This is a genomic window from Ornithinibacillus halophilus, assembly GCF_900129485.1.
GTDB classification, from domain to species: domain Bacteria; phylum Bacillota; class Bacilli; order Bacillales; family Amphibacillaceae; genus Ornithinibacillus; species Ornithinibacillus halophilus.
Window position 1 is genome coordinate 1 of record NZ_FQVW01000003.1, and the last position, 57,671, is coordinate 57,671.

62 protein-coding genes, 1 pseudogene and 1 riboswitch (1 of these 64 running past the window's edge) are annotated in these 57,671 nt (G+C 35.5%); of the genes and pseudogenes, 25 read left to right on the top strand and 38 right to left on the bottom strand.

The annotated features are described in order from the left end of the window. Positions 1 to 154 precede the first annotated feature (154 nt). The 5 genes from BUB12_RS03240 to BUB12_RS03260 all read right to left on the bottom strand — a co-directional run bounded on the left by BUB12_RS03240 (position 155) and on the right by BUB12_RS03260 (position 4,191). Positions 155 to 1,351: a class I SAM-dependent rRNA methyltransferase gene (locus BUB12_RS03240; protein WP_072887974.1), complete on the bottom strand. Its 1,197-nt coding sequence runs from the start codon at positions 1,349 to 1,351 to the stop codon at positions 155 to 157. A gap of 30 nt (positions 1,352 to 1,381) precedes the next feature. After that, positions 1,382 to 2,185: a GNAT family protein gene (locus BUB12_RS03245; protein ID WP_072887976.1), complete on the bottom strand. Its 804-nt coding sequence runs from the start codon at positions 2,183 to 2,185 to the stop codon at positions 1,382 to 1,384. Between the two features lie 17 nt (positions 2,186 to 2,202). After that, entirely contained in the window at positions 2,203 to 2,706 is a 504-nt protein-coding gene (locus BUB12_RS03250; protein ID WP_268801930.1) for a GNAT family N-acetyltransferase, read from the bottom strand. Positions 2,707 to 2,840: 134 nt separating this feature from the next. Beyond that, a complete protein-coding gene (locus BUB12_RS03255) occupies positions 2,841 to 3,842 on the bottom strand; it encodes an HAAS signaling domain-containing protein (RefSeq protein WP_072887978.1) in 1,002 nt (333 codons plus the stop codon). Then, positions 3,829 to 4,191 carry a PadR family transcriptional regulator gene (locus tag BUB12_RS03260; protein WP_072887979.1) on the bottom strand — a complete coding sequence of 121 codons (363 nt, stop codon included), beginning with the start codon at positions 4,189 to 4,191 and terminating at the stop codon, positions 3,829 to 3,831. The genes BUB12_RS03255 and BUB12_RS03260 overlap by 14 nt, the downstream gene beginning before the upstream one ends. A gap of 206 nt (positions 4,192 to 4,397) precedes the next feature. On the opposite strand from BUB12_RS03260, the gene BUB12_RS03265 reads away from it, so the two are divergent. From BUB12_RS03265 to BUB12_RS03275, 3 genes are all read left to right on the top strand, one after another. After that, entirely contained in the window at positions 4,398 to 4,871 is a 474-nt protein-coding gene (locus tag BUB12_RS03265; protein ID WP_072887981.1) for a YaiI/YqxD family protein, read from the top strand. Then, positions 4,858 to 5,724 carry a MurR/RpiR family transcriptional regulator gene (locus BUB12_RS03270; RefSeq protein WP_072887983.1) on the top strand — a complete coding sequence of 289 codons (867 nt, stop codon included), beginning with the start codon at positions 4,858 to 4,860 and terminating at the stop codon, positions 5,722 to 5,724. Before BUB12_RS03265 ends, BUB12_RS03270 begins: the two co-directional genes overlap by 14 nt. A gap of 105 nt (positions 5,725 to 5,829) precedes the next feature. Continuing rightward, positions 5,830 to 7,200: an aspartate aminotransferase family protein gene (locus BUB12_RS03275; RefSeq protein WP_072887985.1), complete on the top strand. Its 1,371-nt coding sequence runs from the start codon at positions 5,830 to 5,832 to the stop codon at positions 7,198 to 7,200. A 56-nt stretch (positions 7,201 to 7,256) separates the two neighbouring features. On the opposite strand, the gene BUB12_RS03280 is transcribed toward BUB12_RS03275, so the two are convergent. The 3 genes from BUB12_RS03280 to BUB12_RS03290 all read right to left on the bottom strand — a co-directional run bounded on the left by BUB12_RS03280 (position 7,257) and on the right by BUB12_RS03290 (position 10,515). Continuing rightward, positions 7,257 to 7,838, bottom strand: a complete 582-nt coding sequence (locus BUB12_RS03280) for a hypothetical protein (protein ID WP_072887987.1) — start codon at positions 7,836 to 7,838, stop codon at positions 7,257 to 7,259. Further along, on the bottom strand, positions 7,835 to 8,788 hold the full coding sequence (locus tag BUB12_RS03285) for a hypothetical protein (RefSeq protein WP_072887989.1): 954 nt from the start codon (positions 8,786 to 8,788) through the stop codon (positions 7,835 to 7,837). Before BUB12_RS03285 ends, BUB12_RS03280 begins: the two co-directional genes overlap by 4 nt. A 308-nt stretch (positions 8,789 to 9,096) precedes the next feature. Then, positions 9,097 to 10,515 (bottom strand): glycoside hydrolase family 18 protein, encoded by a 1,419-nt coding sequence (locus tag BUB12_RS03290; RefSeq protein WP_072887991.1) that lies wholly within the window; start codon positions 10,513 to 10,515, stop codon positions 9,097 to 9,099. Between the two features lie 225 nt (positions 10,516 to 10,740). Between BUB12_RS03290 and BUB12_RS03295 the strand changes: the two genes are divergently transcribed. The 4 genes from BUB12_RS03295 to BUB12_RS03310 all read left to right on the top strand — a co-directional run bounded on the left by BUB12_RS03295 (position 10,741) and on the right by BUB12_RS03310 (position 15,534). Next, on the top strand, positions 10,741 to 11,313 hold the full coding sequence (locus BUB12_RS03295; protein WP_072887993.1) for a TetR/AcrR family transcriptional regulator: 573 nt from the start codon (positions 10,741 to 10,743) through the stop codon (positions 11,311 to 11,313). Between the two features lie 98 nt (positions 11,314 to 11,411). Next, entirely contained in the window at positions 11,412 to 13,529 is a 2,118-nt protein-coding gene (locus BUB12_RS03300) for an MMPL family transporter (protein ID WP_072887995.1), read from the top strand. A gap of 121 nt (positions 13,530 to 13,650) precedes the next feature. Beyond that, positions 13,651 to 14,784: a conserved virulence factor C family protein gene (locus BUB12_RS03305; protein ID WP_072887996.1), complete on the top strand. Its 1,134-nt coding sequence runs from the start codon at positions 13,651 to 13,653 to the stop codon at positions 14,782 to 14,784. A 183-nt stretch (positions 14,785 to 14,967) separates the two neighbouring features. Next, positions 14,968 to 15,534, top strand: coding sequence for a hypothetical protein (locus BUB12_RS03310; RefSeq protein WP_072887998.1), 567 nt, complete (start codon positions 14,968 to 14,970; stop codon positions 15,532 to 15,534). Positions 15,535 to 15,907: 373 nt separating this feature from the next. On the opposite strand, the gene BUB12_RS03315 is transcribed toward BUB12_RS03310, so the two are convergent. From BUB12_RS03315 to BUB12_RS03330, 4 genes are all read right to left on the bottom strand, one after another. Beyond that, complete coding sequence (locus BUB12_RS03315; RefSeq protein ID WP_072888000.1) at positions 15,908 to 16,621, bottom strand: isoprenyl transferase; 714 nt, start codon at positions 16,619 to 16,621, stop codon at positions 15,908 to 15,910. A 66-nt stretch (positions 16,622 to 16,687) separates the two neighbouring features. Then, positions 16,688 to 18,151, bottom strand: coding sequence for a DUF4153 domain-containing protein (locus BUB12_RS03320; RefSeq protein WP_234982552.1), 1,464 nt, complete (start codon positions 18,149 to 18,151; stop codon positions 16,688 to 16,690). A gap of 100 nt (positions 18,152 to 18,251) precedes the next feature. Continuing rightward, complete coding sequence (locus BUB12_RS03325) at positions 18,252 to 18,884, bottom strand: HAAS signaling domain-containing protein (protein WP_072888001.1); 633 nt, start codon at positions 18,882 to 18,884, stop codon at positions 18,252 to 18,254. After that, entirely contained in the window at positions 18,881 to 19,213 is a 333-nt protein-coding gene (locus tag BUB12_RS03330; protein WP_072888003.1) for a PadR family transcriptional regulator, read from the bottom strand. Before BUB12_RS03330 ends, BUB12_RS03325 begins: the two co-directional genes overlap by 4 nt. 191 nt (positions 19,214 to 19,404) lie before the next feature. Here BUB12_RS03330 and BUB12_RS03335 point away from each other — a divergent pair, with 191 nt between their 5' ends. Both BUB12_RS03335 and BUB12_RS03340 read left to right on the top strand, forming a co-directional pair. Next, positions 19,405 to 19,821, top strand: a complete 417-nt coding sequence (locus tag BUB12_RS03335) for a universal stress protein (RefSeq protein WP_072888005.1) — start codon at positions 19,405 to 19,407, stop codon at positions 19,819 to 19,821. 104 nt (positions 19,822 to 19,925) lie between these two features. Further along, on the top strand, positions 19,926 to 20,858 hold the full coding sequence (locus BUB12_RS03340; protein ID WP_072888006.1) for an ATP-grasp domain-containing protein: 933 nt from the start codon (positions 19,926 to 19,928) through the stop codon (positions 20,856 to 20,858). A gap of 239 nt (positions 20,859 to 21,097) precedes the next feature. On the opposite strand, the gene BUB12_RS03345 is transcribed toward BUB12_RS03340, so the two are convergent. The 7 genes from BUB12_RS03345 to BUB12_RS03375 all read right to left on the bottom strand — a co-directional run bounded on the left by BUB12_RS03345 (position 21,098) and on the right by BUB12_RS03375 (position 26,838). Next, positions 21,098 to 22,375 (bottom strand): S41 family peptidase, encoded by a 1,278-nt coding sequence (locus BUB12_RS03345; RefSeq protein WP_072888008.1) that lies wholly within the window; start codon positions 22,373 to 22,375, stop codon positions 21,098 to 21,100. Positions 22,376 to 22,401: 26 nt separating this feature from the next. Continuing rightward, a complete protein-coding gene (locus BUB12_RS03350; RefSeq protein WP_072888010.1) occupies positions 22,402 to 22,944 on the bottom strand; it encodes a hypothetical protein in 543 nt (180 codons plus the stop codon). A gap of 28 nt (positions 22,945 to 22,972) precedes the next feature. Then, positions 22,973 to 24,091 (bottom strand): ABC transporter permease, encoded by a 1,119-nt coding sequence (locus BUB12_RS03355; protein WP_072888012.1) that lies wholly within the window; start codon positions 24,089 to 24,091, stop codon positions 22,973 to 22,975. Beyond that, complete coding sequence (locus tag BUB12_RS03360; protein WP_072888013.1) at positions 24,088 to 24,972, bottom strand: ABC transporter ATP-binding protein; 885 nt, start codon at positions 24,970 to 24,972, stop codon at positions 24,088 to 24,090. Before BUB12_RS03360 ends, BUB12_RS03355 begins: the two co-directional genes overlap by 4 nt. Before the next feature lie 15 nt (positions 24,973 to 24,987). Further along, positions 24,988 to 26,262, bottom strand: a complete 1,275-nt coding sequence (locus BUB12_RS03365; protein WP_072888023.1) for an ABC transporter permease — start codon at positions 26,260 to 26,262, stop codon at positions 24,988 to 24,990. Between the two features lie 42 nt (positions 26,263 to 26,304). Continuing rightward, the gene (locus BUB12_RS03370) at positions 26,305 to 26,517 is read right to left on the bottom strand and encodes a hypothetical protein (protein ID WP_072888025.1); all 213 of its coding nucleotides are present in this window, start codon (positions 26,515 to 26,517) and stop codon (positions 26,305 to 26,307) included. Between the two features lie 120 nt (positions 26,518 to 26,637). Continuing rightward, positions 26,638 to 26,838 (bottom strand): hypothetical protein, encoded by a 201-nt coding sequence (locus BUB12_RS03375; RefSeq protein WP_072888026.1) that lies wholly within the window; start codon positions 26,836 to 26,838, stop codon positions 26,638 to 26,640. 181 nt (positions 26,839 to 27,019) lie between these two features. Between BUB12_RS03375 and BUB12_RS03380 the strand changes: the two genes are divergently transcribed. Further along, positions 27,020 to 27,739, top strand: coding sequence for an ABC transporter ATP-binding protein (locus BUB12_RS03380; RefSeq protein WP_072888028.1), 720 nt, complete (start codon positions 27,020 to 27,022; stop codon positions 27,737 to 27,739). After that, complete coding sequence (locus BUB12_RS03385) at positions 27,736 to 28,494, top strand: ABC transporter permease (protein WP_072888041.1); 759 nt, start codon at positions 27,736 to 27,738, stop codon at positions 28,492 to 28,494. Before BUB12_RS03380 ends, BUB12_RS03385 begins: the two co-directional genes overlap by 4 nt. A 346-nt stretch (positions 28,495 to 28,840) precedes the next feature. Here the strand turns inward: BUB12_RS03385 and BUB12_RS03395 are convergent, their stop codons facing one another. Beyond that, a complete protein-coding gene (locus BUB12_RS03395) occupies positions 28,841 to 29,371 on the bottom strand; it encodes a CueP family metal-binding protein (protein WP_072888045.1) in 531 nt (176 codons plus the stop codon). Between the two features lie 24 nt (positions 29,372 to 29,395). Between BUB12_RS03395 and BUB12_RS17965 the strand changes: the two genes are divergently transcribed. Next, positions 29,396 to 29,536 (top strand): hypothetical protein, encoded by a 141-nt coding sequence (locus BUB12_RS17965; RefSeq protein WP_234982553.1) that lies wholly within the window; start codon positions 29,396 to 29,398, stop codon positions 29,534 to 29,536. A 62-nt stretch (positions 29,537 to 29,598) separates the two neighbouring features. Further along, on the top strand, positions 29,599 to 30,528 hold the full coding sequence (locus BUB12_RS03400; RefSeq protein WP_072888047.1) for an aldo/keto reductase: 930 nt from the start codon (positions 29,599 to 29,601) through the stop codon (positions 30,526 to 30,528). Positions 30,529 to 30,933: 405 nt separating this feature from the next. On the opposite strand, the pseudogene BUB12_RS03405 reads toward BUB12_RS03400, so the two are convergent. Further along, a pseudogene (locus BUB12_RS03405) lies at positions 30,934 to 31,470 on the bottom strand (GNAT family N-acetyltransferase). 308 nt (positions 31,471 to 31,778) lie between these two features. On the opposite strand from BUB12_RS03405, the gene BUB12_RS03410 reads away from it, so the two are divergent. Genes BUB12_RS03410 through BUB12_RS03420 form a run of 3 tightly spaced genes read left to right on the top strand, consistent with a single transcriptional unit; the run spans position 31,779 to position 33,785 of the window. Beyond that, entirely contained in the window at positions 31,779 to 32,210 is a 432-nt protein-coding gene (locus tag BUB12_RS03410; RefSeq protein ID WP_072888049.1) for a MarR family winged helix-turn-helix transcriptional regulator, read from the top strand. 12 nt (positions 32,211 to 32,222) lie between these two features. Then, complete coding sequence (locus BUB12_RS03415; protein ID WP_072888051.1) at positions 32,223 to 33,176, top strand: ring-cleaving dioxygenase; 954 nt, start codon at positions 32,223 to 32,225, stop codon at positions 33,174 to 33,176. Positions 33,177 to 33,179: 3 nt separating this feature from the next. Further along, positions 33,180 to 33,785, top strand: coding sequence for an alpha/beta hydrolase (locus tag BUB12_RS03420; RefSeq protein ID WP_072888053.1), 606 nt, complete (start codon positions 33,180 to 33,182; stop codon positions 33,783 to 33,785). Positions 33,786 to 33,844: 59 nt separating this feature from the next. On the opposite strand, the gene BUB12_RS03425 is transcribed toward BUB12_RS03420, so the two are convergent. After that, the gene (locus BUB12_RS03425; RefSeq protein WP_072888055.1) at positions 33,845 to 34,798 is read right to left on the bottom strand and encodes a calcium/sodium antiporter; all 954 of its coding nucleotides are present in this window, start codon (positions 34,796 to 34,798) and stop codon (positions 33,845 to 33,847) included. 160 nt (positions 34,799 to 34,958) lie between these two features. Further along, the gene (locus tag BUB12_RS03430) at positions 34,959 to 35,810 is read right to left on the bottom strand and encodes a VOC family protein (protein WP_072888057.1); all 852 of its coding nucleotides are present in this window, start codon (positions 35,808 to 35,810) and stop codon (positions 34,959 to 34,961) included. Positions 35,811 to 36,058: 248 nt separating this feature from the next. After that, positions 36,059 to 36,103, top strand: a riboswitch (PreQ1 riboswitch). An 8-nt stretch (positions 36,104 to 36,111) separates the two neighbouring features. Between BUB12_RS03430 and BUB12_RS03435 the strand changes: the two genes are divergently transcribed. Continuing rightward, entirely contained in the window at positions 36,112 to 36,597 is a 486-nt protein-coding gene (locus BUB12_RS03435) for a QueT transporter family protein (RefSeq protein ID WP_072888059.1), read from the top strand. Between the two features lie 102 nt (positions 36,598 to 36,699). Further along, the gene (locus tag BUB12_RS03440) at positions 36,700 to 37,467 is read left to right on the top strand and encodes a DUF3891 family protein (protein WP_072888061.1); all 768 of its coding nucleotides are present in this window, start codon (positions 36,700 to 36,702) and stop codon (positions 37,465 to 37,467) included. Positions 37,468 to 37,492: 25 nt separating this feature from the next. Here BUB12_RS03440 and BUB12_RS03445 read toward each other — a convergent pair whose 3' ends face one another. The 3 genes from BUB12_RS03445 to BUB12_RS03455 form a co-directional block, all read right to left on the bottom strand. After that, complete coding sequence (locus BUB12_RS03445) at positions 37,493 to 38,086, bottom strand: lysophospholipid acyltransferase family protein (RefSeq protein WP_072888062.1); 594 nt, start codon at positions 38,084 to 38,086, stop codon at positions 37,493 to 37,495. A gap of 121 nt (positions 38,087 to 38,207) precedes the next feature. Further along, entirely contained in the window at positions 38,208 to 39,296 is a 1,089-nt protein-coding gene (locus tag BUB12_RS03450) for a mechanosensitive ion channel family protein (protein WP_072888064.1), read from the bottom strand. A gap of 129 nt (positions 39,297 to 39,425) precedes the next feature. Continuing rightward, positions 39,426 to 39,914: an NUDIX hydrolase gene (locus BUB12_RS03455; RefSeq protein WP_072888066.1), complete on the bottom strand. Its 489-nt coding sequence runs from the start codon at positions 39,912 to 39,914 to the stop codon at positions 39,426 to 39,428. Positions 39,915 to 40,046: 132 nt separating this feature from the next. Between BUB12_RS03455 and BUB12_RS03460 the strand changes: the two genes are divergently transcribed. Both BUB12_RS03460 and BUB12_RS03465 read left to right on the top strand, forming a co-directional pair. Beyond that, positions 40,047 to 41,672, top strand: coding sequence for a catalase (locus BUB12_RS03460; protein WP_327196127.1), 1,626 nt, complete (start codon positions 40,047 to 40,049; stop codon positions 41,670 to 41,672). A gap of 160 nt (positions 41,673 to 41,832) precedes the next feature. Next, positions 41,833 to 42,483 (top strand): GntR family transcriptional regulator, encoded by a 651-nt coding sequence (locus BUB12_RS03465; RefSeq protein ID WP_072888070.1) that lies wholly within the window; start codon positions 41,833 to 41,835, stop codon positions 42,481 to 42,483. Between the two features lie 106 nt (positions 42,484 to 42,589). Here BUB12_RS03465 and brnQ read toward each other — a convergent pair whose 3' ends face one another. The 7 genes from brnQ to BUB12_RS03500 form a co-directional block, all read right to left on the bottom strand. Continuing rightward, on the bottom strand, positions 42,590 to 43,951 hold the full coding sequence (brnQ, locus tag BUB12_RS03470; protein ID WP_072888072.1) for a branched-chain amino acid transport system II carrier protein: 1,362 nt from the start codon (positions 43,949 to 43,951) through the stop codon (positions 42,590 to 42,592). 273 nt (positions 43,952 to 44,224) lie between these two features. Further along, positions 44,225 to 45,124 carry a metal ABC transporter permease gene (locus BUB12_RS03475; protein WP_072888074.1) on the bottom strand — a complete coding sequence of 300 codons (900 nt, stop codon included), beginning with the start codon at positions 45,122 to 45,124 and terminating at the stop codon, positions 44,225 to 44,227. Positions 45,125 to 45,129: 5 nt separating this feature from the next. Then, positions 45,130 to 46,041 carry a metal ABC transporter permease gene (locus tag BUB12_RS03480; RefSeq protein ID WP_072888076.1) on the bottom strand — a complete coding sequence of 304 codons (912 nt, stop codon included), beginning with the start codon at positions 46,039 to 46,041 and terminating at the stop codon, positions 45,130 to 45,132. After that, the gene (locus BUB12_RS03485) at positions 46,019 to 46,780 is read right to left on the bottom strand and encodes a metal ABC transporter ATP-binding protein (protein WP_072888078.1); all 762 of its coding nucleotides are present in this window, start codon (positions 46,778 to 46,780) and stop codon (positions 46,019 to 46,021) included. The genes BUB12_RS03480 and BUB12_RS03485 overlap by 23 nt, the downstream gene beginning before the upstream one ends. A gap of 1 nt (position 46,781) precedes the next feature. Further along, complete coding sequence (locus BUB12_RS03490) at positions 46,782 to 47,723, bottom strand: metal ABC transporter solute-binding protein, Zn/Mn family (RefSeq protein ID WP_072888080.1); 942 nt, start codon at positions 47,721 to 47,723, stop codon at positions 46,782 to 46,784. A gap of 356 nt (positions 47,724 to 48,079) precedes the next feature. After that, a complete protein-coding gene (locus BUB12_RS03495; protein ID WP_072888082.1) occupies positions 48,080 to 48,376 on the bottom strand; it encodes a heme biosynthesis protein HemY in 297 nt (98 codons plus the stop codon). Between the two features lie 62 nt (positions 48,377 to 48,438). Beyond that, positions 48,439 to 49,161 (bottom strand): EcsC family protein, encoded by a 723-nt coding sequence (locus tag BUB12_RS03500; protein WP_072888084.1) that lies wholly within the window; start codon positions 49,159 to 49,161, stop codon positions 48,439 to 48,441. Between the two features lie 376 nt (positions 49,162 to 49,537). Here BUB12_RS03500 and BUB12_RS03505 point away from each other — a divergent pair, with 376 nt between their 5' ends. Further along, positions 49,538 to 49,840 (top strand): PadR family transcriptional regulator, encoded by a 303-nt coding sequence (locus BUB12_RS03505; protein WP_234982555.1) that lies wholly within the window; start codon positions 49,538 to 49,540, stop codon positions 49,838 to 49,840. Beyond that, entirely contained in the window at positions 49,833 to 50,981 is a 1,149-nt protein-coding gene (locus BUB12_RS03510) for a DUF2812 domain-containing protein (RefSeq protein ID WP_234982557.1), read from the top strand. The genes BUB12_RS03505 and BUB12_RS03510 overlap by 8 nt, the downstream gene beginning before the upstream one ends. A 401-nt stretch (positions 50,982 to 51,382) precedes the next feature. Here the strand turns inward: BUB12_RS03510 and BUB12_RS17600 are convergent, their stop codons facing one another. The 5 genes from BUB12_RS17600 to BUB12_RS03530 form a co-directional block, all read right to left on the bottom strand. Continuing rightward, entirely contained in the window at positions 51,383 to 51,553 is a 171-nt protein-coding gene (locus BUB12_RS17600; RefSeq protein ID WP_234982559.1) for a hypothetical protein, read from the bottom strand. An 84-nt stretch (positions 51,554 to 51,637) separates the two neighbouring features. Then, positions 51,638 to 53,365 (bottom strand): ABC transporter ATP-binding protein, encoded by a 1,728-nt coding sequence (locus BUB12_RS03515; protein ID WP_072888090.1) that lies wholly within the window; start codon positions 53,363 to 53,365, stop codon positions 51,638 to 51,640. A 209-nt stretch (positions 53,366 to 53,574) separates the two neighbouring features. After that, entirely contained in the window at positions 53,575 to 54,315 is a 741-nt protein-coding gene (locus tag BUB12_RS03520; protein WP_072888092.1) for a DUF4097 family beta strand repeat-containing protein, read from the bottom strand. A gap of 145 nt (positions 54,316 to 54,460) precedes the next feature. Beyond that, positions 54,461 to 54,976, bottom strand: coding sequence for a DUF2812 domain-containing protein (locus BUB12_RS03525; RefSeq protein ID WP_072888094.1), 516 nt, complete (start codon positions 54,974 to 54,976; stop codon positions 54,461 to 54,463). Continuing rightward, positions 54,957 to 55,310 (bottom strand): PadR family transcriptional regulator, encoded by a 354-nt coding sequence (locus BUB12_RS03530; RefSeq protein ID WP_072888096.1) that lies wholly within the window; start codon positions 55,308 to 55,310, stop codon positions 54,957 to 54,959. Before BUB12_RS03530 ends, BUB12_RS03525 begins: the two co-directional genes overlap by 20 nt. 330 nt (positions 55,311 to 55,640) lie before the next feature. Here BUB12_RS03530 and BUB12_RS03535 point away from each other — a divergent pair, with 330 nt between their 5' ends. The 3 genes in view from BUB12_RS03535 to BUB12_RS03545 are tightly spaced (at most 19 nt apart) and all read left to right on the top strand, a layout consistent with a single transcriptional unit that may run on beyond the window. After that, on the top strand, positions 55,641 to 56,396 hold the full coding sequence (locus BUB12_RS03535) for a GTP cyclohydrolase II (RefSeq protein ID WP_072888098.1): 756 nt from the start codon (positions 55,641 to 55,643) through the stop codon (positions 56,394 to 56,396). After that, positions 56,389 to 57,477 (top strand): bifunctional diaminohydroxyphosphoribosylaminopyrimidine deaminase/5-amino-6-(5-phosphoribosylamino)uracil reductase RibD, encoded by a 1,089-nt coding sequence (gene ribD / locus BUB12_RS03540; RefSeq protein WP_072888100.1) that lies wholly within the window; start codon positions 56,389 to 56,391, stop codon positions 57,475 to 57,477. The genes BUB12_RS03535 and ribD overlap by 8 nt, the downstream gene beginning before the upstream one ends. Before the next feature lie 19 nt (positions 57,478 to 57,496). Continuing rightward, on the top strand, positions 57,497 to 57,671 hold the start of the coding sequence (locus BUB12_RS03545; protein ID WP_072888102.1) for a 5' nucleotidase, NT5C type. 392 nt of this gene lie beyond the right edge of the window; only the first 175 of its 567 coding nucleotides appear in the window; its start codon is at positions 57,497 to 57,499; its stop codon lies off the right edge, out of view.

The following is a 57,671-nucleotide window of genomic DNA, read 5'->3' on the forward strand; positions in this document are numbered from 1 at the left end:
TTTATCGTACGGAGGCGAAGGAAGTCTTGTGCCTGTGGTTACTCGGCACAAAGGGCATAGAAGTATCTCTTTGTAGTTCCTTCGCTAGTCGCAGGCGCTCGGAGCTAGACATCTCTGAAATTTTATACATTCTTATCTTTTAAAGAAAATGTCTTTACCCTCGTTTTTCTATAAATAATACCTTTAGATAATTCCCCTCTGGAAAATCCTTCGTTGTGTGGAAATCCTCAGGAAGTCCAAAAGATTCTTTAATCTGATATTTTACATTCATTTCTTTAAATGCTTGGTCGACAAAGTTCTTAAATTTTTTCATGCCAAAAGTGGCATTATTAGTAGATGCAACAATAATTCCATTCTTCTCTGTAATGGATATGGCATCTTTCAATAACCCTGTATAATCTTTCGCCGAACTAAACGTACGTTTTTTGGAACGAGCAAAACTTGGTGGATCTAAAATCACCAAATCAAATTTCATTTCCTTACGATTGGCATACTTAAAATAATCAAAAACATCCATTACGACAATATCTTGTTGTTCAAAATCAATCCCATTAACACTAAACTGCTCAATAGTTTTACTTTTACTTCGCTTAGCCAAATCAACACTTGTCGTTTTAGCTGCTCCACCTAGTGCAGCAGCAATTGAAAATGCGCCAGTATAGGAGAATGTATTTAAGACATTTTTCTGGTTTGCATACTTATCCCTTATTACTTTTCGAACATCACGCTGATCGAGGAATATACCAACCATCGCTCCATCATTTAAATAAACTGCATAATTCATCCCATTTTCTTTCACAATGATTGGAAATTCGCCGCGTTCCCCTTTAACAAAATCATCATCGTCAATGTATTTTCCCTTTGTATCAAATCGCTTCTTTTCATAGATTGCTTTATAATCCATAATCTCATCTAACACACGAATCACTTGTTCTTTATAGGAATAAATCCCTTCACTATACCAGTTTAATAAATAGTAACCATCAAAGAAATCGATAGTCATCCCACCGATTCCATCTCCTTCGCCATTAAATACACGAAAAGCATTAGTATCGGGAGCATTGAAAAAAGACTGGCGTTTATCTATTGCCTCTTGAATCTTATTCTTGAAAAAAAGATAATCAATCTTTTCCCCTTTATTCCGTGTTAAAACCCAACCGATTCCTTTGTTTTGAATTCCATAATATCCCTTCGCAATAAACTTGCGATTACGGTCAATTAGATTAATTATTGAACCTTCACGTTTCAGTACTGCCACATTATGAACCATGTCTTTATTAATTAGTGGATATCCTTTTAGGAACTTTGACTCAAACTTAGAATTTACTTGTATTTCTATTTCTTTACTCATACTATTCATCCAATCTTTTATGTATTAATTCTAGTATTTCTCCCAAGTTGCTTTTGTATAAGCAATTTTAAGACCAGCTCTTTCCATGTTCTTTTGACTTGAACTACCAAACGCTGCCTGCCCAATAACAAGCTTCACGTCATTTTCCTTCGCATCACTTATTCTCCGTTGAATAAGCGCTTGATGAATCCCCTTATTTCTGTACTGTGTTAATGTTGCAGACGCTGCTAATACAAAAGCAGACTCATGTTTATACAAAACAGCTAATCCAGCTGGAGTATCATTAATACTAGCCAGATAGAATTTCCAAGAGTCGTTGCCATGCAATACTCGGTTATTATTGGCCACAGCTTCTTTAAGAAAATCCGGCATCTGAAATCCTTTTACATAAATATCTGCAAAAGTGTCAAAGTCATCCAAATCCATTTCTCTTATTGTAATCTCATTACTCAGTCGTTGTAATCCACCTACTGCCCCATATAACGAAGCGTGAAATCCATTCTGATAATACCCATTCTCATGTAACCTTGGAAATAGTTCTTCCGTTGCTATTCCTGGAACAAGATCGAATCTAGGAGTGATTCCTTTATCATCATAGAATTCGAGGATTGAATCTAAATAATGAATGTCCCCTCCAGTTAAGCCTTTAACCGTATTAAATGAAGGCCCTGGAATTCCTGTAGCTGAAAAAGCAGTTGCTTCTCCAAAATGCTGAACTTCCACTCCCATTGGATTTTCTTTTTGTTCACGTATTGCTCTTAATCTAGATTCCAACATGGCAATTTCCATTCGTTCAATCTCCTTGGCAAACTCTAATGATAATACACAGTCCATTTCATCACCCCTTACCACTAATCTAATCCAACAACTTTGCTTCTTCTCTCCAGAAGTACAACATCTCGCCATTCTCCGTTTAGTTTCCCTATTTGTTTACGTATTCCGACAATCTCAAACCCAAGTTTTTGATGAAGCTTAATACTTGTCTCATTTTCAGGAAAAATACCAGCTTGTAAGGTCCAAAACTCTTCCATTTCACTTAATTCAATGATTCTACTTAACAACTTCGTCCCTACACCTTTACCGGCACTACCTAAACTGAGGTAGATGCTAACCTCTGCTACACCACGGTATGCTTCTCTTTTTGAAACAGGTGATAGTGCTGCCCATCCAATTACATTATTTCCTTCCCTCACAACTAGACGACATTCCTGATGGTGACCAGTATCCCATTCTTCCCAGCTTGGAGCTTTTGTTTCAAAGGTTGCATTTCCTGTATTAATTCCTTCTATATATATATCACGTACCTGTTGCCAATCAGATTCCAACATATTATCAATAACAATGAAATTATTCAATTCATTTTCCCCCTGATTTAAATTCCAAAATTCTTTGGAATCGATAAATTCTCTTCATACAAAAGACGTAGTTGGTTAGATTAATCATAGCCAACTACGCCTCAAAATTAAAGATATTTTAATATTTATTAATTTTATTTCTTCCTTGCTTTAAAGAATCCGACTCCAACATCCCATAATAAACTCAACATGAAGATGATAATCGTCCATTGTGTTCCAATTTCCCAAATGAGTTTAATTGCTTGATACCCTTCACTCCCTGATTCAACGATACCTGCTTGAACCATTTCATCCATGAAATTTGGGTTCCAAACCGAAGAATTCACCATAATCCAACCCACAAATGCAAAGGTGATGACATTTGTTATTAAATTGTAAAATGCTAATTTAATGGTCCATCTTCCTAATACTAGCTTAAAAATCTCTTTCATTATCAATAATCCTAGAACAATTACTATGATTGGAAGGTATGCTGATAAACTTCCTTTATGAAAGAAAGGAATGGTTGAGAATTCATTATCATTAACTAAATAAACTCCAATATATTGGTTTGAAACAGTAAATGCCACGATCAAGAATATGAGAAAAATGATCCCAAAGATTGGTTCACTTTGTTTAATCTGTTTTTTCTCATTTGGAACGGGCGGAAGGTTACTAGGGTGCCAATCTTTCTCTAGATTCACATCTTCTCCCTTTATAACACCTAAATGTTCAATGAGTACAAAAACAATTGTAATCCATCCTATAGAAGAAGGGACTATTGTAAAAATAGAAACAATTAAACCTATAAAGTGGTCTAGAATCTCTAGGGGATTAATGATTGTTTCAATCGCAAAAACAACCCCCAAAGCAATTGATACAGCTAATAACACAATTTTATTAATTGAAAAATACGATTCAAAATAATCTGGTCCAATAAGGTATCGTTTACTACCACGGTACTTATCAGCTAGTTGCTTTGGCGATCCTAATTCCATCAATACTTCTTCAACAATCTCATCCGTTGACACACCCTCTTGAGTGCGCTCTTCCACCATATCTTCAACAAGCACCCTTAATTCATTAGCAATATCATCTCTTTGTTTTTGTGGCAGCCTACGGACAACTGCATATACATAGCGATTAATTATTTCCACTTTGTCTACCTCCTTCCAAATTTAATAAATCATTTAAGTTAGTCACAATTTGACTCCACTCTTTACTTACTTGTTCAATAACTTCTTTACCTAAAGAGCTTAATACGTAATATTTTCTCGGGCGTGATTCATTCGTATCCCAAATACTTTCTAATAAGCCTTGCTTTTCTAATCTTCTTAATAGAGGATATAGTGTTCCAGGTTCAACTTGGATTCCTTTTGCTTTTAACTCCGTCACTAAGGAATACCCATACTGCGGATCATTTAATTGGCTTAATACCCCAATCGTAATCGTTCCTCGTCGTAACTCATGCATTATTTTATCTATATGTTCATTAATATCACTCATGGATTTAACCTCCTATTCACATTATAGTGTATGACGCACACTATTGTAAATAGTATAATAGTGTATTTTAAAATTCATTGTATTAATTTTTAACCCTTGTCTAACAAATTTAAGTACCACTTTACTTACTGGAAAAAACTTAGTTGACAAAAACTCTCCCTTTCGATTAGATGGAAGAAAGATGTACGTGTGAGGAGAAAAGAGAAATGAAAATATATGTAGATGCAGATGCAAGTCCTGTAAAAGATGTCGTCGTTTCTATAGCTGAAAACGAAGACCTTTCAGTTGTATTAGTAAAGAGTTTTAATCACTTTTCCCATGATGAAGAAAAAGGACATGTAGAAACTATTTATGTTGATACAGGTGCCGATTCAGCAGATTATCGAATTATGAAAATGGCACGTAAAGACGATATTATTATTACTCAAGATTATGGACTCGCCTCACTAGGTCTTGGAAAAGGTTGCATCGTCTTACACCACAAAGGATTTAGGTACACTAATGACAACATTGACCGACTCCTTCAGACAAGACATGTTAGTGCTAAAGCGAGACGAAGTGGGTATAAAACAAAAGGACCTAAGCCTTTTACAGGGGAGGACCAAAGGAAGTTTGAGTATCTTTTAAAGAAAACGATCTCCGAAATGAAGAAAGAAGGTGTAAGCGATGACCAAAGCTAATGTCATCAACACCATTACCGATAAGCTACCTAATATGAGTAAATCACAGAAAAAAATAGCTACCTATATATTAGAAAACCCACACTCTGCTCCTTTCCTCACAGTTGGAAAGTTAGCGAAATTAGCACAGGTCAGTGAAGCAACAGTGGTACGTTTTGCTACTTTTCTGGGCTACTCAGGCTATAACGAATTACAACAACATATGTATGATGCAGTAGAAAAGCAATTAAATACGGTCGAGCGATTACAGATGTCACGTTCTGTCTATAGTGAAACAGAAAAAGGGATTTATGAGATTTTTGAAGATGACATAGCCAACATACAAACAACTATGGAAAATCTGACTCTTGAAGACTTTCAAATGGCCGCTAATTATATATTGGGTGCAAAAAAGATCTATATAGTTGCTAATCGTAGTGCAGTCTCTTTAGGAACTTTTCTCCAATATTACTTAAATATCATTTTAGGAAATAGCCAGCTGATTACTTCTAGTGAATCTGCCTTTGAGCAAATCTATGAGATCAATAAAGATGATGTAGTTATCGGTGTGAGCTTTGCTCGTTACACAGTAAGTACAATTGATGTTGTATCACACGCGCATAAAAAGGGATCTAAAATCATAGCCATTACAGACAGTCTCATGTCACCGATTAACCAATATGCAACTGTTTCACTACATGCTTCCAGTAAAATGCCATCATTTCTTGATTCATTTGTTGCTCCACTCAGTATAATCAATGCTTTAATTGCCTATATTGGAAAGCAGCGTCCCAAAGAGGTCAATGACCGATTAGAGAACTTAGAGAAATTGTGGGATGAGTATCATGTATTTTATCAACGAAGAGAAGATTGATGAAACTTTAACTTCATTTAAATTATAAAATGAAATATTTATTGCATAAATTATTTTCCTTGCATATAATATAGAAAAAGTCACTATGTGAGGAGAGTTTTTTTAATGCATGTTCAAACCTCTTTTAGAAGTGGGAAAGAGCAGTCAAAGGCAATGTATGAAAAGGCTAAAAAAGTATTGCCAGGTGGAATTACGGCAAATATCAAATACTTCTCCCCCCAGCCTATCGTAATGAAGACAGCAACGGGGTGCAAGATTACTGATGTAGATGACAATTCCTATATAGATTATCTGCTTTGTTACGGGGCACTAATTACTGGACACGGTCATGAACAGATTATGAGAGCAACAATAAAACATATGCAAAATATAGGAACAGCTATATTCGGAGCCCCTCATGAATTAGAAATCACTATGGCGGAAAAGTTAATTGAACTTTATCCAAGTATTGATATGGTCCGCTTTACAAATTCTGGCCTTGAGGCAACTTTATTCGCCATTCGTTTAGCAAATGCTTATACAGGCAAAAGTAAAATCGGAAAATTTGAAGGCCACTATCATGGTGGGGCTAACAATGTTTTAGTCAGTGTAAATCCTAATCAAGAGGAGGCTGGAAGTGAATTGGAGCCGACTTCTATTGCAGAGTCAAACGGCATTCCAGTTCATGAGTTAAAGCAGACGATTGTATTGCCATTTAATGATTTTGAGGCAACAGAGAAGCTACTGCGAAAAAACAAGGATGACCTAGCAGCCATCATACTTGAGCCAATTCAGGGTGGGTTTATTCCTGCTGATGCAACATTCATGCATCAATTAAGAGCATTAACAGAGGAACTAGGTATTCTACTAATCTTTGATGAGGTAAAAACCGGATTCCGTGTTCATCTTGGAGGTGCCCAGAGCATCTATCATATAAAACCTGATTTAACAACATTAGGAAAAGTTCTAGGTGGAGGTTTTCCTATAGGTGCTGTTGGTGGGAGAAAAGATATCATGATGTATAGTGCACCAAATGATGCAAGCGATATATTTTCTAGTGGTGGAAATAGTACCGCAAAGAAGGATGTTGTTTTCCATAGTGGAACATACAATGGCCATCCTGTCGTTCTAGCTGCAGGCCTCGAAACAATCCGCTTATTAGAGCAAGATGGGGTTATGAATGATTTAGTCTATAAAACCAACTTGTTAAGAACAAAATTAGAAGAGTTATATGCCAGCTATCATGTTCCAATGCAGACAATTGGGATGGGGAGCATTTTCAACATCGTATTTACAAACGATCCAATCCGGAACTATCGAGATATGTGGAAAGCAAACAAAGACCTTCGTGAGGCAATTGATATTGAATTGCTTGAACTAGGAATCTACAATAAGCCGTCCAACCGGTATTCTTTGTCAATTGCCCATTCTATGAAGGATATTAATAAAACAATCGAAGCCCATGAAATAGCTATTAAAAATGTTCTACTTAAATAAATGACAGTAAGAAATATTTCAACCTCTTTTAAAAAGCTAGAAAGGCCGATACCCTTCTAGCTTTCTTCATATTCAGTAATAAGTGGAACTTCAGGTTTCTCCCTTAAATTCCGGTACTTAAATATCAATACGATAAATATAACCTCCATAATCAAAATGGTAACTGGAATAATAAATAACAAACTATGCATAATTTCTGGGGGTATATTTATTATAAAGGGTTGGATAATCTGAATAACTAACATAATTACTACATAAGCCTTAAATAGTTTCTTAGTGTAGCTTGCAAGATCTCTTGCCTCATGTCTTTTGGCTAATTCCAATAGAACCTGGAATACATAAAATACTAGAATAAGTTTTAGTAGTCCAAGAATTAAAAAGTAGATGGACCATTCAGATAAAACTCGCATCGTATCGACAGCCTGTTGAACAAATACACTAGGAATAGAAATCACACAAAGTGCTGATGCCCAATTTGTTGCTTTTTTACCTATTTGATGTTCCTGAGTTAAACTAGAAATACCACTATAAATTAGATAATATCCTATCGGGTCAGGTAGAAGATCAATAACTGCAATGTGAATTTCAATTAATACAAATAGAAACCCCCAAAAGATTTTCAAAAACTCATTTCTCATTCATGACCACCCACTTCCTTTTCGTCAATAATTCTATCAACATCCTCTTGCTCTAAATATGGTTGGTCATTAACGAATAATTTTTCAACAAATTCCCCATTATTTGTTTGTCCTTTTAACTGGATTTCAAATTCAAATACACTTGAACGATCGTAATCGTATTGTTGGTAAATTTCAATCCAATCATTTCTTTCTAACTCTAATGGCAATACTCCTTCATCCAATGATATTCCAGGGATGTTATTCCATTCTTGGTCAAACCCTTCATGCATCTGTTCAATTTGATTTTGTGTCCGATTGGTTTCAAGCTCTTGAGACTTATCTTTATCTACATTTATTTTAATAGCAATCTGCTCTTCCAGCTCAGGATATGGGAAAACCACCTCATTAATTATTACTGATTCTTTAGCTAGTAAAGAAGTCCATTCTTTGTGGTTAGAACTGCTTCCACCAGCTCGCCAGTCCAATGGGCCTTGATGATATTCCTGGGCATCTACAATAGTAACCTTACCAATATCTGCATTAATTGTTTTACCATTAGATAAGTGAACGGTAATCTGTTGAAATGATAGTATCCCATCATCGTCCATCGGTAGGTAATCAGCATCAGCTGGTATCTCAAAGTGAGCCGCCATTAAATACTGGTGCGTATATTCCTGCTGATATTCAATTTGCTCAGAATAAAACCCATGTGCAATATGGATTCCATCATTTACAGTATAAATAGGAAAACCATCAATATTCGCTGACTGAACCGTCACAGGATTATCTTTATTGGTTAGGTAATAAAAGGTTACGATTATTTCTTCTGTATCCTCATAAAATTCACTTGTTATGTAATGCTCTAAAAATATCGGCTCCTCAATCTGCTTGGACTTAAAATATATGTAATTCCCAACACTACTTATAACAATTAGGATAATTCCAATCCATAATATTCGCTCTTTCACTCTATCTCCCCCATTTGAACCTTGGCATAGCCCTTCTTTCGGCATATTCAATACATTTATAACATACAGCTACCTTGTTATGTTGATCATCTAAATAATATTGAGGACTTACTGCTTTTTGATTACAAATGAAGCATTTTTTCTTTCTAAATAACTTGCTAATGATACTACTCATTTGCTTTCACCTCATATTTCAACACCATCTACTTCTCTCCCTCACAATAATAATTCGACAGAACAATAGTAATTCCTCTTTCTTATCAAAAGGTGCAGGCAGAATTATACAAGTCCTACCTGCACCCATTAATTCAATTACCTATTTTTCTTATTGTGAAATTACTTTGTAAAACTGGCCAGTTTTGTGGGAAATGATTTCCTAATACCCAGTAACTAATTCCCTTAAGATTATACTCCCTGACCACATTATATTTTTGCTGGACACTTCTAGCATCCTCAAACCACACCTCATGTTCTTGCCCATCTTCATCTCTATACTGAAAATAAGGAGATTGGTAGGTTTGGTCATATTGAATATCTGCTCCATATCGAATGGCTAGGTTTACAGCTTGAGTGGGATTTACAGTTTGAGCATATGTACCTTGTACCCAAGGGACTTTCCAATCACGTCCATATGAAGGCATTCCTAGTAAAATTTTTTCATTTGGAATCACTGTCACCGCATATTCAAGGATATCATGAACCTTGTTAATCGGAGCAATTGCCCATGGTTCGCCACCAGCCCAACCCCATTCATAGGTCATTAATACAACAAAATCTACTAATTCACCATGTACAGGATAATCATGAGCTTCATAGAGTAGCCCTTGCTGATTGGCACCTTCTTTAGGAGCTAATGCAGTTGAGACAGAAAATCCTTCTGGCCGTAATCTTGCTACTACTCTTCTTAAAAAATTATTATAATTTTGCCGATCCTCTGGATAAAGATATTCAAAATCGATATTTAAACCCGAATACCCTTTTTCATGAATTACATCTAAAATATTAGAAATCAAGGAATCTTGTACATCAGGATTACGCAATAAAACTGCACCTAAATCAGAATTAAAGCTATCCACCGAATAATTTGTAAGCACCATAAGAGTGGAAACGTCATTCGCTTCAGCTGCCTGTAATATCGGCCCTTCTTGCATCCAAGTTAAACTACCATCTTCTTGAAAGCTATACATAAAAGGAGAAAGATATGTAAAATTTCTACCAAGTGCTAATACTTCTTGTCTTGAGGCTTCATTCATCTGAGTTACATATGCATTCACATCAATTACAGGTTTCTTTGTTCTAGGAATTCTAATGACTTGCCCTGGATAAATTAAGGATGGACTTTCAAGATTATTTGCTTGTAGAAGTTCGTTGATGGTGACACCATAGCGCCCTGCGATGGCCCATAGATATTCACCAAGTTGGATGGTATGAGGAAAATAGGGTGTTTCTAATAATTCACCTACATAAATTAGATTAGGATTTGTTATTTGGTTATACTGGGCAAGCTCTTGAATAGTAAGTCCAAGCCTATTGGCTATCGACCATAGATCATCACCTGGTTGAACGACATATTCTAACTCAGCATCAGGAATAACAAGCGCCTGCCCTACTACCAGTGAATTAGGATTTTCCAATTGATTCAGCCTAGCAATTTGATTAACATTCGTATGATGTTTTTCTGCTATTTTCCATAGCGTTTCATTATGCTCCACAACATGAATATCCATCAGCATACTCCCCCAAAATATGGTATTTAATTAACAAGTTATTCATGAAATGGTTGTCTTATTAATAAAGAAGCAAATAACTACATGATTGCTTTCACTTTTGTCATAATAAATCTACTTTCTGGTAAGCTTGGAATATATCTTAAATTTAATATGTGAGTTTATTCTGTTTCACACAACATTGCTTTTCTTTATAATAAGGTTAGGAGAGGAGAGAAAAGACTAATGGCCAGGGAAAGAAAATTTTCAAGAGAAGATTTATATCGAGTATCAAAGCAGCTCCTCCTTAAACATGGGTACGAGGGATTTACGTTTAGTTTATTAGCTAAAGATTTGAATATCTCAAGAGGGGCAATTTACAAATATTACGAGAATAAGGATGAATTACTAAGTGAATATATGATTTACGAAATGGAAATATTTTTAAATAAATTGGATAAAATCAATAATTATAATTCCTTTAATAAACAATTTGATTTCTTAGTTGATCTAATGTTTCAAGACCAAGAAATGCATCAATTACGAAAAATTGGATTTGAAATTCCTCATACTACTAGTGAAACAGTAAAAATAAATTCCGATACATTAAGTCAACTTCATTTGACTATGTATAAAAACTTACAATCCTTTGTTTCTCAAGGGAAAAAAGAGGAAATAATAAAAACACATATTCCTGATGAACTGGTATTGGGATTTATTTTTCAAACGATAGATATCCCTAATCATACACATATTCCTCAAGAAAAATGGATAGCCTCGATAAAAGAAATAATTCGTAATGGAATGTTCGTACAGTAGCAAACTACTTCCAAATTGACATGTGTGTTACTTTGGAAGATAATTTAAAAAGAAAGTGACAGATATGTTACCTTAATCTGTATGAAAGGAAATGAGTTATGAAAAATATATTACAGTCGATTACCGACCGAGTATCGACCAAAAAAGGAATGTGGTTTACCCTAATTTTTTGGTTGGCTGCTATGATCCTTTTAACAATATTTGCCCCATCTGTTCGAGATTATCAGGTTACTAGCGTTGACACATTACCTGATGATGCACAATCGATTATCGCGAGTAAAAAGGTAGAGGAATATTTTGGTTCTAGTGATTTAATCCCTGCCATATTAGTTTTTGAATCAGACGATGAAGTTGAACTTCAGGACCTTGTTAAGATTACCAACCAAGTTATTGACCAAGATATATCAGGGGTAGAAGAAGTAATACCATTAGGAAATATCCCACCTCAAGCAACGGATAGTTTTTTCTCTGATGATCGTAAGACTGCATTTTTACCACTAAACCTTCAATCATCATTGGATACACCAGATATTAAGGAAGCATTAAGTAGTATATATGATATTGTAGAAGAAGAATCCAACTTAACATTGTATATTACAGGTCCAGCAGGAATTGCTGTTGATACTTCTGACTTATTCAGTAGAGCTGATCTCGTCTTAATATTTTCAACGATAGCCATCATACTTGTGCTACTAGTTGTTATATATCGTTCACCACTGCTTGCTTTAATTCCATTATTAGGGGCCGTATTTGTTTATCAAATCGTTACTCAAATTCTAGGAATATTGGGCAAATCTGGCTTATTAATGAGTCAGCAAACTGTATCCATTATGTCCATCCTGTTATTTGCAGCAGTGATTGACTATTCCTTGTTTGTTTTTTCTCGTTTTAGAGAAGAATTAAAGAACCATGAAAATAAATATGATGCCATGAAGAAGGCTATGCGCGGAACAGGACTACCAGTCTTTTATTCTGGAGCAACTGTACTAGCTGCTATGCTCATCTTATTTGTAGCTACCTTAGGAGACTATAAGAACTTTGCACCAACATTCGGTGTTACATTGGTAGTGATTATAGTAGCATCTGTTACACTAATACCTGCACTCTTTGCAATGTTTGGAAGAAAGTCATTCTGGCCAATCATTCCACGTGTTGGTGATCATAAAGTAAAAGAAAGTTCATTTTGGAGCAAAGTAGGCCGTTTCGTTACGAAAAAACCTATCTTATCCGTTGTTCTAGTTGGCTTATTTATTGTACTTTCATCTAGTAATATTTTAAATATCAAATATGAATTTGATTTAATTAAATCATTCCCTGAAGATATGCCATCAAGAGTAGGGTATGAAATCTTAGAGAAAAACTTCGATGCTGGTGATTTAGCACCTACTACCATTTTACTTAAAACAGAAGATTCCGTTTCTGAAGAGGCCCAACAAGCATTAAAAGAAGAACTCACTAATAAAGACCTAGTTAGCGATGTACGTATTGATGGAGTAAATGAGGATGAAACAGCAATTCGTTATAGTTTGACGTTTGAAAAGAGTCCATATTCTGTTGAAGTATTAGATGAACTCGAAATGATTCAAAACCAGTCTGAACAGTTGATTGATACTATTGAAACTTCTGGAGAACTCTATTTTGCAGGTGAAACAGCATCTTCTATCGATGAACGTGCTGCCAACAATAGAGATTTATTGTTAATCGTATCATTGGAAACCATTTTGATATTTATCATGCTGATTTTCCTTACTAAATCATTTAAAATGCCACTTTATATGATGGGGACGATTCTCGTTTCATTTGGTGCTGCATTAGGATTAGGGATGTTCTTAACTAACCTATTTTTTGATATTGACAGCATCAGTAACCGGGTTCCTGTTTATGCATTTATATTTTTAGTAGCGCTAGGAATTGATTATAATATCATTCTAGTGTCGAGATTTATGGAAGAGAGAAAAACAAAATCAGTAAAAGAAGCAGTTGAACATTCCGTTGCAAGTACTGGTGGAGTGATTTCATCAGCTGGAATAATACTAGCATCTACATTTGCTGTTTTAATGACCCAGCCGATCCAACTATTATTTGTATTTGGATTCATTGTAGCTGTTGGAATTCTGATCGATACTTTCCTAATTCGAGGAGTTCTGTTACCAGGATTACTTACATGGTTTGAAAAAGATGACAGACAAGAGTTACCTCATAAGTCTGTTGATTAAACATAAAAATATACGAAGGCACTTGGATCAAGGTTCCACGGTGCCTTCTTTTTTCATCCTACTGGATAATTCTAGTGTTATTTGTTATTATCAGACCAAATGTGATCGGAGGGGAGATACGATGAAAATTGTTTCTATTGAACCAACACCGAGTCCATACTCGATGAAAATAAATGTAGATGAACGTTTACCAGATGGTAAGACAGAGAATTATAAATTGGATGATGACCTTTCAGAAGCACCAAAATATATAAAGACTCTTTTTTCGATTGACGGTGTAAAAGGGCTATATCGTGTCATAGATTTTATAGCGTTAGAAAGAAATCCACGTACTAGTTGGGAAGAAATTCTTCCAAAAGTTAGGAAAGCATTGGGTTCCAATGAAGAAGAGGATCTTTTACCTAACAATTCTAAAGAAGAAGGACAATACGGAGAGATAAAGGTATTCATGCAAACATTCCGAACTATTCCCATGCAGGTTAAATTGGAAGAGGGAGATAAAGAACATCGTTTTGGCCTTCCAGACCGATTCATGAATGCCGTAATGGAGGCTTCCATCGCTTCCGACAATATGTTAGGAGAAAGAAAGTGGATTGAGCAAAGCCCACGTTACGGAAATACTGAAGAAATAGGAAAAGAAGTTGTCGAAGAAATCTCTGCTAGCTATGACTCTGAAAGACTAGAAAACCTTGTTAAACTAGCTTCTAATAGTAAAAACTTTGAAGAAGCACGTCCGTGGAAAAAGGTTACCTTAGACATGTTAGACAACCCTGACTGGAAAGAACGTTACGCAGCTCTTGATCGAATGGATCCTACGCTTGAAGATTTGGCAGTTCTTGATAAAGCATTAGATGACAAAAAGGCATCTATTCGTAGATTAGCAACAGCCTACCTTGGTATGATTGAAAACAAAGCAGTTTTACCATACTTATATAAAGCACTGAAAGACCGAGCAGTCAATGTAAGACGTACTGCAGGAGACTGCTTATCCGATTTAGGATTTACAGAAGCCATTCCTGAAATGATCCAATCATTATCTGATTCTAGCAGATTAGTACGTTGGCGTGGTGCGATGTTCTTATATGAAATTGGAGATAAAACAGCTATTCCAGCTTTAGAAGAAACACTTCATGATCCTGAATTTGAAGTGCGCATGCAAGCAAAAATGGCGTTAGCTCGAATTCAAGGTGGAGAAGAAGCAAAAGGATCCATTTGGCATCAAATGACACAAGCTACAAAACAGAAAGATTCATAACTACCTAATCTGAGGTAGTTTTTTCTTTCCTTTTTCTATATAATAAAGTATGTACCTTTCTAAATAATCATTTCTCGTAAAATACGTCTCTAGTCTTAGTTAAATATATTTCTCCAGTTTCTTCACTTTAATAGTTTCAAAGATTACAATGAGAATACATTCTTTATTTATAGGGGCGTTATAATGACTAATAAAAAGATTTACATTATCTTAACAGATACAGGAACAATGTTTACAAAAACAATTAAAGCTTATACACGAAAACCTTATAATCATGCATCCATTTCTCTTGATTCCAGCCTATTAGATGTATATAGCTTTGGCAGGAAAACTCCTAGGAATCCTTTTATCGGTGGATTTGTAAAGGAAAACATTCAAGAAGGTTTATTTGAACAAGCCCGCTGTGCCATCTATTCTTGTGAAGTAACAGAAGAACAGCATAGAAAGATGGAGAAGTTTATAAAAGATACGGAAAGAAACAAAGACCAGTTGCGATACAATCTACTGGGACTTGCAGGGTTCATCCTGAATAAGCCAATCAAGCGGGAAAATGCATATTTTTGTTCACAGTTTGTTGCAACAGTATTAGAGTATGGGGAAGTCATTTCATTTCAAAAACCCACATCACTTATCACACCTCATGACATACAGGAAGAAAAAATATTTAAACTTGTCTTTCAAGGAAATATAGATGACTTCCATACTAATAGAAACAACTTACACTTAAACAGCATTGAATTACCGGTTTAGCATATATAAAAAGAGAGTTCACTGACGGAGTGAATTCTCTTTTTTATTTCATTATTTAGGGACGCCGGGGGTTCGCCATGGAGCCAACCAAATTCGGTGATGAATCCTCATTCCGTTATTCCCATAAATGTTCGAGTTTTTCAGGCTGTCTTGGATTCTGGTTCCGTTATTCAGCTCTTTTAGCTAATAGATTACTAGATTTTTAGCAATAAAGGAACCAGGAACCAATTCATCACTAAAATCAGGCGTTTTGGCACAAATAACGGAATGAGGAACCACCCAATCCTGGACGTGAATCCCCATTCCGTTATTTCCATAGAAACCACGTTATTCTGTTCGTTTCTCCGCGGTTCCCTAATTAAACAACAAGACCTTAAATTGACATTTCTCGGTAACCATATACATCATGTGTATGCACATAATTGATTGCTTCTTTAAACATTTCTTCATTAAAGTCTGGGAAATACACGTCATTGAAAGCCAACTCTGCAGTTGCTGCTTGCCATAATAGGAAATTACTAATTCTTTTTTCTCCGCCAGTTCGAATGACGATATCTGGATCTGGTAAATCCCTTGTGTATAAATAGTTAGCAACCATCTCTTCATTCAGGTGTTCTATATCTAACTTGTTATTTTGTACATCTTGAATTATATTATTTACTGCTTGTAAGATGTCATCTCTTCCACCATAATTAAAGGCGAAATTTACAATTAATCCATCGTTTCGTTTTGTCTTCTCTATCGCTTTTTCCAATGCCTTTTTTGTCGATCCAGGTAAAGATTCCATGTTTCCTGATATTCGAATCTGACAATTGCGCTTCATAAATTCCGGTAATTTCTGCTTAAAGAACTTGACTGGAAGATGCATCAAATACTTTACTTCATCTTGCGGCCTAGACCAATTTTCCGACGAAAATGCATATAGGGTTAGTACTTTAATACCTACTTCAATACTGGCATCAATTACCTTTTCCATAGCTTTAACCCCTGCGTAATGCCCCTCACTTCTAGTAAGCCCTCTACTTTTTCCCCATCTTCCATTTCCATCCATAATTACCGCTACATGTTTCGGTACATTTGCATTCATTGGCTTTCCTCCATTCTTAATGCTAAATCAGCACAGCAATGCTAAGCCTCAAATTACATTTTTGATCTAAAGATCCAATTCATTTAATCTATTTGTTACTTTTTGTTTCATTACATTAAATGACTGCCAGGATTCATTCTTCATCCCATCCAAACTCTGTTTCCGGTCGATTAATATTTGCTTTAGTTCTGGATAATCTGGATCTATCTCGTACAAGTCCATTAATCCATCCAACCCTGTGTAGGAAAGGTGGTTTAAGTAATAAATATCAATTTTCCCTGTTTCCTCATAACGTTCTAAATTATTGTTAACAACAATTTTTTCTAAACCAACGGCATTAATACCAGCATAGAAAATAAGGCCGATGATAATATAGAAATGAAAAATTGATAATTTTTCGAGCCAAATTCGAATAAATGTGTAGGCAAATACCACCATAAGAAAAATCATAAACGCATGTGCCAAAACACGGTCTAATGTAAAGCCATATGCTGTTTCATATAACGTTAATCTTTGGTATGCAGAAGTAAGCATAACTCCACTAACAAGTACTAAAAGAGAGTACATCACTTTTAATACGACTTTTAATTTTTTCCTTCCCTCACGAACTAATTTTAAAAAGCTTATAAGGATACTCCAATTAATGAGTGTTACAAAGATTAGTTCAAAGAACCCTCTTCTTGCGTATTCTGCATAGGTATAACCAGATAACAGTTCTTCATTAAAGAAGTATTTAAACTGAACTATCGCAAATAAGACATAAACAGAGTTAAGTAAAATAAGGATTGTTACCGCCGTGATTCCGTCCCAATTCAAAGCAGGTTTTTCCTTTAATCTGCTAAAGTCTTCCTTAGGTTTTGAGTGAGTATGCAACACTTGGAAAATACCGAAAAATAATAGGCCAATTAATAAAACTAAAATCGAGCGAAATACTCCTTCAATAAAATTAAGTCCTAAAATAAATTCTGGTACCTTTAGTACTATATCTTGAAAAATTGAATCAGCTGACATCAGTAACCCTGTTATAACAAATAACAACGGAAGACCGATCACCATTCCAATGAAAATTCGTTTAATAACTTGTGCTGTATTATCAGTCATATTTTTAAATACTTTTCTAAAGCTAATTTTAGAAAATCTAACAGAGTAATTAATACCCCTTGAAAACTTATCCATCAATAATGCAACAAATGCTGGTTTACTCCACTTCGTACCATCAGGACTTGTAATTAACACGATATGAAAAAACACCATTAACGGTATTAATAACATATTTAAGCCACGAAATAAGAGGTTATCATAAAAGGCATAGGTTCCTGCTAACACCCAAATAGAAACCATTAACAGTAAACCAATACGCCTATTATGAAAGGCTAAACGATAACGACCTAAAACTACAGCATAAAATCCAGTAATGAAAACCAAATAAGAGACTCCGATTCTTTCATGAAAAAAGCTTTGCTCAGCTAATAAACCAAGCCCAAGACAGACTAGTAAAAACAACAAGTCGTTTCGTTTCAATTTGATCACAACCTTTATACTAGAAATTCTATATACATCGTTATTCTATGTATATAGGTAAAAAATAATGTTAATTGAGGACTGAAGCATATATAGAATCAGCCCCTATTTAAATGGAGCGTTTTCTCCCCCATCTGTACCCAAGCCAACTAACTGGATAGAGCACTGCAGTTAGAATAATACATGTTACTATAAAAGGTGCATTTAATAATGGCCCAAACCATTCTCTCGGTATTTGCTTAAAGACGATTAAATACATTAAAACTAAGTTCGGAAGTACCGATATTAGAAACGTTTTGATTAAAAGCTTACGTCCACCATAACCAAATTCTTTACCAATTTCATATCCTAGTAATCCCCAAAATAGTATGTAGATGCATATAATGACTAATGAAATATTAGTTAGACCTTGCCAAAGGATATCCATCCATTTCCACTCAAAATAATTATATCCAAAAGTAAGCAATCCACCACCAATAAATAAAGCCACGTTTAGAAAAACAAATAACCATTGAGTCTTTTTAGGAGTTATACTTGTTTCCTGCTTCCAAACGGTGGCTAGTTCTTCTGGTGAACCCAAGCGATTGATAATTTCTGTATATAATTGGTCAGATGGAATTTCTTCCTCAACCATTAGATCCATAATGTGAACTTCATATTCTTGAAGAATCATTTCTTTTTCAGGATGCTCTCCAATTTCTTTAGCTAACTCATGCAGAAATTGTTGGCTTCCATCGGTCATGATTCACTTCTCCCGATAAGGTTATTCATTACTTGTACATATCGATGCCATTCACTTGTTTTTTCCTCAAGAATCTCTTTTCCTTGTTCCGTTATTCGATAGTATTTTCGAGCTGGACCCTTTTCCTGATGCTTCCAGTAAAACTCGATGTACTCTTGTTTTTCTAATTTATGAAGTGCTGGATAAAGTGTTCCCTCTTTCATTTGAAGGTGGTGTTCACTACGACGATCCATTTCTTTTACTAACTCATATCCATACATATCTCGCTCATTTAATAACTGTAGTACTAGGAGCGATGTACTTCCCTTAACAAGCTCACGATTAAACATTTTCTCACCTACCTAGAATTATTAGGTACATATACTATATAAAAAAAAATCCTGTTTGTAAAGAGCATAAAACAATATCTTTCCTGTCCCTGTTTTATCATAATTCAAATCAAAAAACTCAATGTAAAGAAAGCGCAATCATGGTATACTATTTAAACAGATTCATAATTTCCTTATAGGGTGTGATATCCATGTTTCATAAGATACTCTTCGCAGCAGACGGCTCAGAACATTCCATTCGTGCTGGCGAGAAAGCATTTGAGTTAGCTAGTTATAACAAAGATTCAAAAGTTGACATCTTATATGTTGTTGATCCCAAGCAATCAAAAGGAGAAGTTCTGAATAACTGGGGAAAAGATACGAATGTCATTCGTAAAGAGAAATTAGAGTTAATCGTTCAAAAAGCAAAACATTCTAAAACGAATTTTGAAGTAGTCTTTCTCCATGGGGACCCTGGTCCTACAATTGTAGATTATGCAAATAAAAATAAAATGGATATTGTCGTAATTGGTAGCCGTGGACTGAACGCCTTTCAAGAAATGGTTTTAGGAAGCGTCAGCCATAAAGTAGCTAAACGCGCAAATTGCCCTGTAATGATCATAAAGTAATAATGACTCCCATACACAGGGAGTTTTTTTATGCATACTCATACTACAAATCCTAGTTTTCTGGTATGATTAGTATATATTAGTGTAGATTTGAGGGATTTATAATGGAAAAGAAGATCTATATTATTCACGAGAACAGTGAGTGGACGGAACATTTAATCAAACGTTTGAATGAATTGGATTTACCTTATGAGGAATGGTTTCTTAATACAGGATTAGTAGATTTAACCTCAACTCCACCAGAGGGAGTGTTCTATAATCGAATCAGCGCTTCGTCTCATACTAGAGATCATCGCTATGCACCTGAACTAACAGAAGCAGTACTTGCTTGGTTGGAGCGTCATGGAAGAAAAGTATTCAACGGAAGTCGTGCTCTAAGACTTGAAGTAAGTAAAGTAAATCAATACATGGCATTAAATCAAGCTCAAATACAAACACCTAAAACGATTGCAGCTGTTGGAAAGGAACAAATTATACAAGCAGCAAAAAAATTGAACGTACCATCGTTCATTACTAAACATAATCGAGCTGGAAAAGGACTTGGTGTACAATTATTCCATTCTGTAGATGCACTAGAAGAATATGTTAACGGCCCAAGTTTTGATCCATCCATTGACGGAATTACACTCATTCAAGAATATATCCAAGCTCCAGAACCTTATATTACACGATGTGAATTTGTTGGTGGAAAATTTGTCTATGCCGTTCGTGTGGATACTTCTGAAGGATTTGAACTTTGTCCAGCAGATGCTTGTACCATCGATGATATGTTCTGCCCTGCAGGTGAGGAAATAGAAGAAAAACCAAAGTTTGAAATCATTAACGATTTTGAGGACCCTATCATTGAAAAATATGAGCAATTTTTACAGGATAATAAGATTGACGTCGCGGGTATTGAATTCATTCAAAATAAAGACAGGGAGATTTTCACCTATGACGTGAATACAAATACCAACTATAATTCTGATGCTGAAGCAAAGGCTGGAAAATACGGCATGTTAGAACTGGCAAAATTTCTTGGTGGACAGTTAATTTAATTGTAAAAAAGCTCAGATTGCTTATCTGAGCTTTTTATATGGACATTTAGTACGCTATTTCATTAATTTAACCTAAAAATAGAATTCATCGGACAATTAAGCCGTTATTGAACAAATTTCATAGAATCTTAGGGCTATTTTAGTCGAATAACGGAAAATATGTCCTCCCAAACTCCCAAAAAGCATTATTGTTACTATTAACGGAACAAATGTCCACATATCAGTTAAATTCGCAACTCCTAAACAGTGGTTTTACTCTTCAATATCCGAATCGCCTCTTCCATATCAACATCCTTATAAAGATGTTCTGGTGTCCATGGAATATAAATATCCGGCTTAATTCCTGGGTTATCTAAAGCTCTACGATTATCTAATGATTTTAATCTTGATGTCGGGTAACTAAACTCAAACTTCTCATCCCATTTAATAGTTGTTAGATTCGAATAATCATTAACACCCATTGTTGGTCTTCCTATAACGGTAACCTTTGGAGACATCTTACATAGGTAAACAAAAATATCCCCAGCACTGCCACAATAGTTATCAGTCAGCACAACTATATTTTCCGGTAGTTCACATCCCGTTATCTCCACTACTTCATTGTCTTCATCAAAGGATACAAATCCTTTCCCTTTATTTTTCACCCATGTCTCTTCTTTCCATTGTTCAAGACCTTTACGATAGTCTTCATTTTCAATCTTAGTTAACTCTTCATCTATTAAACCGATCATTAACTCCGAATTTCGAACCGTACAATTAAATTCCATATTATAATCATCGTAATCTACCTTCATCGTACCACTTGGAAACAGGTATTTTTCCAAACTACTATATGCTAATGTGCTACCACCATAATTCACTCTCACATCAACTACAAGGTTCTTCGTTTGCTTCAGTTCATTTTCATGTTTTTTGACTAATTTATCTATGCTATCCGCTTCAAAAAAGTCCGTTAATTTCATATATAATGTTTCTGAGTCTAGTCGAGTGACTGAATGCTCCGGGGTATATTCTGGCTTTTCATATTTTCTTAATTCTATCATTCGAGTATTTCCGTTAGAATCTAGAATTTCAGCAACATTGTACTTCGGAATTACTTTTCTCCAATCTTCTCTTTCTGCTCTAATTTCCATTAATTCGCGTTTGTGCCTTTTAACCAGATCGTTTATCGATATATTATCTAGTGAAACAATAGCATCTCCTGGTTTTAAACGATTTTCATTACTTATGGTGGTTACGAATAATTTATCCTCAAACCTTCTCACCCTAAAACCAGAGTCATATTCCTTTTGTTCATCGGATTTTATCATGTTTAGGAACATATGAGGATCCTTAAAATCTAGTAAGTAATCTTCAACAATTTCTATAAACAAATGGGCATCTAGCTCACCCTTTTTTTCCAAACCTTTTATTTTCTCCTCATATTTCTCTGGGTTGTCCCATCCTTTTTTATCATGGCAGCCTGCGTAATCGTGATGCATAATGTCAACTAGTTCACGAAAAATGTTACTATACAATGACTTACCCCTTTCTCAAATATACTTTATTCCTTCACAATCATACTAAATGCATAATAAGCCTCACCTACAACCTCTCCATCCCATTTCGCATGAATGATATAGTGATACCTTCCCCCTTCTTCCGGCGCTTCAAATTCTCCAACCCAATCATGTTCAACACTTCCAATAACTTCTCCTTCTTCTTCATTCAAATAAAACTGAGTCACTACCATTTGGTTTGGATTAGGGAGACTACCTGGCATAATATTTATACTATAGTTTATTTTTTCACCTTTGCTCACAACCATCGCACGGATACCTTCTGTTGTTTCTGAGGGATGTTTAGGTGTTCTTGTACATGCTTCACCATCCTCTTCTCCCCAGCAATATGTATCCCGGATGGCCATGAAATTCCCTCCATTTTCTGAATCTCCAAAGACATGAGGTGGAGGTTCTTTCCAGGTTGTTTCGTCAGATTGTTCCGTTTCCTCTTCTTTTTCAGGGGTTGGTGATTCTTCCTCATCATTAGAACAACCAACTACACTAAATATGCCAATTAGTAACAATACTAGAACTAATCGCCTCATCCTAAAACCTCCTTTACTACTGTCTAAATTAATCTACCTTACTCGTCTTAACTTTTTGTCTAGCTATAAAGTAAAATAGAATAGTTAATGCTAGAATAATAAATATTCCTTGCCACCAAACACTGTCATTTTGAAACAGGATAATCTCTTCCGGTAATAGATACTGAAATGGATTAAACCAAGCCAAAGGGTTCCATGTTATAAATGCTGTTAAGGCATATCCTGCAAGTAATGTCGCTAAGACAGCAAATAACGTTGGTAATGTATTTTTAAACAATAGACTATACAGTAAACAAAGCGAAATAATTAACAAAATGGTTACTGAAATAACAGTGATTCCTAGAATTATATATTCTGAAATCGACATGAATTGAATTTCATGATTTCTTTCCATTATTAAAGGATAGTCAAATGTGCCCTTTTCCCCAAAAATGGTTCCTATTAAGAAGACGGATGCTAACATAATTGCTGTTGTTAGCATATAAAGTATAATCGACCCAAAGAATTTACTTGTAATGATGTGAGTTCGCTTTAGTGGTTGTGTAAATAATAAGTTAACCGAACGATTCTCAAACTCAGAAGACATAATTTCTCCAATTAATAGCAGGACAATAATTATCGCACCGAAATAAATAAACAAATCAACTATTTGCTTCATAAAATTTGGTAGAGCAATACTGTACGTTTCATTCTCCGGTGGGATATTTTCATCGATTAATTTCTGGTTTAAGGCAAGTTGATGATTAATTTCTCTAAATGTTAATGGATGTTCTCCTTCTGCCTCTTTATACTCGATGACCCGATTCAAATACTCATTCTTAAGTGCTAGCCTATTTTCCCAATTTTCTCCACCAATCATCGAACGCAAATCATATAACATATTTACCAACGAACTATTAATAAGTAGCTTTTCTTTTTCATCTTCATCGTCAGGGTTATCTTTCATAATTGCTTGGTGCATTTCTGAATTTTCATAACTAATATCCAAAAGGTCATCCACTTCCTGGCGTTCTTCCTCTTGAATATATGACTGAAAAATAATATTTCGTACTAGCAATAAAGCAACAGCAACAATGATTCCAATCGTTAAATATAGAAACTTTTTACTAAACAGGATTTTCTTTAACTCAAATGGCAGTAGTTTCATGAGGACAACTCCTGTTCAAATAATTCCCGATATCGTTTCTCAGCCCCTATTTTTTGAATTTCTATATCTTGAATCGAAATATCATTTTCATTCAATCTGTCAATAAAAGTCTGCACATCTACCACTGTATCTTCAAACCCAATTTGGTAGTCTTTGTTCACCGTAAAAGGAACCTCTTGTTCTTCCAAAATCACCTTTGCTCGCTCTACTTCGCTCACTGTTAAAAGGTATTTTTTCGTTGAGAAGTCCTCTAATGACTCTTTTAACAGCGCCCCATCCTTCATAAAATAAATGGTGTTTGTTAACCGATCAATTTCGTCCAAGTTATGGGAAGATACCATAATTGTTGTTCCCTCATCATGTAACTCTAGCAGGATTCTTCGCATGTTAATGGCACTTGTTGGGTCCAATCCATTCAGTGGTTCATCCATTAGCAATAGCCTCGGTTCATTGATAATCACCATTGCAAGTAATAGATGCTGCTTCATACCAAGTGAATAATTTCGTACTCTTTTCTTCAGATAACTTTCCATTCCTACCCGCTCAGCAACTTCCTTAATTTTTGATGTTGGTAGTTTTTGAACACTACAAATAAATTTCAAATGATCATACCCTGTCAAACTTCCATATAAAATCCGATTATCCTGCAGATAGGAAACTTCATGAAATAAAGAAGAATCCGTATGTTTTTTTTCAAGCAATTCTACCTGTCCTTCATTAAAGGATAGCAAATTGGTCATGCAATTCAACAAGGTAGTTTTTCCAGACCCGTTCGGTCCGACCAAAGCGATAATCTGTGGAGAATCGACTTTCATGTCAATCCCTTTTAAGACCATTTGCTTCTTATATCTTTTTTTCAATCCTTCTACATTAATAATCATTTCATCACTCCCAATCTATGAATTACTATTCCGATACTGAAGCACTGATATTCCGTACGTTACGATTAGAACTATCAAACTAGTGATTCCTAATGAAACCATGCCATTCGTATACGAAAAATTATAATTATCCATTGTAACAGCCATTTCATTTGTCACGACATCTAGAACCTGGAAGTAATGAAACGGTATAAAATGTGCAATACTAGAAGTGACAAATTCTCCACTCCATCTTGTCCCGATTAACAGTACAGCAAGCGTTAATCCGATTGCAGCCAACACTCTTCTAGTGATCACAGAGAATAGAAATAAAATAGAATAGCAGAATAATAGAATCATCATAAACATTCCAACTGCTTTGATTAAAAAGGTTCCTAGATTTATTAGAGTAAATGTACGATCTTCTCCATAAATCAATACTGGATATTCCCAATCTCCAAATCCGTCAAAAATCACTCCAGTTAGCATGGAAAGAACAACTGTACCTAGAAGGATTATGGTACTAAGTAATATAACGGTTAGGAACTTACTTGCTAGAATCGTATCTCGGTGTACTGGCTGTGTCCTCAATAAATGAATTGACCCATTTCTGCCAAACCCTTCTTTTGTTACCACATCCCCGAATAGGAACAAGAAAAATACTGCGCCAAATATACTAAACAACAAACCAAAGAATTGATGGAGGTAATGAATGGAGGTAGAGGAATATTTATCGCTTCTCTCCGCCAAATCCTTCAGTGCTTCTTCTTCTGACATACCTTGCACGTTCATATCCTGATCATACAGCGTTATCCAGGACATGGAGTTAATGGGTAATAATGGAGTCACTTCTTTATCACGCATCCATTTGCTCATTTCGACATAAGTTTCTACAGTAAAAAGCGTTGGCCAAGTATATGTATGAGTCTGGTTAAAGTACCTCATCTGCCCAATTTGTGGTTCTTGTTGGTCGATTTCTTGTTGCAAAATCGCTTTCCAATCCTTTTGTTCGTATAATTCCAATGTTGCTTTATCTTTTGCTACCCATTCTCGTTGAAAATCAATTTCACTTTGAATATTAGCAGCTTCTGCACCCTCAGCAGATTCCAAAGCTATTTCTTTTTCCTGAATAAATTGTTCAAAGGTCTGGATCATGGTTTCTAAATTTCGAATTTCATCTTCCACACGTTCTGTATTGATATAGACATATACATAATATGCAAGGAAAAATAACAGAAATACTATCATTAAAATACGAAAAAAACTGGAATTAACTATTTTTTTCATTTCAAATACAATTAGCTTTAACATTTATTCATCCCTTTTTCTATAGAAATAAACCCATTTACGCGACTATCGAACAAGTATAGAAAAGGCAAAATAGGCTTGCCCAACTAATTCACTATCCCACTCAAGTTTTAATGAATAAAAATACTTTCCTTCCTCCATTGGTGCAATCATACTCCTCTTATCGATAACTTCTATCTCTTTTTCCTCATCCCCTTTAAATTGAACAACCTTTACTTTATCTGGATTTGTAACGAGATCTGGTACATCTGCACCCACATCAGTAGATAATGAAAAGCTAAATTCCTCACCCGGTTCAACCTTTAACGGTGGCCATCCATTTCCATGTACAACTTCAGATGGCGGATTTGGTTCTAAGTCACAAGGCTCATCTTCTTCTCAACACCAAACATCACGTTCTACTGTTGTTACACCCACATGATTGGACAAATTCACATGAGGGAGTGTAATTCTTAGCTCCTCCCTATCAGCTTCTTGTGTATCAGGAAGTCCATCTTTTTTAGCCTCATCATCTGAACACCCTACTAAAATAAAACAACAGATAATAACAAAAGGAACCCACGGTAAGTTCTTCGTCACTAATCACCGTCCATGTATAAATTTACACCATTGTAACATAAAATTGTTTTTTTTGAATTATCTTAACAATAATATAACTGAATATGCAAGGACACAAAATACCTATGATAAAATGACTTGGAATGTTATTTTCTAGAAAAGGCACATTAAATAAGAGAGCAGCATAAGAGGTGAGATAGTAATGAATGTAGCTATAGAATTCAAGGATGTAAATTATACTGCAGACGGGTTACATATACTGAAAAACATTACAGGGGTTTTCCCTGAAGGACGAATCACAACCCTCGTCGGCCCATCAGGCGCTGGAAAATCAACATTATTTAAACTATGTAATGGATTACGCTCTTCCAGTTCTGGAGAAATTTTAATTAAAGGAAAAAAGATTGATGAATATGACCCTGTTAATTTAAGGAGAAATGTCGGGATTGCCTTACAAAGCGCAACGATGACTAAGGGAACTGTATTAGAAAATCTTGAGCTCCCTTTAACATTGCAGGGGGAAAGAATTGATAAGGATTACGCTAAAGAACTGCTCCACGATGTTGGTCTAAGTGAAGAGTTTATGGAACGTAATGCAAAAGACTTATCTGGCGGACAACGGCAAAAATTGTCCATTGCTCGTACCCTTGTCAATAAACCAAAGATACTGCTTCTAGATGAGATTACCTCCTCATTAGATCGAGTATCACAACATGATATTGAAGAATTAATTGAAAAAGTAAATAAAAAATATGGTACGACAATGATTTGGATTACCCATAATCTTGAACAAGCCATAAACATCGGCCAATATACGTGGGTAATGATGCAAGGGGAATTGATTGAATCTGGAGATAGCTCCTTATTAAACTCTCCAAAAGATGAACGGGTACAACAATTTGTAAAGGGGGAACTTGGATGAGTTATTTAACATTATCCCTCACATTAATATTTGTGCTTATTCCAATTATATTATCAAAAACCCTTAACCTAGGATTAGAAAAAGATACAATTATTGCAACTGTACGTTCCATTATTCAGTTGTTAGCTGTCGGTTATATCCTGCAATATGTTTTTGATGCAGAGCATTTTATCTATTTATCATTAATGATTCTTTTAATGATTGCAGCAGCTACACAAAACGCTCGCAGAAAAGGAGCCTCTATCAGAGGTATTACATGGAAGTTAATTGTGACGTTTATCTTTGTGGAAGTGTTAACTCAAGGGATTTTGCTTGGCCTTGGAATCATCCCACCTACTCCACAGTTTATTATTCCTATTAGTGGAATGGTGATTGGGAATTCGATGGTACTTGGTATATTATTCTTGAATCGTTTTACAGCTGAAGTAGAAGATCATCAGGATGAAACAGAATTGATTTTGACTCTTGGTGGCACTCCTAAGCAAGCGATTCACAGACAATTAATTAATTCCATAAAAGCCAGTACCATTCCAACGATTGAAAGCCAAAAAACCATTGGATTGGTACAATTACCTGGAATGATGAGTGGTCAAATAATAGCTGGTGCAGATCCAGTACAAGCCGTTCAATTTCAGTTGCTCATTCTCTTCATCTTATTAACTACAGCAGTTGTCACAAGCATAATGCTAGGATTTCTTTCTTATCCAACATTATTTAATGAACGAATGCAGTTTTTGAAATTTGAAAGTAAATAGTTGGGGACTCAGGGGACGAGCGATTTCTTTTTTGTGAGGAGCGAATTTCTCCGGGAGCGAGCGATTTCTCCTTGGTGGGAGCGAATTTCACTGGGGGGACGAGCGATTTCTTCTTGGTGCGGAGCGAATCTCTCTGAGGGCGATCGATTTCTCCTTGGTGGGAGCGACTTTCACTGGGGGCGAGCGATTTCTTCTTGGTGCGGAGCGAATTTCTCTGAGGGCGAGCGATTTCCTCAGGGTGCGGAGCAACTTTCACTGGGGGGTGAGCAAATTTAACGCTTCGTTGAACATCTTACTAGATAGCCCCTTCTAACGAAAAAACACACCCAAATAGGTGTGTTTTTATTTACATTAATTGCATCGTTGTTATGCAAGTATTATCGCCTTCGTATGTTGTGATTTCAGATTCAGATGTTTTTCCATCCTGTGTAATAGTAACATTAAATGTTTGTTCTCGTGGAAGCCATAAATCAATGAATCCATTCTCCATTGTTTTTATCGTTTCATCCACTATCACATTTCCATCTTCATCTTCAATATATATATCAAATTCTTCTTCTACTAACTCACCTTGGCATCCAGTTAGACTGTGAATGGCACATGGATGAGTTTCATTAAAAAACGGTGCGATTGATACAAAGAACTCATCTTCTGGTAAATCATAAGTTGTCTCATTATCATCGCTGTCTGTAACAATTAGTTCATGTGATGTAATCGATGCTGTCACATCACCATCATAATTTCGCAAACTATAATCTTCTACCATTTGTTTAACATCAACATCCTGAGTTTCCTCATTATTTGAAGTGCTCTCATCACATGCAGCTATTACCAAAACCAGTAATATCCCAATCAGAGTAATAAGTATTTTTTTCATATACAATACCTCACTTATATTGTTATGGTGGTATTTATAATTGCAAGAGTAAACTTACCAACAGAACTTATTTTACCACAAAATCCATCTATAAATAGGTTTGTCACTGAATGTACAAATATTATCGTGACGTTCGATATTTTTCTTTTTGATTACTTGGTTTAAGTATAGTTGTTAAAATGATATGCTTTAATTAGAATTAATGGTAGTACTGAGGGAGGTAAACCATGAAAAAAGTTCAAATCGGTAAAACAGATCTATATGTCAATCCTGTAGGGCTTGGTGCCAATGCAGTTGGTGGTCACAATTTGTATCCAAATACAGATGATGAATCAGGAAAAGAACTAGTTAGATCCGCTGTTAATGCTGGATTAGATTATATCGATACTGCATTTAGCTATGGATACGGAAGATCTGAAGAATTAATTGGGGAAACTCTTAAGGAATTAGGTAATCGAAATGAAATCGTGATTGCAACAAAAGGTGCTCAAAGGATCGTAGGGGAAGAGCGAATAATCGATAACTCTCCAGATTTCTTAAAAGAAACAATAGATGCCAGCTTAAAGCGTCTACAAACAGACTATATCGATCTTTTTTACATACATTCTCCTGACGCAAGTACACCTAAATATGAAGCTGTTGGTGCATTGAAAGAGTTAAAGGATGCAGGGAAGATAAGAGCTATTGGCGTGTCTAACTTTTCCATGGAACAACTTGAAGAAGCAAATCGTGATGGTTATGTGGATGTCTATCAGGGACATTACAATTTATTAAAACGAGATGCCGAAAAGGACTATTTTCCATTTGCAGCTAATCATGATATTTCTTTCGTACCTTTCTTTCCATTTGCATCTGGACTACTTGCCGGTAAATATACAAAGGATACAGTATTTAATGACTTCCGAAAAAACATGCCTCATCTGCAAGGAGAGGAATTCAAAACGAACCTACTTAAATTAGAAAGACTAAGAGAAATTGCAGCTTCAAAGCAGGTTGATGTGGCACATATTGTCTTAGCATGGTACTTAACACGTGATGTAATCGACACAGTAATTCCAGGTGCTAAAAAACCAGACCAAGTTCTTAACAACCTTAAAGCAAATTATGTAAAACTAACTGATGATGAAATACATGCAATCGAAGAAGTCTTTTCTTAAAATACTTTTAAAAATAAGAGGCTGGGACAAAAGTATTTTAATAAAGCACAAACCCGAACAATGTTATATTTGTTAAAAATCATCGCTACGGAAATATACTTCGCTTTCACTTCCAGCACAAGTGCGACATCTGTTCAAGTTTCCTCCGGTCACTTTCACAGTGTCTTCTTTGCCGTGGGCGGCTGGTGAGCCAGGGAACTACTTGGTTAGGCTTCCTAGCACCCTTGCGCTGAGGAAGCCTGCTTCGTAGCATTACTTGTAGACGCAAGCGCATCATGGGTCTCACCGATGCCTTTGCTCCCACAGGAGTCTACGTATATTCCCTCCGCTTAGCTAGCAAATCGTTCGTCTTTGGCAATGACTTTTTAGTTATGTCCCAGCTCCTCTTCTTCTATATAAAAACTACTAATCTAAGGCGTTCCATTCTTCTCTTAAAATCCCCATTCGAATCGAATCATAATAATTACCTTTGTAGTAGCGGACTTTTCGAATGCGACCTTCTAGTTGCATTCCTAGTTTTTCGCCTACACGAATCATACGCTCATTGCCAGACCAAGTAGTCAAACCAACTCTTACAACAGGTAATGTATTAAATATATGGTTCATCCAAAGCTTCAGTGAACGAGTTCCTATACCTTTACTCCAATTATTCGCTTCATGGATAACAATACCAATTTCCAGCCATTTTTCTTGATCATCTTCATAGTAATAGGAAAGAATCCCACATACAACTTCATTAACACAAATAACCCAAAAATCATCATTACCAACCCAGGTAATACTAGTTTACATAAATTCATCATATGGCTTTGACTTATGTGGAAAATATGGAGCGTCCCATCTTTTCCACTCTGGAGCATCGTCTTTATAAATTAACTCCCATAATTTTGTTAAATCTCGTTCTTTTATCGGGCGAATTACTAATTCATTATCAGTATACATAAACATCCTCTTTCCGAATTTTGATAGATTTTCCGATTGAAAAGAAGATTAGAGCTGTCTTTACTTTTCAATCACCTTTTTAAATATATTATTTTTCATTCAAATCACACCTTTCATAATAATGCATCCATTATAACACCCAAGGTACTTGTAATACAGATTCAAATTCTTGAAGTTCTTTATTATCTTTTCAACCTCGGAGGTTCATACTTATGATAACCACCCATTGACAACTAGACTTATTAGGAGTAAAATTACATGTAATTAAGAATACTTTAATTCAAAATAAACTAATGAGGTGCAAGATTATGAGCGATAATCTATCATTAAAAGCATTTGTCGTCCTGATGAAAGCATCTAAGTCACTTCAAGAACAAGTGAAAAAAGATATTAGTAACCACGGAATGAAAACATCTGATTTTGCTGTGTTAGAAGCTTTATATCATAAAGGAAAACAAACGGTTCGTGAAATTTCTGAGGCAGTCTTAATTAATACCGGGTCGATAACTTATGTCATCGATAAATTAGAGAATAAAAATTATGTCGAACGTAGGCATTGTAGCGAGGACCGGCGTGTTGTCTATATCCACATTACGGAAGAAGGCAAACAAATAATGGATGAAATATTCCCTAAACACCAAAAGGTAATTGAACAAATGTTTAACGGTGTTAACAGTGAAGAATTACAAACAACCATCAATGTACTAAAGCGTGTCGGGCAAAAGCCATCCAATCAATAAGGAGGAGCATCAATGAAAAAAACAGCAGGAATTCATCATATAACAGCAATTGTTGGTCATCCACAAGAAAATATCGACTTTTATGCAGGTGTATTAGGATTACGTTTAGTCAAAAAAACGATTAATTTTGATGATCCTGGTACTTACCATTTTTATTTTGGTAATGATGGTGGAAAACCAGGTTCAATTATTACTTTTTTCCCTTGGGCAAATGCCTATCAAGGTCGTATTGGAGATGGACAAGTAGGGATTACCCCTTATGCTATCCCAGTTGGATCTATGTCCTATTGGGAAGACAGATTAACTAAATTCAATATCAACTATAGTAAGACAACTCGATTTGGTGAGACTTTTCTTTCATTCAATGATGTCCATGGATTAAAGCTAGAACTAGTAGAAAGAGCCCAAGGAGAACAAAACATGTGGTCTTTTGGTGATGTAACTCCTGATGTTGCGATAAAAGGTTTTGCTGGAGCTGTATTATATTCGGGCCAGCCAGAACAAACCTCCAAACTTCTCACAAATGTTATGGGATTAGAAAAAATAGATGAAAATGAGGAATTTATTCGCTTTAAATCCCACGGAGATATTGGAAATATAATCGATCTAAAAAAAGCAATTGACGAACGCGGTCAAATGGGTGTCGGTACAGTCCATCATATTGCATGGCGAGCAAAAGACGATGAAGATCAGTTAGACTGGAGACAACACGTACAAAAACACGGATTTGGTGTAACACCTGTACGTGACCGTAATTATTTCAATGCGATCTATTTTAGAGAACACGGTGAAATTTTATTTGAAATAGCAACTGACCCGCCAGGATTTGCCAATGATGAAACCTATGAAAATCTCGGGATGGAGTTAAAGCTCCCACCACAATATGAAACATACCGAGAACAACTGAACAAAACTTTAATTCCTATCGAAGTACGCAATTTAGATCATGAAGTGAAAGGGGAATAAATTATGAATCATATTTTTCAAGAGGGATCGGATCGCTCAAAACCAACATTATTACTATTACATGGAACTGGAGGTACGGAGCGAGACTTACTTCCTCTAGCAAAAGAGATTGATCCTGAGGCAAATGTGCTAAGTGTACGAGGAAACGTCCTAGAAAATGGTATGCCTCGTTTTTTCAAACGTTTGGCTGAAGGCGTCTTTGATGAAGAAGACTTAGTATTACGCACGAAAGAACTGTATGATTTTCTCGATGAAGCAGCAGACAGATATGACTTTGACCGTAACAACATCGTAGCAGTTGGTTATTCTAATGGAGCTAATATCGCAGGAAGCTTATTATTCCACTATCAAGATGCATTAAAAGCAGCAATCCTCCACCATCCAATGGTTCCTAGAAGAGGTGTTGAATTGCCAGATTTATCTACAAAACATGTATTTATTGCAGCAGGAAAAAATGATCCTATCTGCCCATCTCAAGAATCAGAAGAGCTTCAATCCCTGTTAGAAAATGCTGGAGCTAACGTTGTATTACACTGGGAAAACATGGGTCACCAATTAACTTATAGTGAAGTACAAGCAGCAAGTACATGGTATAAGAAGATCGATTAATCTAGTTGTTCAAACGTTTGTTTAACAAAACCGCAACATTTTTGTTGCGGTTTTTCTGATTAGTTACGTAATATGATGAAAATCATATATAAAATATAGAGTATGACTAGAACAGAACCTTCTATTTTCCCAACTCTAAATTTAGTTCTTGAGAAGATCATTAATAGTACAGTTAAAATAATCATTACAAAGATATCAGTAAATACTTTTGTATTAACAACTAGAGGAGAAATCACTGATGCAGATCCAAGTACGAATAGAATATTAAAAATATTACTCCCAACGATATTCCCAAGTGCAATTTCGCTTTCCTTTTTTAACGCTGCAGTAATGGAAGTAACTAATTCTGGTAGGGATGTACCAACTGCAATAATGGTTAAACCTACTAATGTTTCACTCATTCCAAGCGAGTAGGCTATTTCCGTCCCATTACTAACAACCATTTCTCCACCAATGACGATACCAACAAGCCCAAGAACTGTAACGACAATATTTTTTGGCCATTTCACATTTACAGGAATAGGCTCATTTTTAGTTTTGTTACGATTCTTTAAGGCAACTTCAAATACATAATACAAAAATACCGATAAAAACAAGAGAAAAATTAAACCATCACTACGCGTAAGTAAGTTTCTTTCTTCCCCTTGTAAAAATACATCACTTATTAATATTAATAAAGCACCACTTGCTAATAATGTGAAAGGAATTTCCTTTACGATTGTTTCTGTTTCTACCTTTAACGGAAAGATAATAGCTGCAATACCAACGACAAGAGTTAAATTGAAAATATTACTCCCTACTACATTACCAAGGGAAACATCTGAACTACCTTCTAGTGCTGCGATTATACTGACAGTGGCCTCCGGCGAGCTTGTTCCAAAGGCTACAATTGTTAACCCAATCAAGATAGAAGGAACTCGTAGTAATCGAGCGATATTCGAAGATCCCTCCACAAAAAAGTCTGCTCCTTTTATTAATAAAACAAATCCAACGACTAATAAGATATATGCCATAAACGCCTTCCTTTTCAACAATCATTACAATTATTTTGCTACATAGAAGTATAATAATTCATTTCTATCTTATTAGAAAGAGAGAGAAACGTCACTTCATATGGAGTTTTCTTACTCTCATAGGAAATGACGTTTCATATTTTTTGGATGGTCCATAAACTTAGCCAACAATAAGTTGGATTGTATTCTCAGAAGGATCTTTCACTTCAAAGACATCTCCATTTTGCTCAACTATAGCACCTATTTTCTCCAATTTTCCAACTGTAGTAGCGCGAGTCTCTTGGTCAGGAAATACAAGAGTAAACCAATTTAATCCAGCACTATTTGACGAAGGTGCCTTTGCTCCAACACCATTCCACACATTTAATCCAATATGATGGTGATAACGACCTGTTGATGCAAATAAGGCTCCTGGATACCTAGTTACAATATCAAAGCCTAAACCATTTACATAAAAGTTTTCTGTTGCGTCCAAATCTGCAACATGTAAATGAATATGCCCCATAACTGTTCCTTTTGGCAATCCCTTCCATTCTTCATTACTTTCTGCTAATAAACCCTCTCCATCTAATGGTTCAGTTGCCATCGCAACTTGATCACCCGTCCAACTCCATTCTGTTGCAGGTCGATCTCTATATACCTCAATACCATTTCCATCGGGATCATTAAGATATAATGCCTCACTAACGTAATGGTCTGATGCCCCTAAACGCACGCCATTTTTAATAATGTGTTTCAGGAAGCTAGAAAGGTCTGCACGACTTGGTAAAAGAATTGCAAAATGGTATAGCCCAGATTTTCTTTCCTCTTTTGGTGTAGCTCCTTCCGGTTGTTCTAAAGATAGGATTGCTGTTTTACCATCTGCAGTTAATGATGCTTTTTTACCATTTTGTTCTAGCACTTGAAATCCCAATATTTCTTTATAAAACTGAAGTGATTTATCTAAATCTGTAACATTTATATTAACCTCTCCAACATATACGGTCGGTTTTTCAAAAAATTTATTCTCCATGTAGTAAATTCCTCTCCTATTAATTACTTATATTAAGTAACTTACTTATAGTAAGTATTATAAATTCAATACACTTTATTGTCAACCTTACCTATAAGTGTTTGCTTATTAAGGATTAATACTAAATGTTTACGAATATACTGATATAGTACTGAAGTGCATTTTAGTTTGCTATGTATTTACACAGCTCAAGATAAGAAAATCTTTCTTTTTAATAAAAACTATACTATAATAGTTGAGTTGCATGGCAACACGTGGTTCGAAACCATCCCACGATAAAAAACTAAGGGAGAGATTAATATTGAAGACAAAGACATTGGTGGCTAACGCATTGGTAGCAGCGTTATATATCGCTGTATCCGCTGTAATTCAGCCATTTGGATTTACGAATGTGCAATTTCGTGTTTCCGAAATATTTAATCATTTAGTAGTTTTTAACAAGAAATTCTTTTTTGGAATTATCTTCGGTGTATTCCTTACGAATTTAATGTTTTCGCCAATGAAAGCCTATGATATTATTTTTGGTGTAGCACATTCTGCTATTTCCCTAGGGATTATCATTTTATTGGCAAAATATATTAAAAATTACTTGGTGTTAATGACTGCGAACACTCTTGTGTTTACATTCAATATGTTTATTATTGCATTTGAGTTAAAGCTAGCATTGGGTATGCCATTCCTTTTCACTTGGCTAACAACAGCAGCAGGAGAATTAGTCGTCTTGGCAGTTGGAATACCAATCATGCTTGCATTAAATAAACAAGTGCGATTAGATAGACTTATATAATAAGAAAACCAATGATATAGAAAACTTCACGATTAGCTTACTAGAAAAGCAGATTGTGAAGTTTTTTCGTGTATTGAATATATCGTATCAAGGAGTGATTACATGATTATAAGAGAACGTGACCAAGAATTTGTCATGATTGAACAGCACAACCATGGGCAAGTATCTGGTGATATTATGTCTAAATGGAAAGAATCCATGTTCATCGAGCAATCGCATAGGAGATCAGTAGAGTTTGCTATATACAACCATGATTTAGGTTGGAATGAATTTGACCAACAGCCTTTTTGGGATGATAAAGATCAAAAACCCTACTCATTCTCGACTTTTCCGACGTTACCAAAAATTATCTTATATAAACATGGCATTGAAGAGGTTGAAAAAGAGGATCCATATGCTGGGTTATTATGCAGTGAGCATTATTCACGTTTTCTAGCAAATAATACATCAATACCTGCTCAAGAATTTGTAAGAAGTGAAAAAGAGAGACAACAAAAACTATGGAAGAAACTTCAACCATTGGACAAACGTTCGTTTAACTTCCATTATGGATTAGTTCAATTAGGAGATAATCTATCTTTGTACCTTTGTTTGAATGAACCAGGAATAAATAAAGAAAATGAACACCCCTTCTTTAAAAGTGGCATACCACTAAATTCAGCATTAATAGGATTCCAAGAATCAACACTTCAATTACGCTGGAAAAACTCATCTACCGTTGAAATCCATGAATTCCCCTTTAAATCCTCTTTTCACGTTAGATGGAAAGAAAAAGTGGTGAAAAAGCAATTGATACAAGATGTAGGTTTACTAGAAGCTTATGCAACTACACCATTTGAAACAAGGGAAGTTCAATTTGTTCCAAAATAAAAAATCACCGATTTAAGGTGATTTTTTACTTTTCTTGTATTTTCCTTTGCAACTGGGCAAATTCCTCATTTAAACGGACCATCATTACTTCCATTGCTTCTTTTCTAGGTAAATCCTCTGGCATTTCAATTGGAGCACCATAGATAAGCTTTGGCTTAATACGTTTAAAAAGATCCTTAAAGTTATTTGGCCCAACATAAGCAGCAGGCACTAAAGGCGCTTTAGAATTAACAGCAATCGTTACAGCACCCTTCTTCAATGGAACCTCTTCACTAGTTCTTGTACCGCTCGGAAAAATACCAACAACTTTACCTTCTTTTAACAGACGGCGTGGTATTTTTATTGTACTTGGACCTGGGTTTTCACGATCAACCGGAAAAGCATGCAAGCTTTCCATTAACCATTTTAAAAACTTACTTTGGAATAATTCCTTCTTTGCCATATAATGTATTTTTGTTGGGAGTGTAGCAATTCCTAACCACAGTATATCTACCCAACCAGTATGGGTACATGCTATGACATAACCACCTGTTTTCGGTAAATTCTCTTTTTGATAAACTTTAATCCTACCAAACATACTTAGAATTACTTTTAGTACATTCGCTGCAAAATTATACATTGACGTCTCCTCTTTCAACTCCTAATTAATTTTCATTTTAACACAACAGGTTAATACCTGGTACTAAAATTAAATGGAAAAAGAAGGGTATTGCAAACATCAGCTCACAATCCCCTTATTATTAAGACTCCTGGTTTCCTAAATCAATTTGTTCTTTTTCAGAATCCACATAAATTCTTCTACTTGGTACTGCAAATGAAACTCCCTCACGCTCTAGAATTTGGAGGATTTTCAAGTTTATATCTTCTTTAATTCCTAACCATTGTCCCCAATCGGTTGTCTTCGTAAAGAAGTATAACAGTATATCAATTCCATCTTCTTTATAGAAGTCTACATTAACAAAGATTGTTTCTGGATGTACCTCTGGATGTTGTTCAATTAGTTTCCTAATCTCACCTACAACACGGTCCAGCTTTTTACTAGGAGTATCGAAAGTTAACCGGATATTAAAAGTAATTCGTCTTTTCCCCATTTTACTCCAGTTTGTAATAGATTCATTCGCTAAAGTAGCATTTGGAACTGTAACTACTGCATCAGCAAAAGTTCTTACCCTAGTACTACGAAATGTGATATCCTCAACGGTACCTTCTACACTCGGTGTAAGAATCCAGTCCCCAATCCCAAATGGCTTTTCCGTAATAATAACAATTCCACCAAACATATTCGCTAACGCATCTCTAGCAGCTAAGGAAATAGCTAATCCCCCAAGTCCCATACCAGCTACCAAACCATCAATTGCATATCCTAATTCATTTAAAACAATCGTTACACTTATTGCCACTACGACAACTTGCAATGCACGGGACAATAATGGAATTAAGATCTCGTCTATCTCGATTCTCGTTTTTTCATTAATGTTCCTAATAATGGCTGAAGATGTAGAGGCTAATTTAAATAACCCCCATGATACTAAAAGGATCATCCATATTTTTAGTACTTTAACAAACACAGCTTGTTCATGGTTTAGCTCTGGGTAATAATAAACTGCTGCATAAATACCTAGTATAATAAATACCCATTGTACAGGTTTTTCAAACGCAAGAAGTACATTACTGAATAAAGTACTATTCGTTTTATTTGCAAAACGCTTTAGTCCTGCAAATATAAATTTAGTAAATAGCTTTCTAAAGACTAAGAAAAGCAAGAAAATACCTATCGCAATTCCAAGGCTATACAAATGGTCATATGATATAAACTCTTCCCATGTCATAAATTGTTCCCTCCTGACAGTCTATATCATATCATAAAACATTATGTTACACTTCAGCTAGTGAGTTTCTTCCTCCCACTGGCTGAAGTGATTTTCATCCAACTTGCTTTAGACTGATATATAAGCTAATCACTTATATTGATCCAATATTCGATAAAAATGTTTAAACGATGGGACGACTTCATTATTCTGGAGCATTTTTTCGTATTGTGTTCGATTCACCCATTTGACATCAATCACTTCATCTTCTTGCAGTTTCAAATCACTTAATGAAGCATTTGAAGAAAAATGCCACATATCGGAGTGGTATGTGTTTTTCAGCTCACTATATAATAATTTGCCTCCGTTAGGCTCTACATATAGGCCCAGCTCCTCCTTCGTTTCTCTCAGTATTCCTTCTAAACTTGTCTCTCCTTTTAATACAGAACCACCCGTACATTCCCAAAGATTTCCGTATCCTTTAGCAGGATGACGTTTCGAAAGTAGTAATTCACCTTTGTCATTTTGTATTAATACGTGAACAACTAAATGGTAAAAACCTTTAGGTATAGGTTCACCACGTTTATGTAATCTTCCTACGCGCATTTTGTTTTCATCGTATAAATCCCATATTTCCATCCAAAATCCCCCTCCATATTCCATATATATAACTATTCGATACCATTCCTCAAAATCCCTACGAAAATTGTCGATAATTTCACCAGTTAAAGGGCACCTTATATTTAGACTATTGATTATAAAGGTGGATTGATGATGGATAAAGAGAAAGCTAATAACCAAGAAACCAATATTGAACATGAGGACACACTCACGACAAGACAAGGGCATCCAGTAACGAATAATCAAAACATAAGAACGGTTGGAAATCGTGGTCCAGCCACTCTTGAGAACTATGATTTTATCGAAAAGATTAGCCACTTTGACCGTGAAAAAGTCCCTGAACGCATTGTACATGCAAGAGGGGCTGGTGCTCATGGTTATTTTGAAACCTATGGAACAGTAGGTGATGAGCCAGTTTCTAAATATACAAGGGCAAAAGTGTTTCAAGAAAAAGGAAAACAGACTCCAGTATTTGTCCGTTTTTCTACTGTAGTACATGGTGTCCATTCTCCTGAAACTGTTCGAGACCCTAGAGGTTTTGCTGTTAAATTTTATACAGAAGATGGGAACTGGGATTTAGTAGGAAACAACTTAAAGATCTTTTTTATTCGTGATGCTATGAAATTCCCTGACATGATCCATGCTTTTCGCCCTGACCCTGTAACAAATGTTCAAGACAGTCAACGTTTCTTTGACTTTTGTGCGAACTCTCCAGAAAGCTTCCATATGGTTACTTTAATTTACTCACCTTGGGGGATACCTGCTAACTATCGCATGATGCAAGGCTCTGGTGTGAATACTTATAAATGGGTAAATAGCGAGGGGAAAGCCGTTTTAGTTAAGTACCACTGGGAACCAAAACAAGGGATTAAAAATCTTACTGTTAAAGAGGCGGAAGAAATTCAAGGCAAAAACTTTAACCATGCCACTCAAGACTTGTATGAGGCAATAGAAAATGGTGATTATCCTGAATGGGAGTTATTCGTTCAAATTATGGAAGATGGTCCACATCCTGAATTGGACTTTGATCCATTAGATGATACAAAGCTTTGGCCAGAAGACAAATTCCCTTGGTTACCAGTTGGAAAAATGGTTTTAAATAAAAATCCAGAAAACTATCATACTGAAGTAGAACAAGCTGCATTCGGTACAGGAGTTCTTGTTGATGGACTAGATTTTTCTGATGATAAAATGCTACAAGGAAGAACATTTTCCTACTCAGATACACAGCGTTATCGTGTAGGTGCTAATTACTTACAAGTTCCAATCAATGCTGCGAAAAAACAAGTAGCAACCAACCAAGAGGGTGGAAAATTACGCTATGAAAACGATAAAGCGCCTGGTCAAAACCCACATGTTAACTATGAACCATCTAGTTTAGGTGGATTAAAAGAAGCAGAACAAACCGGAAAAGAACATACTCCACATGTCGAAGGGAATCTTGTTCGAGAATCAATAGATAGACAAAGCAATACAAAGCAAGCAGGTGAAACGTATCGCCGGTTTAAAGACTGGGAAAAAGATGAGTTAATTAATAACTTAGTCAATGATTTATCAGAATGTATCCCAGAATTACAAGACAAGATGTTAGCCTTAGCTGAAGAGGCTGACGAAGAATACGGCCGTCGTTTGCGTGAAGGCTTGGAACAAAAGCGACAAAACAAAGCTAAAATGGATACCGAATTCGGCTCAGAAATGCACCCACTTGGAGCAATTAATGCACGTAAAGCTGTTCAAGATGCTATCGAAAAAGGTCGAGACGCAGATCCATATTAATAACATGAATATGCATGTGCCCATTTGAATAAACAAATGGGCTTTATTTTTGCCAAGAAAGGATTTACTTGTAAAACGGTTACATTGTTTCATGTCCATTTATTTCTTTTTCATGTATACTAATGGTTAAAGAGTTAATTGATCAAAGGGGAAGATTATTTTGCCTATACCTACAGACCACTCTAAACCAGTTCGAAAAACTGCAAAAGAAAATGCCTACAACCAAATTTTACATTGGATTATCGATGGGACACTTTATCCAGGCGAAAAATTAAATGATACTGAGTTAGCAAATGCATTAGGAGTAAGTAGAACTCCTGTTAGAGAATCATTACAACTCTTAGAATCACAGGGTTTTGTTAAAATGTTCCCTGGAAAAGCCACACAAGTTACAGAAGTCGAGAAAGAATCAATGAATGAACTCCTCCCTCCATTGGCAGTTCTTCAAGCTCTTTCAACAGAATTAGCAATCAACCATACAACTCCGGAAATAATAACAGAGCTAAAGCAATCGAATGAGAAGTTTAAAAATGCTATTCTCGCACAAGATTATCGTAAAGCACTAATTATTGATGAACAATTCCATCAACTTATTGTCGACCTTGCAAATAATAAATACATTACAACTATAGTTGAGAAGTTACAGGCACATGTACGGAGATTATTCTTCCATCATTCTATTATTCTATCGATGAAATCTGTGGAAGAGCATAATAAAATAATTCGATTTATTGAATTAGGAGATAAAGAGCAAGCACCTATAGCCATGAGATATAACTGGCTACGGATAACAAAGGAATATGATTTTTAAGAAAAGCTCAGTACGCACGGAACTAGACATTTCTTTCATTTTGAAATAGAAGAATACAGATTAAAAAGTCGACAAACCCCAATATCAAGGGCTGTCGACTTTTCGTTTACTTATTTAATACTTCCACAGGACGTGGTTGTAGTTTTGCAATTAATCCTGTAATTAAAATAACAACTAATGCCGGAGCCAACCACCCTAAGCCATTTTCATAGAATGGCAATACTTCTTCAAAGTAACTTACAAGTGGTTGGAAAAATCCATAACCGGTTATTCCTAACGATGAATAGAGAGATTTTAACCCATCAACGAAACTAATGACAAATGTCACTGCAATTGTTAATACATACACCATTCTTGAATGATTAAATAATGGTGAAAGGAATGTCAGTAGCATAAGCACAATAGCTAATGGATAAAGGAACATTAATACAGGAATTGAGAATGAAATTATATTAGATAATCCAAAGTTCGCAATTACAAATGTTACAGTTGTAAAGAATATAACTAATGTTCTATAACTAAATCTTGGTAACAATTGATGGAAATACTCTCCACACGCTGTCATTAACCCAATATTCGTAGTCAGACACGCTAAAATGATGACAATGGATAATAACAGCGAACCAAACGTACCGAAATAATACTCAGCTGCACTGCTTAAGACAGGTCCTCCGGTTTCAAAGATCCCAAATTGTTCTGTACTAACAGCACCTAAATAAGCAATTCCTACATATATAAGTCCTAAGAAAGAGATAGCAATTACACCCGATTTAACCGTTGCGGCCATAATTCCTTTTTTAGTAGTAACTCCCATGGAACGAATGGCATTAATGACGATAATTCCAAATACTAAAGATGCTAATGCATCCATTGTGTTGTATCCCTCAAGGAAGCCTGTTGTAAATGCTCCACTCTGATATGCCTCAAGTGGTGATTGAATCGAACCTATTGGGTTAATAATCACTACTATTAATAAAATTCCTAGTAAGATTACAATTCCTGGAGCCAAAATTCTCCCTACATTTTTTACTATATCTGCTGGTTTTAGTGAGAACCACAGTGAAATTGAAAAAAATACTATAGTAAATATAAAAAGAATTAGTTTGGATGAATCTTCTCCAATATTAGGCGCGATGGCGATATCAAATGCAACTGCACCTGTTCTTGGTGCAGCAAAAAATGGTCCAATTGTTAAATATAATAATGACGTAAACGCTACTGCGTATATAGGATTTACTCGACTAGCTAGTTCCTGTAAATTTTTACTTCCAGAAAAGCCCATTGCTAAAATTCCAAGTAGTGGCAATCCTACTCCTGTAATTAAAAATCCAAATACTGATGGCCATAAATTTGTTCCAGCTGCTTGTCCTAGTTGTGCAGGGAAAATTAAGTTACCAGCTCCAAAGAATAATGCAAATAGCATAACCCCAATAACTAGATATGATGAAAATGACAACTTCTCCTTCATGTAATCCTCTCCCTTAGGTCTATTCATAATAAATTGTTAGTAAATTCGCAATATGCAATATATCATTGAGATTTATAATACTACCTTCGACTGAAAAATGCAATATATTACAGTTAAAATTTTTTGATTTTTTATAACTATGGGACAAAATCAAGTTTGTTAGTAGCCAAATTAAAAATACGAAGGGAATTTTATATCAAAAAAAGTATCCGAACAAGAATTCAATCCCTTTTCGGATACTTACCATTATCTATACTATACACACTTATAACTTTACCTTGTAGATTTCTCGTTAAGAGCCTTATTGTCCGTTACATTTGGGATAAATTTTGCAAATAAACCATGCTTAGGTGATCCTATGAAACTGATAAGAAACACAATCCCTGTAGCAAATGCCATAGACCCAGATATTGAAGTATCAATCCATGCAGCAATATAATACCCCGTTATCGCAGAAACTACTCCAAAGGTTCCACTTAATAAAAGCATTATTGAAAGTTTATCTGTCCATAGATAAGCAGACGCTGCTGGAGTAATTAACATTGCGACTACCATGATTGCCCCTACTGCATCAAAAGCTGCAACGGTTGTAACTGATACTAAACTCATAAACACATAATGCATTAACACTACTGGAATCCCAATACTAGCAGCCAGAGCTGGATCAAATGATGTTATTTTCCACTCTTTGTAGAATGCTAGTATCATAAAAACTACAATTATTAAAACAAGAAAAAGTATGGCAGTTGCTTCTGGTATTGATCCTATCATTGGTAAATTCACAGTATTCCATGGAATAAACGTAATTTCTCCCATTAATGCATGTTGAACATCTAAATGAGCATTTCCAACTGAGGTAGCAATGAGAATAACCCCAATAGCAAATAGTGTCGTAAATACAATACCAATTGATGCGTGGTTTTCAATTTCTAATGAATTTAGCCATTGAACCAATACTGCTGTTAATAACCCCACTAATATTGCACCAACCAACATATGAGGCCCGCTTAACTCTCGAGTAATAATAAAAGCAACTACTATTCCTAGTAGCACCGTATGGCTTATCGCATCTGCCATCATTGCCATTCTTCTCAGAATTAGAAACACCCCGATTAGTCCACAAGTTAAACCGACTAAACAAGCAGTTATTATAATCCACGCTGTATAAGTCATATCATCTACCCCTTATGGTCCAGACTAATCTGTTTATTCACCAGTTGTTTACGCTGGATTTTAAATTGAATATAGTTGGATACAATCCCTTTTTCTTTCCCAAAAATAAGTGAAATAGTGAAGAATACTCCAGCAACTAAAACAATAAACGGACCTGTTGGCCATCCACTGCCTAGAGCACTTATATAGGTGCCAATTGCTCCCGATAATCCACCAATACATGCTGAAATGATTAACATCCACTTAAATGATTGCGTCCAATAACGGGCACTTACTGATGGTATAATTAATAAAGCAGCAATTAGAATTACTCCTACTGCTTGAATACCTATTACGATAGTAGTAACCAATACACCTGTATATAAGAAATTCATTCCTCTTATTGATAGGCCAATACCTTTTGCAAATTGTGGGTCAAATAAATAGATTTTCCATTCCTTAAACCCAAGAAATAAAACGATTATGACAATCACTGCAAGCATGAGCATTGTTATTACATCAGATTTTACCATCGCAGCTGCCTGCCCAAAGATAAAATTATCTAATCCACTTTGATTTCCACCTGCTGTTCGATTAACCAATGTTAAAAGCATAAGTCCAGCACCAAAGAAAATAGATAAAATCATCCCCATTGCTGTATCTTCCGTTATTCTTGTTGTAGATTGAATCAATTGAATAAGAAAAGCTCCCATTAATGCACTTATAGCTGCACCAATAATAAGGATGAGTAAGTTTTTTTCTTGTAATAGTAGAAAGGCAATTATTACCCCTGGAAGTGCGGCATGAGCTAAGGCATCACTCATCAGGCTTTGTTTTTTCCAATAAGCTAGACACCCTACCATCCCTGCTGCTATTCCAAGAATCATTGTACTAGCAAGAACCCATTGCGTCGTACTACTTGCCAGTATGGACCACATATTGTTTCTCCTCCCCCATCCAACGCATATTTCCACCATATGTTTTCGCAACATTATCCTTAGTAAATGTTTCAGTAGTTTTACCGTGATTCATTACCGTTCTATTTAGCAAAAGAACGTGATCAAAGTATTCTTCTACTGTTTGTAAATCATGGTGAACAACCATCACGGTCTTTCCATTTGCCTTCAGTTCTTTTAATATCGTCATTATGGCACGCTCTGTTGCAGCATCAACACCTGCTAATGGTTCATCCATAAAGTAAATATCAGCATCTTGCACTAATGCCCTTGCTAGAAATACTCGTTGTTGTTGTCCCCCCGAGAGTTGACTAATTTGTCGATCAGCATAATCTTCCATTCCCATTTTTTTCAAAGCATGAAATGCCTTTTCTTTATGCATGCGTGTTGGTAGTTTGAGCCAACCAATTTTCCCATAAAGTCCCATCGTCACAACATCGAGTGCATTGGTAGGGAAATCCCAGTCAACCGAGCCTCTTTGTGGTACATATCCAATATATTTCTTTGCTTGTTTAAAAGGTAAACCCATAAAATCAACTGTTCCAGATAAAGAAGGATGAAGTTGTAGCATGGTTTTTATTAAAGTGGACTTTCCGGCACCATTTGGTCCAACAATGCCAGTTAATGACCCTTTTTCTACAGAGAAATCCACATTTTCTAGAACGGTATTTTTTCGATATGCAGCCGATAGTTCCTTTACCTTTATTACGGATTCAGCCAATTTACTCTGCTCCTTTCATTAATGCATTATAAATGGTATCCACATTATGGCGATACATGCCTAGATAGGTGCCTTCCTTTGTTCCGTCTTCTCCCATTGCATCCGAGAATAATTCCCCACCTAGTTCAACAGTAACGCCTTCACTATCTGCCCCTTCTATTACAGCTTTTATAGAGTCCTCACTAATGCTACTTTCAACGAAAACAGCAGGTACTTTGTAATCAATTATGATATCAATCGTTTCTTGTATATCAGATACTCCGATTTCTCCATCGGTACTTAATCCCTGAAGTCCAATTACTTCTAAATCATGCATTTCTCCAAAATAACCGAATGCATCATGTGCAGTTACTAAATACCTTTGTTCTACCGGGATTTCTTCTAATTTCTTTGCTTCCTCTTTCAATTCATCCATTTGTTCAAAATATTCTACTTTATTTTCTTCAAAATAATCTGCATGTTCTGGTGCGAACTCTTTTAATTCATCAACTGCAGATTCCAACGCATGCTTCCATAGATCTAAATCAAACCAAATATGGGGATCGACAGCACCTGTTTCGTCTTCTAATAAGGAATCTTCCGAAACTGTTTCACCAATAGCAAGTACTGGCTTTGACTGCGACATTTCATCAAAAATCTCCACCATATTTGCTTCTAAATTTAATCCGTTATAAAATGCCATATCCGCTTCTTCAATTTTAGAAATATCCCCATGTGTAGCATTGTACAGATGAGGATCTACAGACGGCCCCATTAAGCTATTCACATCTACATATTCCCCACCTATAACAGATAAAGGTTCACCAATTTGTGCAATGGTGGTTATAATACTTATTTCCCCATCTGATTTGCTTGCACTTTCTTCGTCCGTTCCACAAGCTCCAAGTAACAATACGATGCTAAGTAAAAACACACTACACCAAAGTTTCAATAAACCTTTCATTTTGCACTCTCCTTTTATTTTTGCTCTAAGGCAACTTAATTTGTTACCGTCAATGATAATCCCTATAGTTTGTATATGTCAAGATGTTTTTCGGAAAACTTATAATTTTTCCCTGACGCAACTTTTGCACGTGATTTAATCCTATGCAGCAAAAAGTAAAAGTGTTCAACTTACAAGAAAAGCGCAAGCGCCTTGGTCAGCCTCAGGCATAGCTTAAGTCGAGCCTCGGCGTGGCGATCTTTGCCCGTGATGAGGATTGACTTAAGACCTCGAGGGGGTAGGCGCTGGAGCTAGACATCTCTTCTTATATAAAAAGGACAAAGAGTTTTCCTCTTTGCCCTTGTCATATTTAGCTATTAATGATGATGTCCCATTTTTGGGTTGGTAATGAACATTTCTTCTTTTGGTACATAGAAATATTGAATCCACACACCATCTAAATATTCATTTCCTTTTTCTAAAATAATATCAATATCCTTATCTGTACGAACTACCTCATCATTTTCGGTTGGTGTATCCAATTCAATATCATAATGCGCATGGTCACCATGGATGTGAGTCACAAATACCCGAATCATTTTACCTTCTGCTTCTTTTGTTTCAAGCATCTTATTTAATACTTTTGCTGCATTTCTATTTGTTTTACACTTCATTATGTCAAACTCCTATCAAGTAGATTCAATTATATTGTTCCACTTTTGAGAAGAAAAAACAATTAATAATCCTTAGGCTCTTCTTTAAGTAGCCGTAATCGATATGCGTTCATCGCAGTATCACCAAGTTGATCCAATAAGTTATAGTTAGCATACGCTCCTACAATTGCCCCAAATCCAGGAATTAACTGGAGCATTTTGACGAAATCGATATAGTCTCGATATTCTTGTTGAAATACGCGCCAATCCATGTCGACAAGCTTTTCCTTTTGCTCTTCCCAGTTGTCGATATAGAAAAAGGTCTCCCGACGTTTTTCGTCATTTGAAAAAGCTAGCTGAAAAACATGTAGAATAAATAATCGTTCCTCATATTGGTCTGTGTCGTATCCATAAACAGCAGCTGCCTCAAAAAGAAACTTCATTTTTATTGAAAGTAACAGCGGAAAGTCAGCTAAACCTAAAAATATTCCACCTGCTCCAGTGCCCGCACCTTCTATTGTTGCTGTTTTACGATAGGTAGCTAATTTTTCCTTTACGAATTCATCCTTTTCATACAAACTTAATCCTAATGTTGGCTTTTTAGTAGTAAGATTAGAACCAACCAATGTCGCCTTTACCATATTTTTTATTGCGTCCGTTATAATCTGATGGGCTTTTTCAGGAATTTTTTCATTAATTTTGGTTTGTGCTTTTTTGGCCAAACGATTGAAGACACCCGATTGCTTTAATAATTTATTTCTCCACACTTGTAAGTCATCATATACTTTACTTTCATAATCATTCAAAGTCATCATTCCTTTTAGTTAATACCTCATTAGTTAAATACGTGTTTAGATGTAGTTAGGTTTCCCTTAAGTTCAATTTTAGAGGTCACTTCCATATATTCAGAAAATTATTGACATATCGTTTTACTATGTTATTATTATGCCACACGATATATCGCAATGCATAATAGTGAGATTAAAAAAGAGAATTCACTTAGTAACGTAAGAAGGACAAGGAATTCTCCCTATGTAGTACCTTTGTTAGTATCAGGTGCTCGAATCTAGTCACCTCAGAAAAGTTATACTTTCTTATCTTTCAAAACATGGAGAAATTCCTCCATTACCAACCAATTCTTTAAGAAGGTGAATTTTCATGTCAAGTAATGAGAAAACCCCTATGACAGAGGCAATGTATTACGTTTTATTAGCATTGATAAATCCCCTTCACGGATATGCAGTGATGGATGAAGTACATAAAGTATCTAATAAAAGAGTTACTATGGGCCCTGGTACTCTATATGGAATTCTAAAACGTCTGCAGAAAATGAATTATATCAGGATGACTAAATCGGATGGCAGGAGAAAGGTTTACCATATTACATCTTATGGTGAAAAGGCATTAGAACAAGAGTACCAGCGACTTGCCTCTTTGGTCCAAGACGGGAAACACTATTGGAAGGGAGCGGATAATGATGAATAGAAGGAAACGAAAAATTCTTTACTTATCTATGTGGCAATTGGAGGAATTAGAGGCATGGTTTAATGACATGCACCTAAAAGGATGGAAATTAGTAAAGTTAAACAGAACCTTTGCTACTTTTGAAGAAACACAACCTATGGACGTACAATACCGTTGTGAAATTTATAAAACTGATGACTCCTATGAAAAAAATCGAGTTGATTTTTATGAACAATCAGGGTGGGAATATGTCGATTCCCTCATATTTGTTCATATTTATAGAGAAATAGTTGGGGCAAATCCAGTTGAAATCCATTCTGATCCTAGCATATATTCCGAGTCTATCAATATCCTTAAAAATGATTTAGTAAAAAGAGGGCTTTTAATACTAATAGCAACAATTACAATGGTTTTTGTATATTTACACCAATTAGAAAGGAATCGGGTTGGTATTTTTTTAGATGATTATTTTATATTTCCTTTAACTGGAATAATTACTTATTTATATATTCTTATAACAATGATTAACGGTGTTTTCCATACACTACGATTGCTCAAAAAGTTAAGGTCTGGCCAGATGCTCAATCATCAAGCAACCTATAAAAGGAAACTATATTTAAAAATATTAATAGATATTGTTATTTTCGGGAGCATTATCTCTCTTTTAACTTATCTATTTATTCAAGATAATACTAATCCTGAATATACCGCTATTCCAAATGAGCAATTACCTGTTGTTCAAATTTCAGATATATTAGTAGATGAGGAATTTGAACAGATATCTCAAGGAGATTATGATAACAATTATCAAATTGATTCTAGTATCACCGTCCCTAAACAATATGAATTAAAACAGACAGTGGAGATTTCCTCGGGTAAGTTTTACTTTCACGATACGCAATTATACTCTGGTTACTATGAAGCTCGTAATGAATGGTTAGCTTCAGGTTTGGTTACTGCAATAAAGGAAGAATTTGACTTTATAATACCCAAACACTTTGACCAAGTAAAAGATATCGGTTTTGATGAAGCATGGATTTATGAAAATGGAAGTCAACATGAAATCGTAGCTAGAAATGGAAAAACAGTTTATCGCGTTATTTATTGGGGTGACATAGAAACCGATACACTTCTTAAGCGAACCCTACCAAGAATGCAATAATCTGCTTTGTTGATTCACACTACGGGCAGTCGCTTTCCACGGGCACGGCCTCACGGCCTCAGCCTCCAGCGTGGAAGCACTGTACCTGCGTCTACAAGTTACGCTTCGTCGCAGGCTCCTCGGTACAAGGGGCTAAAGTAGATTATTCTAGTAGTTCCCTCGCTGTGGGGCCTTCGGACACGTGCTGTTCCCGTTGGAGTCGACTGCCCTTCTGCACGATAACGTCGAACCATCTGGTATTGTCAAGCGCAAATATTTTCGGTGGGGCGAGTTTATTTGCGTAACTATTAAGTTATTGCATGTTTAGTGTTGATGTTGAGAATCCTGCAACCATGTTGTTCTTCTTAGGTCGTTGTAGATTATGATATAATCCTTCTTATTGCGTTCTATAATAGGAGGTATCATTCATTGGCTAGCAAGAATGTACAGTTTTTTGTATAGTTGGTACTTGGATTTATCAGTTTAAGTAATGGAGTGATTACTTTAATCGCATTTGGCCAAAGTCTTTGGTCAGTTATAGCAGGGTCAATGCTAGTTTTAGGTGGATTCATTCTAATAATCATTTCATACATAGCTTATAAGAAAAGCATAAAGCGCTAAGACAGAATTTGTCATCTTAGCGCTTTTATTCTAGACTTTTTTTAGATCTAAATGGGTTAAGTCAACTGTTGCTCTGCAAATTCTCTATATAAATCGTGCGTTTTAATTAAATCCTGATGATTTCCACTACCAGTCACTCTTCCATTTTCAATAAAGATAATTTTATCGGCATCAACAATTGTAGATAATCTATGGGCAATAACAAAGGTTGTCCTCCCTTCCATTAAACGAGTTAATGCTTCTTGAACTATCCCCTCAGATTGGCTATCGAGACTAGCTGTTGCCTCATCCATCATCAAGATTTTTGGATCACGCAGGAAGGCTCGAGCGATATTTATTCGTTGTCGTTGTCCACCAGAAAGCTTTACCCCTCTTTCCCCTACTTCCGTATCTAATCCTTTATCAAAAGAGCGAATAAATTCATCCGCATACGCCATTTTAGTAACTTGCCATAAACGATCGTCCGTTATTGTTTCTAAATCTGGCAATCCATAAGTTAAATTATCACGTATCGTCCCAGCCATCATTGCACTTTCCTGGGATACATAGCCAATCTGACTTCTCCATGAATTTAATGAAAGTTTATTAATCGGAGTAGCCCCCACCCTTATTTCTCCCGAGGTCGGAGCATAATATCTTTCTATTAAAGCAAAGAGGGTTGATTTTCCACCACCACTAGGTCCAGCAAAAGCAATCATTTCTCCCGGTTCTGCTTTAAATGAAATATTTTCTAGTACTGGTTCAGACTCCTCATATGCAAACGATACATTAGAAACATGAATCACTTGATTAGAAATATCTTTATCTAATCCAGATTGACCATCTTCTTCCTGCATATCTAGTATGGAGATAATCCTCTCCGTTGCACCTTTTGCTTTTTGTAATTGAGTAAAAAACATCGCAAAAGACGTTATAGGAAAGATAATTTGAAATAAATAAAGTAAAAAGGCTACTAAAGATCCGGTTGACATATCTCCTTCAGCAACACGTATTCCACCATAACCGATAATAACCACAATTACGACCATCATTACCGTATACATAAGTGGACCAATCAGGGCAAAAATTCTTGCTTCTTTTAAGCCAAACTGTAATAAACGCTCAATTCCTGACAAGCCTTTTTCTTTTTCTACAGATTCGGCCGTAGAGGCTTTCATCAGTCGAATTTCGCCTATCGTTTGTTGAATACTGCCTGTAAATGTTGCTGTTTCGTCTTGTAGTCCACGAGAGACTTTCGACATTTTACTACCCAAAGGAATCATAACAGCCATTGTAATTGGAACGGCCAACAACATCATTAATGTCATTTTCCAATCCATTACTAACAAGATTGCCACGGCACCTATAATAGATATTATTCCTCCAATAAATTGTGGAAAGTGCTGTGTAATCAAATCACGTACAATCCCAGTATCATTAACAACTCGACTAACTGATTCTCCACTGGCTTGTTTGTCAAAATAACTAACAGGCAGGCGAATTATTTTTAACCACATTCTATCCCGCAATCTAGCAACAATCCTTTGACCAACTGCTGCTAATAAATAGGTTGATACCCCGTCAATAACTGCTTGCAATATAAATACGACGATAATTGCAATGATCAATCCGATACTTAACGATTCTAGTGAAAAACCATCTACCAATTCTTTCGTTAATAGCGGAATGGTTAACCCTACTAATGTTGTAATAATACTTCCAATTAAACCAATGGTTAAGGCTAATTTAGGAATGTTTGTCGAAACAATTAGTGAAATAAAAGGCTTTAAGCTATTCTTTTTCATCGTTACTATTTTCTCCTAACTACAGGACCTTATCTATATTTTCATACTACATTCTATATTTCATACTACATTATAATGCCTTTATAATAGGAAGTATAATTTCATCCATGCAGTTTGTTTCAACAAAAAGAAAACCGAACAATCAGTTCAGTTTCAAAAGAATAAAAAATAATATGTAAATTATAACTGTAAAAGTCTATAACTAATGCCTAGTTTATTACTTTTACACTTCCATTTACAGTTGATATGTTTACTTTATTCTCACCATCACCAAAAACGGCACGATTAGTATCCTTCCCAAAAACTTCAACCTTTCCAAGCACTACATCTACATCAATCGTCACATTAGAAGGTTGATTTCTTGAATGAATAGAGATTCTCCCATTCACGGAACTTAGATTAATCGAACGATCTAGATAATCTGTTTCCAAATTAATACTTCCATTGGTTACACTGCCTCTAATGTCACCAGTTAACTGTCGAAAGCTCAGCTTCCCATTTTGTGACTGGATTCTAGAAATCTTTGTATTCATATTTGATAAGGTTACAGCTCCATTTATTGTTTCAATTTCTAAGTCTTCTATTGTTAGATTTAGAGTAGAGATTTTGCCATTTACTACATTCATCGTAACCGATTCATATTGTTTTTCTGGTAAATACACTTTTATCTTTGGATTAGATACGTTAAACTCTAACCGAAAGAAAGAGACCCTTCTTTTTTCTTTAGATTCAATTGACAATACACCATTATTAACATTCGCAGCAAAAGTGTAACGAGTATGCTTTCTCTCAGGCGCACTAAATTCAACAATTATTTCTGGATTATTAGTGGATATAAACTCAATACCAGCATTATCAGATACAAGGTCAATGTGCTGAACTAAATCTACTCTGAACCTACTTGTAATCGTTTTTTCTTTTGATTTTGCAAAAATAGATTGAATTGCCAAAGCAAAACCACTCCTCCAATTATCAATTTCATAACTATTGTAATTAATTATTTCGACTCAGAGATATCTAATTCCTTCTTTTACCATTCTATCTAATTAAAAAAGGTTTAGAATATAAACTATTCCAAACCTTTTATCTAACTCACTACCCCTTTTTATTATAAAACTTCACTCTTCTACGTAATGAAAACAACAGAAACACGTAAAGAATAACGACTGGTAATACGATTCCCAAGGATAGATATTGTACCCATAACCCTCGCCAAGTAGCAAATAAGCCAACTTGGGTTAGTAAGACCAGAAGGAAAAGAGTAATATAAAATCGCATCATCCTAGAATAGGATTCTTTAACAGATTCTTTATCAGAATATATCTTTTTAACCCCTTGCTCACGATTATCTTTACGAAAGTAATGAAATAAGTTAACAGCATCATCCACGTACTCCCAACCCGCATCTCGATATAACTGGAAATAATCCTCGTCTGCTTCTGGACGAAAATCTGTTTGGTAAACATAAGAGTTGTTAGGGTCTTCCTCAAAGTAATAAGTCATCAATCGATATTTAGTTAAATGCAACCCTTTATTTGACATCTCGGTCAACCATTTTTCTTCTTTTTCAATATTTGACGCAAGGAAAATTTTAAACTTCTTTATTGTCATTATTCTCACCCTCCAATTGTTCAATATACTCTTTAGCATTATCCACTAATGAATTTAGGCGTTTAAATTCAAGCAATAGTACCTCTTTCCCCAAAAATGTTAATTCATAAAACTTCCTTCGATCTCCCTTAATTTCCTTAGACTTTGTAATAATAGATTGCTTTTCTAATTTACCTAAAGCTCCATACAGTGTCCCTGGTCCCATTGAAACCTCTCCATGGCTAATCTCTTCTACATCTTTAATAATTCCGTAACCATGACGAACCTCTCTAAGTGATAACAATATATAGTAAGTAGCCTGTGATAATGGTAGGAACTCTTCTGCCCGTTTCATTCTAAATCACCTCTCTTATATCGCCCTTCAATGTATTGTGATTCGATATATCGTCTATCGATATAATAACAGGTATTTTTCTATTTAGCAATAGGAAAATGTCATTTTTCTGAAATTGGACATACTAAAACGTAGTAAGCCTAGACAACATTAAGAATTTCGCCATATGATGAATTATGATAATTTTATGGAATGTTCGATGAACCTATGTTTGAGCCCTATAAAACTGCTTGAATAAAAAAGCTTTGAATTTCATATTTCTCAAGAAAGATAAATTGAAGTAATATTTATTTTTCCTTATACTTAATGCAGTGAAAGGAGATATACGATATGGGACAAGTTAAATTAGAATCAAAAGTATTTTCCGTACTAAAAGATAAAATACAATCCATTCAAACAAGTGAAGGTGCGATATATTTAGTGGGGCCGGTAAAACTACCGGTAAATCTATATGGGGAAACAGTTGAATTTAAATGGTATTGCTGGCTCAACTGTAATGAAGACACAGAGGATTATGAAAAGATAATTGATAATCTATCCTCACAAAATTTAGCAGACTACCAACAATCAAGTGTGCTAGTCTATGGCGACTTTGAAGAATCTGATGATGCTTTAATTCGAATGCATTCCATTTGCCATACAGGCGATATTTTCGGTAGTAAGCGCTGTGACTGCGGATTCCAATTAAGAGAATCCTTGAAGAAAGTTAAAGAACACGGCTCAGGCGCAGTCTTTTATTTAGCTAACCATGAAGGAAGAGGCATTGGTCTATTTTCTAAAGCAATGGCTTATGTACTACAAGAAAATGGATATGACACAGTTGAAGCCAACGAGCAATTAGGTTTTGTGAATGATTCTAGAAACTATGATGATGCCATTAAAGTATTACAAAGGTTACGTACGAAGCCTGTAACACTAATTACCAACAACCCATTAAAATTAGAAGCATTACAAAATGCAGGCCTATCTGTTTCTGGTAGGGTTCCTTTATGGGGAGATATATCTGAATATAACGAGAAATATTTACAAACAAAAATAGATAAATCAGGACACCTTGAAGAAGAAAGGGCCTGTGAAAATGACTAGCCATGAATTTTATATGGGTCTAGCATTACAAAACGCAGCTGCCATGAAAGGGCAAACAGACCCTAACCCCTTGGTTGGTTCAGTCATTGTAAATAATAACCGTATTGTTGGAGTAGGTACCCACTTAAAAGCAGGAGAACCACACGCTGAGATACATGCACTTCGAATGGCGGGTGATGCAGCAAAAGGTGGCACTATTTATGTCACTCTTGAACCATGCTCACATCACGGTCGAACTGGTCCTTGTGCAGAGGCCATCGTTAACGCTGGGTTGAAGAAAGTAGTCATAGCAACACTTGACCCAAACCCCATCGTTGCTGGAAATGGTGTCAAAATATTGGAAAACGCTGGCATTGAAGTGGTAACTGGAATTCGTGAACAAGAATCCATACAGCTTAATGAGGTCTTCAATAAATTCATCGTTACAAAAAAGCCTTTTGTTACATTAAAAGCAGGTTCAACACTAGATGGAAAAGTTGCAACTCGAACATTAAATAGTAAGTGGATTACATCTGAAGAATCTCGGTTAGATGTTCACCAATTACGACATGAAAATATGGCTATTATGGTTGGTATTAATACAGTAATAGAAGATGATCCTTCGTTGACAGCAAGGATTCCAAACGGGAAAAACCCGATTCGAGTCATCTTAGATTCTACGTTACGAATTCCACTAGAATCGAAAGTTGTAACTGATCAAGAGGCAGAAACATGGGTATTTACGAGCAAAAACTATAACAAAGAACAAAAACGGTTATTAGAAGAACAAGGTGTAACGGTATTTGTTACGAATAATGATAATTCCGTAGACCCTAATGAAGTGGTTGAGATCTTAGGTGAAAAATCTGTTTCCTCGTTATTTATTGAAGGTGGAGGAAATATACATGCATCCTTTTTAGAAAACCAACTAGTAGATAAGGTTGTTTTATATTTTGCTCCCAAATTAGTTGGAGGTAAAGATGCTCCCACATTTTTGGAAGGAACTGGCTTTGAATTAATGAAGGATGCAGTCGAATTATTGGATACCAATATCGAACGAATTGGCAAAGACTTTAAGTTTACAGGGTATCCCAGCTATTAATTTGTAATTGAGGGATTGTATGAGATTTGGATTTGACATTGATGACACGTTAATTAATTTAAGAGAACATGCTTTTAATCTATATAAAAGGAAGTTGAATCAAGCACTATCTCGGGAAGACTACCTTTCGATTCAACGCGTTGAAATTCATGAACCATTTGGTTTAACGGATGAAGAAGGAAAAGAACTATGGA

Bases quoted from the DNA above. Each gene is read 5' to 3' on its own strand.
- BUB12_RS03240 (WP_072887974.1), bottom strand. From the start codon at position 1,351: ATGAGTAAAGAAATAGAAATACAAGTAAATTCTAAGTTTGAGTCAAAG.
- BUB12_RS03245 (WP_072887976.1), bottom strand. From the start codon at position 2,185: ATGGACTGTGTATTATCATTAGAGTTTGCCAAGGAGATTGAACGAATG.
- BUB12_RS03260 (WP_072887979.1), bottom strand. From the start codon at position 4,191: ATGAGTGATATTAATGAACATATAGATAAAATAATGCATGAGTTACGA.
- BUB12_RS03265 (WP_072887981.1), top strand. From the start codon at position 4,398: ATGAAAATATATGTAGATGCAGATGCAAGTCCTGTAAAAGATGTCGTC.
- BUB12_RS03270 (WP_072887983.1), top strand. From the start codon at position 4,858: ATGACCAAAGCTAATGTCATCAACACCATTACCGATAAGCTACCTAAT.
- BUB12_RS03275 (WP_072887985.1), top strand. From the start codon at position 5,830: ATGCATGTTCAAACCTCTTTTAGAAGTGGGAAAGAGCAGTCAAAGGCA.
- BUB12_RS03280 (WP_072887987.1), bottom strand. From the start codon at position 7,838: ATGAGAAATGAGTTTTTGAAAATCTTTTGGGGGTTTCTATTTGTATTA.
- BUB12_RS03290 (WP_072887991.1), bottom strand. From the start codon at position 10,515: ATGGATATTCATGTTGTGGAGCATAATGAAACGCTATGGAAAATAGCA.
- BUB12_RS03295 (WP_072887993.1), top strand. From the start codon at position 10,741: ATGGCCAGGGAAAGAAAATTTTCAAGAGAAGATTTATATCGAGTATCA.
- BUB12_RS03300 (WP_072887995.1), top strand. From the start codon at position 11,412: ATGAAAAATATATTACAGTCGATTACCGACCGAGTATCGACCAAAAAA.
- BUB12_RS03305 (WP_072887996.1), top strand. From the start codon at position 13,651: ATGAAAATTGTTTCTATTGAACCAACACCGAGTCCATACTCGATGAAA.
- BUB12_RS03310 (WP_072887998.1), top strand. From the start codon at position 14,968: ATGACTAATAAAAAGATTTACATTATCTTAACAGATACAGGAACAATG.
- BUB12_RS03315 (WP_072888000.1), bottom strand. From the start codon at position 16,621: ATGAATGCAAATGTACCGAAACATGTAGCGGTAATTATGGATGGAAAT.
- BUB12_RS03325 (WP_072888001.1), bottom strand. From the start codon at position 18,884: ATGACCGATGGAAGCCAACAATTTCTGCATGAGTTAGCTAAAGAAATT.
- BUB12_RS03330 (WP_072888003.1), bottom strand. From the start codon at position 19,213: ATGTTTAATCGTGAGCTTGTTAAGGGAAGTACATCGCTCCTAGTACTA.
- BUB12_RS03335 (WP_072888005.1), top strand. From the start codon at position 19,405: ATGTTTCATAAGATACTCTTCGCAGCAGACGGCTCAGAACATTCCATT.
- BUB12_RS03340 (WP_072888006.1), top strand. From the start codon at position 19,926: ATGGAAAAGAAGATCTATATTATTCACGAGAACAGTGAGTGGACGGAA.
- BUB12_RS03350 (WP_072888010.1), bottom strand. From the start codon at position 22,944: ATGAGGCGATTAGTTCTAGTATTGTTACTAATTGGCATATTTAGTGTA.
- BUB12_RS03355 (WP_072888012.1), bottom strand. From the start codon at position 24,091: ATGAAACTACTGCCATTTGAGTTAAAGAAAATCCTGTTTAGTAAAAAG.
- BUB12_RS03360 (WP_072888013.1), bottom strand. From the start codon at position 24,972: ATGATTATTAATGTAGAAGGATTGAAAAAAAGATATAAGAAGCAAATG.
- BUB12_RS03365 (WP_072888023.1), bottom strand. From the start codon at position 26,262: ATGTTAAAGCTAATTGTATTTGAAATGAAAAAAATAGTTAATTCCAGT.
- BUB12_RS03380 (WP_072888028.1), top strand. From the start codon at position 27,020: ATGAATGTAGCTATAGAATTCAAGGATGTAAATTATACTGCAGACGGG.
- BUB12_RS03385 (WP_072888041.1), top strand. From the start codon at position 27,736: ATGAGTTATTTAACATTATCCCTCACATTAATATTTGTGCTTATTCCA.
- BUB12_RS03395 (WP_072888045.1), bottom strand. From the start codon at position 29,371: ATGAAAAAAATACTTATTACTCTGATTGGGATATTACTGGTTTTGGTA.
- BUB12_RS17965 (WP_234982553.1), top strand. From the start codon at position 29,396: ATGGTGGTATTTATAATTGCAAGAGTAAACTTACCAACAGAACTTATT.
- BUB12_RS03400 (WP_072888047.1), top strand. From the start codon at position 29,599: ATGAAAAAAGTTCAAATCGGTAAAACAGATCTATATGTCAATCCTGTA.
- BUB12_RS03410 (WP_072888049.1), top strand. From the start codon at position 31,779: ATGAGCGATAATCTATCATTAAAAGCATTTGTCGTCCTGATGAAAGCA.
- BUB12_RS03415 (WP_072888051.1), top strand. From the start codon at position 32,223: ATGAAAAAAACAGCAGGAATTCATCATATAACAGCAATTGTTGGTCAT.
- BUB12_RS03420 (WP_072888053.1), top strand. From the start codon at position 33,180: ATGAATCATATTTTTCAAGAGGGATCGGATCGCTCAAAACCAACATTA.
- BUB12_RS03425 (WP_072888055.1), bottom strand. From the start codon at position 34,798: ATGGCATATATCTTATTAGTCGTTGGATTTGTTTTATTAATAAAAGGA.
- BUB12_RS03430 (WP_072888057.1), bottom strand. From the start codon at position 35,810: ATGGAGAATAAATTTTTTGAAAAACCGACCGTATATGTTGGAGAGGTT.
- BUB12_RS03440 (WP_072888061.1), top strand. From the start codon at position 36,700: ATGATTATAAGAGAACGTGACCAAGAATTTGTCATGATTGAACAGCAC.
- BUB12_RS03445 (WP_072888062.1), bottom strand. From the start codon at position 38,086: ATGTATAATTTTGCAGCGAATGTACTAAAAGTAATTCTAAGTATGTTT.
- BUB12_RS03450 (WP_072888064.1), bottom strand. From the start codon at position 39,296: ATGACATGGGAAGAGTTTATATCATATGACCATTTGTATAGCCTTGGA.
- BUB12_RS03455 (WP_072888066.1), bottom strand. From the start codon at position 39,914: ATGGAAATATGGGATTTATACGATGAAAACAAAATGCGCGTAGGAAGA.
- BUB12_RS03460 (WP_327196127.1), top strand. From the start codon at position 40,047: ATGATGGATAAAGAGAAAGCTAATAACCAAGAAACCAATATTGAACAT.
- brnQ (WP_072888072.1), bottom strand. From the start codon at position 43,951: ATGAAGGAGAAGTTGTCATTTTCATCATATCTAGTTATTGGGGTTATG.
- BUB12_RS03475 (WP_072888074.1), bottom strand. From the start codon at position 45,124: ATGACTTATACAGCGTGGATTATAATAACTGCTTGTTTAGTCGGTTTA.
- BUB12_RS03480 (WP_072888076.1), bottom strand. From the start codon at position 46,041: ATGTGGTCCATACTGGCAAGTAGTACGACGCAATGGGTTCTTGCTAGT.
- BUB12_RS03490 (WP_072888080.1), bottom strand. From the start codon at position 47,723: ATGAAAGGTTTATTGAAACTTTGGTGTAGTGTGTTTTTACTTAGCATC.
- BUB12_RS03495 (WP_072888082.1), bottom strand. From the start codon at position 48,376: ATGAAGTGTAAAACAAATAGAAATGCAGCAAAAGTATTAAATAAGATG.
- BUB12_RS03505 (WP_234982555.1), top strand. From the start codon at position 49,538: ATGACAGAGGCAATGTATTACGTTTTATTAGCATTGATAAATCCCCTT.
- BUB12_RS03510 (WP_234982557.1), top strand. From the start codon at position 49,833: ATGAATAGAAGGAAACGAAAAATTCTTTACTTATCTATGTGGCAATTG.
- BUB12_RS17600 (WP_234982559.1), bottom strand. From the start codon at position 51,553: ATGTATGAAATGATTATTAGAATGAATCCACCTAAAACTAGCATTGAC.
- BUB12_RS03515 (WP_072888090.1), bottom strand. From the start codon at position 53,365: ATGAAAAAGAATAGCTTAAAGCCTTTTATTTCACTAATTGTTTCGACA.
- BUB12_RS03525 (WP_072888094.1), bottom strand. From the start codon at position 54,976: ATGACAATAAAGAAGTTTAAAATTTTCCTTGCGTCAAATATTGAAAAA.
- BUB12_RS03530 (WP_072888096.1), bottom strand. From the start codon at position 55,310: ATGAAACGGGCAGAAGAGTTCCTACCATTATCACAGGCTACTTACTAT.
- BUB12_RS03535 (WP_072888098.1), top strand. From the start codon at position 55,641: ATGGGACAAGTTAAATTAGAATCAAAAGTATTTTCCGTACTAAAAGAT.
- ribD (WP_072888100.1), top strand. From the start codon at position 56,389: ATGACTAGCCATGAATTTTATATGGGTCTAGCATTACAAAACGCAGCT.